This window comes from Qipengyuania sp. SM2512, assembly GCF_054954005.1.
The window spans coordinates 3,026,566-3,081,960 of record NZ_CM143134.1 but is presented as its reverse complement, the minus strand read 5'-3'; the positions used below and the strand labels follow the sequence as shown (position 1 = coordinate 3,081,960).

Genomic DNA, 55,395 nt, shown 5'->3' with positions numbered 1-55,395 from the left:
GCCGAACTTGGGCTACGCCTACCAATATGAGCATCTCGCCACGGCTGAGACACGCATGCAGCAAGGCGGCGTGAGGCTTGCAGCGTATTTGGATTGGCTGTTTCAGAAACCCCAAACATGACAAAGTGAGAGAACACCGCTCAGGCTTTTCCCCCGCTGCATCGAGGATTCAAAGGAAATGGGCCAGTTCCCGGGTCGCAGAAGGAACTGGCCCGCCATCGGGGTCTTGATGGCGACTCGAATATTACAATAAATTAGATGGTGGAGCAATGTTGTTAGCCTTGTGATAATCCACCGCCAACGAATTGCGAAAAAAACCGAACCGGCAAAGCCTAAACCCCTGATGACCAGGAAAGGGGGATAGTAACTATGCCTCTTTCGGCTCGCGCAACCGCTTGACTCCTAATGGGGTTGGTAGTCTCTACGAGACGGGAGGCCGTGCCAGGGGGCATCGGTCGACAGGGGGAATACAAAAATGAAATCGCTCTACCTAGCGGGTGCGCTTCTCGCGCTCGCCACGCCTGCGTTTGCGCAGGAAACCGCTGTCACATTTCAACCCGCACCCACTTCGACGGTCACATCACCGATCGCGGCACCAGTCACCGCGAATGCCGTCCTTCGCGCAGGCACACCGATCACTCTTCGGCTGCTGGAAGAGGTCACAACCAAGGAGAAGGCCGCTCGCGTCGGTCAAAGAATCAAGATGGAGGTCGCCGCTCCGGTTGAGGTCAACGGCGTGGTGGTCATTCCCGCCGGTAGCCCTGCGGAAGGCGAGGTCGTCTCGGTGCGCAACAAGGGCATGTGGGGCAAGTCTGGTCACCTCGGGGCCCGCGTCCTCTTCGCTCGCGTCAACGGCCGTCAGATCCGTCTGACGGGTAGTTTCGACGACAAGGGCGTTACAGGCACCGCTGGGGTCATTGGAGCCGTTGCGTTGGTTCCTGTGGTTGGTTTCTTCGTGACCGGCACGAGTGCAGTCCTGCCGATGGGCGGCGAAGTGCCAGCGTTTATCGATGAAGACATTCAGCTTGCCATGGTCGCGGCGGCTCCCAAACCGATGGTGATTGAAGCGCCGGCCCCCGCGCTGGTCACGACCGCAGCAGCCGCTCCAACGGGATCTTCTCCCGTGCCCATTGCAGCGCCGGTCGAGGAAGAGTGAAAGACAGCGTAGGCCGCATGTAGGTGATTGATCGTCGCTGCAATCAAGCTGGCCTAAGGAAACCTTGCCCTGAAATGGGATACCCGATCAGGGCAAGGTCTTTCGTCACATCTCTTTGGTCGACCAGCCGTGCTCGTCATCCCATTCGATCAGACCGATAGGGCCAGCATCCAGAAGCGCCGGCAGATTTCGCCTGCCTTCGCTGGTCAGTCCCTCGAAACCGTCGTGGATGCGAAACATGCGGTGCTCGCCTTCACCAAGGGGAGAGCAGTCGCAATAGACCGCTGCGGCGAGATCGCCGGTGGTGGCGATGACGAAATGAGACTCGCCTGTCGCCTCTTCGATTCTGAAGAACCGCAACTGCTGTGCCGGGACCACATGCCCGAGCCAGCCAAGAGGTTCACAGTAGCTTGCGAATCCGGCCGGTGCATATTCGAGAAGCGCGTCGAGCCCCTTGCGCCGTGAACGGGGTAGGCTCTCATCGACCCGCTTGAGGGAGAACCCCTCTGCCTCTTGGTTCAGAGCAATCTCGCGGTCGAGGATGATTTCGGAAGCCCGCTGTTCGCCAGGGGCAGCGATATAACCCGATACCAACCGGTTGGGTCGGACGATCTTAACCTCATAGAGTTCCATTCGCATTGCATCACACTCCTTATGCTGTGGTGATGCAAACAGCGTAGATGCGCACCGCGATGGAAGCGGGTGGGAAATGTGGTTGGGGGAGGTGACTTATTCGATCGCCAAGTTGCGGAGCACTAATGTCACATGCTGCTTCAACCCCGATCCATGTTCGGCGACGCTTTCTGGAAACTTTGGCCAATACGCTCCCCTGAAATCTCTAGCTGGCGAGGCCTCAAGATGGTCGATGATCTTTCGAGCTCTTGCAATCTTCGTCCGTAGCGAATCTCTCTTCACGCCGTAAGTTCTTCCCGTTTCCCAGAGAAACGAGCTAATAAGTCTGGTAGGGATCGGACGTATCGTATTTTGGCTTTCGAGTAGTGTGATCACCGCCCAAACGTCGCAAATGAATGGATAAGAAGTTTCCGGTGTTTGGTGGGGATAGAACCGTTTCGGCTTGAGGTCATACATCGACCACGGAAAATTTCGGACCCGCTTCTCCGCTTCATTCCACACGGCTGTCTCAAAATTCGGATCGAATGAGGGCCGGGCTGGCCTAGCTGCTTTCTCCCGAAGCCGCTCGGACCGCTTGTTTCGCTTCCAGCGCGCAACCTGCTTCGCCTTATCGATCGCCATAGAAACAGTGGCTTATAGCGCGGACACCTAAACGCAACAGCGATCCATCGTTACTCCGCCAAAAGTGTGTGTATTTGCCTGCGCCTCCATCGCTCCTGATGGGCAAACACGGAGGCAGGCAAATTGGAAATCACCAAATTCAATTGGACGGATTACACGTTCAACCCGTGGATCGGCTGCAGCATGGTCAGTCCCGGATGCCGAGAATGCTACGCGTATCGGCAGCAAGATATACGCCTTCGGAGGGTAAAGTGGGGAGACGGTGAATCGCGCTCACGGACTTCCCAAACCTATTGGAAAAAGCCGCTAGCGATTAACACGCGTGCTGCGTCCGAGGGCACGCGACCGTTTGTGCTGTGTGGCTCGCTCTTAGATGTGTTCGACGAGACGGTTGATCAAGATTGGCGCGCTGATCTGTTCAAGCTGATCGAGCGCACCCCGCAACTCGTGTGGCTTCTTCTGACCCGGCGTGTCCGCAACGTTGAAACCATGGTCGACCACCTGCCGAAGAACGTCGCGCTGGGCGTGTCCATCTCAACCCAAGACGAATATGAGCGTGATGCGGGCCAACTGCGGAACACGGCTATCAAGTTGCAGCCAGTGTTCACCTTCTGCAATTTTGAGCCGCTCCTAGGTCCGATCACGCTCGAACACTCCACCGCCCCTAGGTGGGTCATAGCAGGCGGTGAGACCGGGCAAATGGCGCGGTATATGGATCTCGGCTGGGCTCGAGGCCTACGCGATCAAAGCGCTACGCTCGGCTTGGACTTCTATTTCAAGCAGACGGGCACTTGCCATGGCGCAGGGTCCGATTTGCTTGACGGAAGACAGCATCGAGACCGGCCCGATCCTAACCACCGGGGGTGGCTTCGAGGTCATCGAGATTGGCTCGAAAAGTTGATGTCTGAAAGGCGTTCCCGCTGTTTGACCCCCCGCGGGGATTGTTAGCCCAAACCTTAGTCGACCGACAACATACGAAAAGTTCTGAAACAAACGACAACCAATAACATGGAAGGCATAATCATGAACAATCAGATCACCACCATCCCCGCAGACGTTAAGGCAGGTATCAATGTCGCCTTGGATAAATTGCGTCAGATTCGAACACAAGATGAGTTCGATGCGCTTTGCGAGCGGCTGGATATTGAGGGACCAATGGATAGCCAGAAAGCAGCGAAGCTCTCGAAGATTTGCTCGATTGTTGGCGAGGAAGCTGAGCTCGAATCTCACGAGAAGAAGCTGGTTGGCGGGGCTACTATCTATACCTGGGCAAGGGGGCAGTTGTTGACTCTCGACTAGACCGCCGGTGGATGGCGTCGGATGAAAAACCTGCGGGATTTCGGCGTCATCCGGGTCGGTTGATGAAGCCATTTCTAGGACTTCTACATATTTCAAAGCGCTCGGGGAGAACTCTCACTCGGCGCGGGTATGTGGTCCTAAAAAGTTCAAAAATTGAACCGACCCGTTTTCGATAACAAACGGTTTATACATAAAGAACAGCAGGTTAGAGATTCCCCGGTGTAGGGCAGAAGAATATAATCCGGTTTCTTCAATATAGATTGGTCAGAACCATGCAGCCCATAAACAGCCATGAATACAGCCAGACCATATAGTCCAGTGCGTTAGGTTTCTGTCTGGTGCTGCGATCCTGGGGTGCATGGGCTTCATGGTTCAAATCATTTATTGTATTCATGTATTTTTCTCCTTCATGGTTCTTTTGCTACCGGGCTTTGCCCGGCAGCGGATCGATGCTGCGTGGCAGCATCGCTCTTTCGATTGCTGTGTTTAGAATACTATCCCAAGGAAGACCTTTATCCCCCCGCCACCATGAAAAGAGGTCATCATGGTAGCGAAGGGGTTATTCCTGGTTATCCCATGGGAAGTGGTAGAGAACATCGATCGTGCGACGATCAGGCTGGTGGGACGCTTTACCAACCTATCTGCTCCGAAACCCCGGCCTCTCGGCCCGTCCGGTCATCCAGCGCATGCTGGACACACCCCGCTGAGCTTTCCTTCAACTCTCACAGGGCAGGGGGAATTACCCCCATCTTTTTGCAACCTTTCGCCCTCGTAGAGAGCGGGGCTTTCACCAGCCGGTCGTAACGGCTGATTTTCCCGTTGCGCGCACTCGCTCGGCTCCGGTCTTCTTCCCGGCTACCGATATGCCGCAGGGCAAGCGGCTAGATCCCTTGTGCGTATGGCAACGCGCGGTTGCTAACCGTCTGTCGCGGGCCAGAACTGGCTTGCCATCAGTATACCATGGAGCCACTCGGGCTCGGACCGAAAAATGGCTATCGGCCGTTGCGCGGCCTCGGAAAAATTCGATGAAAAAGCCACCGGTGATCGAGAAGTTGACGTAGCAATGTAGACGCGTCTATATCGCAGCTATGGCAGGCACGATCAAACGCGACAACACATACTGGCTAGGCCGTCTTGAAAAAGACGGTCATCGCGACTTGCTCGCGCGGATCGATGATGGCGAGATGACCGTCTATCAAGCCACACAAGAGGCCGGATACCGCAAGAGGGGCCCGACATCACCAGCCGCGAAGCTGTCGTATCATTGGCAGCGCGCAACCCATGCGGAGCGCAAAGCGTTTATTGCCGCTCATGCGAAAGAGGTGAATCGCGTTCTGCGTGAATGGGGCGAAGACAGAAAGACATTGAAGGCACAAAAACCCAGCGAATAGGCGGAAAAATAGCCCGACAGGTCACTCCGCTTGTCGTAAAATGATGCTCAACCACAAACACTTAGGATGAGCATGACTACCACCACCGGCACCCCGACAGTCACGATAAGCGATGCGGCTAAGATTTGGCTCGATCGCTGCGAGCTCGAAAAGCTCGAACGGGCAACGATGCATTCCTACCGAGGCCATGTGAAAAACCACATTGAGCCGAAGATAGGGCATCTGCTGCTCAAGGATCTATCGGCGGTCGACGTCCGCGGTTTCCTTGATCACATGCTGCGCGAGAGCACGCGCGCCATGGCGAAGAAATGTCTGACGACGCTGCGGTCGATCATCAGCGCCGCTCAGGAACGAGGGGCGGTGTTGCACAATGTCGCGCGAGACGTGAAGCTTCGTCGCGCTGAGCGTCACGACCCCGACCGGGTGTTTCCCACCAAGGACGAGATCAAGGCATTGATTGCCCATGCACCGGAACGTCACAAGCCGCTTATCATGACCGCGCTGCTGACTGGCATGCGCATGTCGGAGCTGCGCGGACTGACTTGGGATGCGATCGATTTCGACCGCAGCATCATTACTGTCAAGCAGCGGGCGGATCGCTATTGTGACATGGGCAACACCAAGAGCCGATCCAGCCGACGCGAGATCCCGATGGGACCACTGCTGTCGACCGTGTTGAAGGCATGGAAGCCTGCCTGCCCCACCGGTGAGCACAACCTAGTGTTTCCCAACGGCGTCGGTAACGTCGAGACGCATTCCAACATCTACAATCGCATCTTCAAGCCTCTCATGCTGTCGTGCCGTATCGTGGACGGGCAGGGCGCCCCGAGGTTCTCGTTGCACGCAATGCGCCATGCTGCTGCATCGCTTTTCATCGAGCAAGGATGGCCGCCCAAGAAGATCCAGACCATGCTGGGGCACTCTTCGATCACCATGACTTATGACGTTTACGGACACCTGTTTCACGACCCTGCTAAGGATGTGGATCTCATGGGTGAGATGGAGCGGGGGTTGCTGGCAGCATGATTCTGAGTTTTCATCGACTTAGTTGGCGCATCGATGCTTAGCGGAGAGGGCGGTCGGAACCCGAGGGCGCTGCCGCAACGACTGAAGCACTGACTGAGATGAAGTTCGAACGTGCTTCTAAGCGGGACGACCGACTTGACACTAATGAACCTCTTACCGACATGTTCTGCTCAATCCTGGGAATGGCAAAGTATGGGTTCGGGTAAGTGGTTCGTGGGTTCCTTATTCGCGGGGACCTTGGGGTGGTCGGCTTCGGCGCAAGACGTCGATCGCGTGGAGATCGCTCTAGAGCGGGTCCAGATTGCTGCTCAAGCTGAAGTCGATGCAGCCCAGGCGGATTATGATCTGGTGAATGAAGCAGGGGTTTTGATGCATAGGGCCCTCCGTGCGGGCGGCCCTGCGGTTACGCAGGCAGTAGACGAAAGCTTGAGTGCCCTCCGCCGGAAGCATTCGGATAGCAGGTTGGTCTACCGAGGCGTGGACGATCGATGCCAAGTTCTTCACGCGTTTGGTGACATTCGGAATGCCGCACTAGAGCGCCAGTCACGAGCCCTTGACGTGCTCAGCCGCTCCTTTCGGGATGCGGCGCTCTACCACAGTGTGCGCCTAGAAATTGCATCCGCCAACCTCCGAGATTTGCCGGTAACTGATGCGACAATCGAAGATGCTTTCATAAGGGTTGTCGATGTAGACAAAGAGTTGTCTCAGTTAGACAACGCGGATTTGATGGCTGATAGTCACCGCGCGACCTCCGCGGTCGCTCCTGATGAAACTGTTAACTGTGCAGCACCCTAGGACGAACTGGCTTACGTTTTATACCCGCTCTACGAGTCTATTGCTCAACGAGTTAGTTCTTTCGCATTTCTGCCTTCGAGCCCGATGCACCTCGCGAGCTTCCGCAGGCACGTTTCGACCTGTTCGGGTGAGAGCTGTGCACGCTCGCTTCGCAGCCCGCCTGAAGGGAGGCGCTTGCCGATAACAAGTCCCGAAGTCGCTCGTGCGGAGGGGATTTTGGCGAAGAGGGTGGCCGTCGGCAGGACGGTTGTTTTTATGGAGTGGAATTCGCCAGCCCTCACGCCGTAGCGCTCTCCGGCGGCGAGGCTTCGTGTTTCGATGATGTCAGCCCGCATTTTTTTACCGGTGGCCGTGAGGGAACTGCCTGCCTCAGCGTAGCTCACGGCAAACTCCTCCAGCGGACCTTGCGCGTCCGGCTCGACATTCCAGCGCGTCTGGTGAAGGCCGCCAATGAGCACGAGACTGCGTAGATCGTATATGTGGTCGTGAATCGAATGCTCCTCCTGCGCCTTCTCCACGCCGGTCCACATGTGTAGCCTCACCTCCACTCCTTCGTGAATTGTTAAGGTCATGGCGACGAAGCCATTTGGGTGGCCCACGGCAGGCAGGTCGACCATGAATGGCAACGCAGCTCGCAACCGATCGGTTACGGCGGGCAGTGCGAGATCGCTCGTAGCCGCATCACTAAGCGCGCGGACCTCATCCATAGGGTTGGTCAGGATTTTTTATGGCCTCAAGAATATCGCTGGCTTTTAGCGATGTGCCGAGCAGGCTATCGAGACCGACGTGGCGCAGAATCTGTTCGACAAATGGCTCGTCCAACTCCTTGCCTATGAACGCGGTTGGCGGCTTCCGAAGTAATTTGGAGTGTTCAAGGTTTTGTTCGATTTCTGCCCTTTGGGTCCGATACATGAAGGATGAACCTATCGCGCGCAGCGCCGGTCGCCCTGGATCCTCGACCGTCAGCATCGCTGATCCATCGGTAATGTCGAGCCGGTATGCCGAGAACCAGCTGACAAGCCCGATGCTGAGGTCAAGGAACTTCGATGTCGACGCGCTGACGTAGGCGGCGACCACCGTCGCCACCACCTGGAGCGTGACGTAATCGCTAGTCCATTCCGTAGCACCGCCCCTGAAGGTGATGGAGTTGCGGTAGGTGGCGTAGCTGGCCATGAGGCTCGGGATCGCTGGATCGGGGAGGACCATCTTAACCGTAATCACCGATTGCTGCTTGGCGGCGCGCTTTGTCAACCTCGGCAATACCCTGGCGCGGACCCATCGGCCCGAGCGCCCCCGGAACCAGTAGCGCTCTGTGGTCTCTAAAAATTCGTCAAGGTAATGCGAGTTATCGTCGCTGTGCGTTATTGCGAGCTGTCCCTCTCGTTGATCCTTTGGAATAAGCCAGAGGTAGGCAAGGGTAACGAAAAGAGTCGCGAGACAGACCTGCGCGAAGCTTACCAGGACAAGCGCAGCGAATGTCGCCCACGGATTGACAAATTTGCCTGTCCATCCGCTTTGATCCGCGATGTGCGGAAGTCCCCACTCCGAGGCCGCAAACGCCCCCAGCGCCATTCCGATAGGAATGAAAATGAAGGCGAACGTCGACCTCCTTCCAGAAAGCATTCGCTCCCTCAGATCCATGTTACCCCCCCTGAATGCTGGTTTCATTACCGGCCATTAGCGTTGATGCCGCGCCTACATTGATTTTCAACGCACGGCCATGGATGGTTGTTATGCTTCGCATGTCAGGCGCATAACTGAGTGATCTAACCGATTTGGAGACGAGGGTGATCAAGGACGAAAATACAGACAAGCTTGCGCTCTCGACGTCGTAAAACAGCATAGAAGTGGCTCTTGAGTAGATAACGATTGCCTGGCGCTGCTGGTTATCTGAGTGTCGAAAGCATGCAAGGTAACGGGAAGAAAGTCGGTTTAACGGAGCAATAGCGCGACGATCGACCAAAGTTTGAGCTAGGGGCCGAGGCATTCGACCAGCTGTAATGCTTTGTCACGCAAGATTTCTTTTATTTTCATAAGCCTAATCGCCGAAGAGTGCTCATTGCGATCCGCTAGTGCGAGGACTGCCTCGGTAACCGCATCCGAGTGACGCATAAGGACGACGAGTGCCGTGCCGCTCGGCCCGTTGCGAGCTAGCAGCCAATTATGAACCGTCCGCTCGTTGGTTCCTGTTAGGCGCGCCAGATGCTTCACATGGGACGGTATGGCTCCGAAGTCCGCCTTTAACGCCTCGGCCACCACCTCCGCCAACATCGCGCCCGTTTCCGCAGCGGGATCGATCGGAAACCGATTTCCATTTCCACCGCGAAATTTTCGGTCATCCGTCGAAAAAGACATTCCACCATACTCCCCTTATGCCGAACGGGTTAATCGGGAGAGATGCCCGACTCGCTAGACCCGGTGACCAGGCATGATGGAAGCGGAAGGAAAAAAGACAAAGACACGGGCCGCGCAATACGTGCGCATGTCTACCGATCATCAGCGCTATTCGACCGAGAACCAGGCCGAGATCATCGAGAGTTACGCCGCGCGGCGAAATTTCGAGATCGTCAGAACTTATGCCGATGAGGGACGCAGCGGCCTCAGCATCGCGGGACGAGATTCGCTCAAGCGCCTCATCGACGATGTTCAGCAAGGCCAGGCCGATTACGAGGCCATCCTCGTCTACGACATCAGCCGATGGGGCCGCTTTCAGGACGCCGACGAAAGCGCCTACTACGAATTCATCTGCCGCGAGCGCGGGATCAATATCCATTACTGCGCCGAGCAATTCGACAACGACGGCAGCCTGCCTTCTACCGTCATGAAAAACATAAAACGGGCGATGGCAGGCGAATACAGCCGCGAACTCTCCGCCAAGGTCTTCACGGGCCAGTGCCGTCTGATCCGGCTGGGCTATCGTCAGGGAGGCCCCGCTGGTTACGGTCTACGTCGTCACCTCGTGAACGAGCGGAACGAACCCAAGGCACCTCTTTCACGCGGTGAGCATAAGAGCCTTCAGACGGACAGGGTGATCCTCGTCCCAGGACCCGAAGGCGAAATCAGAATCGTCGAACGGATCTACCGCCTGTTCGTTCTCCAACGACGCTCCGAACGCGAGATTGCCGAGATACTCAATCGGGAAGGCATCACTACCGACCTCCAACGTCCATGGAATAGAGGAACCGTTCGGCAGATTCTGACCAACGAGAAATACATCGGCAATAACGTCTACAACCGCATCTCCAATAAGCTGAAGCGAAAGCGGGTGGTCAACGACCCTAAGATGTGGGTGCGAGGAGACGCTGCTTTCACCCCAATCATCGATCGCGAACTATTTAATGCCGCACAGGCGATCCTCGCTGCGCGAGCACGGCGCTTCAGTGACGACGAACTGCTTGGCATGCTATCGAACCTCTTGGCATCGAGAGGTGCGCTATCGGGGCTGCTGATCGACGAAGACGATGAGATGCCCTCGACTGCCGCATATCGGCATCGGTTCGGAAGCCTCGTGCGCGCATACCAGCTAATCGGATATACGCCCGATCGTGATTATCGCTATCTCGAAACCAATCGCTTACTCCGACTTCTTCAGCGTGAGGCGTTCGAAGATACGGTAAAGCGCATCCGCCAAATGGCCACAAACATTGAGGTCGATCTCCAGAGCGACATCATTGTAGCCAACGGTGAGGTATCAATTTCACTTGTAATGATCCGGTGCATCGAAACCGCTGCTGGTTCGCTTCGCTGGAAGCTACGCTTCGATAACAGGCACCGACCCGACGTTACTGTCGCTGTCAGGATGAACCCAGACAACCAAACTGTTCGCGACTATTACCTTTTGCCATGGCTCGACCTCGGGGCACTGGCAACAATGCGGATAGGCGAAGCGAACGGTATCGCGCTGGACGCCTATCGCACTGACGATCTCGATCCTCTGTATCACATGCTCAAGCGCCACCCGATCGGACGGGCGGCATGAGCGGCGAGATCGTCAGCATCCCGATCGAAGCGATCGAAGTCCTCAATCCGAGGGCGCGCAACAAGCGCACCTTCGAAGAGCTCGTCGAAAGCATAGCGAAGGTCGGACTGAAACGCCCGATCACGGTCCGCAGAGCGGAAGCTGGCGACGGCTACGAACTCGTCTGTGGACAGGGGCGGAAAGAAGCCTTCCAGAAGCTCGGTCAATCCATGATCCCCGCGATGATCGTTGATGCGACCCGCGAAGAATGCTTCGTCATGAGCTTGGTCGAGAACCTCGCCCGGCGTAATCTTTCACCGCTCGAACTCATACGGGAAGTCGGGCGTCTGCGCGAGCAGGGTTACACGCATTCTGCGATCGGTGAGAAGATCGGTTTCAGTTCCGAATATGTGCACTCGATCGCCGGCTTACTCGAAAGGGGCGAAGAGCGCCTGCTCGATGCGGTCGAGCGAGGTATCATCCCGCACACCATCGCCGCCGAGATATCCAAGGCCAACGACGAGGACGTCCAACGGGCGCTGACAGAAGCCTACGAGAACGGCAGCCTTCCGGGCGATCAGATTCTCGCGATCCGCCGTATTGTCGATGACCGCAACCTTATTGGCAAGGGCATCAGGAGCATCCGAACCGGTAATCCGCGGACCGCCGCTCCCACCTCCGCGGCGCTAGTGCGCGCCTATCAGAAGGAAGTCGATCGGCAGCGCCAGTTGCTCAAGAAAGCAGGGTTGGCCCAAGGCCGCCTTGCGTTCATCACTTCGGCGATGGGTCGTCTACTGGCCGAGGATCATTTCGTCGCGCTCCTAAAAGCCGAAGGAATAACCACGCTGCCTCAGCCCATTGCCGAGCGGCTTGGTTTCGCGGAGGCTTGAGATGAACGACATCATACGGATATCGTTCGAACAGAAGGTAATCGACCTTCCCGTGGAAAGGCTACTGCCGTTGCGGCCCATGACGGCGCGCATCACAGGCTCGAAAAAATATGCGAGGATCGCAACTTCTATCAAGGAAATGGGAGTAATCGAGCCCCTCGCAGTGACAAAGGCGGATACCTCGGATCGACACATGCTGCTGGACGGGCATCTGCGATTGCATGCGATCATGGGAGGGGGAAAAACGACCGCTCCTTGCATCATCGCGGACGACGACGAGGCCTTCACCTATAATAAGCGTGTGAACCGGCTTGCGACCGTCCAGGAACACTACATGATCCAGCGAGCACTTGATCGCGGCGTTCCTGCGAAGATGATCGCGGTGGCACTCGGGATCGATGCGAAAGCGGTGCAGCGGCGGAGCAAGCTGCTGGATGGAATCGCCCCCGAAGCGGTCGATATCTTTAGAGATCGCCCAGTCAATCCGCAGGTCTTCGATACATTGCGCAAGATGAAACCGGAGCGGCAGTTCGCCACCGCAGAGCTGATGGCATCGATGAATAATTTCACGGCGACATACGCGAAAGCAATTCTTGCAGCGACCAGACAGGAAGAACTCGCCAAACCAGAACGACCAAAGAGCCTTAAGGGCGTAACGCCCGAACAGATGGCTAGAATGGAACGAGAACTGGAATCGCTTAACAAGGACTTTCGTGCGGTAGAAGCAACTTTTGGTGACGATGTCCTACATCTTGTCCTCGCCTCGCGCTACGTCGAGCGCCTTATCGCAAACGGATCCATCGCCACCTATCTCGAACAAAAGCACCCGGAAATCGTCGCCGAGTTTCGGAACATCGTCGCTGTGAGCACGCTGGACGCGGTCGCTTGAGCTGGAAATCGGCTTCAAATTCTGCCCGGCGATGAAAAGTGATCCCGCGCCACAGATTGCGTCCACATAGACGCGTCTACGCGCAAATTCCGTTGGAATCATAATCCGCGTGTCGGGGGTTCGAGTCCCTCCTCCGCTACCAAGCATTTCCCTAAATAAATCAGATGTTTGGCACCGCGATCACCTGCCGAACCCGCCCCATTTCGTAAGATTTTCACGTCATGGCGATATTGGCTGCAGGTTAACGGGATCAGCCAAGCTGCTGCGGCCGCATCTTTTCTTGCGGTTCTCGTATCACTTTGGATAGCCCCTCCGCTCACGTGTTCGACGAAGGGCCGGTAAACGGCTGATAGTTGGCCGCCTTGAGGGCGGGCCAAGGCTCCTGATGTTCTAGCTCGGAATACGCAGGAACGTCGGGACCGCATAATAGGGCAGCTTTTCCAACTTCAGTCCCGACTGGGCCACGAGCTCGTCTGCGGCACGGGTCGCGCCGGCTACCAGCCCATAATCGTCGAACAGGACGAGGCCGTCAGGGACCATGCGCGACAAAAGCTGGTCGAGCGCAAAGGCCGTCGGCTCGTAGACATCCATATCCAGATGCAGCAGCGCTATACGCAGCTCGGGTCTGGCAGCGAGAAGGTCGGGGAGGGTCTCGAATATATTCCCCTGGAGCAGGTGGACGTTGCCGATCGCTTTGTCCGCGAACAATTGCAGGAGCAACTCGCGCGAAATACCCTCGCCGCGCTCATCCTCGAACTGATCGATGAACGCGCGGTCGCCGGCATCTCCCACACCTTGGCGGGGGAAGGATCCGAAAGCATCCAGCCCGTGTATCTCGCGGCTCGTTTCGTGTTCGAGCAGCGCGCGAAACATCGCGAACCGCATCAGCGATGCCCCTTTGTAGACGCCCAGTTCGACGAGCGCGCCCGGCATTCCCTGAATTTTCCGATAGAGCTCCAGATGGGCAAGCAATTTGCCCATGCGGCCGACTTGCCCGCGCAAATAGAAGGTATTCTCGGCTTCGGGCACTGCCTCGGCGGGCGCGGGAATATAGGACATGATGGGCCTTCGCAAACAGGGGCGCCGCACCCGGCGCCGATGGTCCCATTCTAGCCGGATCCCGCGCGGCTCATCCGAAAACAGGAAAAAATTTCCTAGTGCTCGGCAGTCTGCGTCGCTCGCGCTTCTATAAAAGAAGGGCTCGCAAACATGCGTGCCACGCTGGAGCTTCCATGGTTTTTCTGTTCGCCTTTACCCTTCCGTCCGACCCGCCCGTCGTCGTGCGGGCAGCGATCATGAAAGTCCTCTTCTATCTTCCGGTCGTCACGCCGTGGTGGTTCGAACACATCGTGGCGCCGATCATGCGCCGGCTTGCGAGCGTTGCCGAGGTACACGTGCTTGCGCCTGCCCCATGGCGGAACACGGGCATCGGACCGGCGGAACTGCAACAATGCCTCGATCTCTACAGCGTGACCTGGCAGATCATCGACAGCGAAGGGCACGAGAGCCTCCGCACCAGAGCGGCCGATGAGAAGAGCCTGGTGGCGCATGTGCAAGCTCTGGCACCCGAAGTGGTATTGTGCCGGGCTGCCGATTTCGAATCCGTGCGCCAGTTTCCGGGAGTGGTTCGCTTCCTGATGGAGGTCGCCGCGGCGCCGTTCGTCGTCGATCCCGCCATGATCACCTTCACCGATCGACCCTTCGTGGCCGGCGCAATGCCCCCCCTCGATCCCGGCGATCGATCGCGGCTGGAGGCACTGTTCGAGCCGCTCTGGAACGAAATGCGCGCCTATCGCCAGCACGCGCTCCCTAACCGTAAATCCATATCGAGCGAACTCGAGATCCCGGAAGACCGGCCGATGCTGCTGCTTCCGCTGGAATACGAGCATGAGGAGAATTTCTTTCTCCGGCACCGGCCCGGGCAGGAAAGCAACCGGGCCATGCTCACCCGGCTTGCCGAAACGGCGGCGCCAGATTGCACGCTGGTGGTAGCGGATCATCCGTTGAATACGCGCCATGTTGACCGAAGCGAGTTGCGCGAGACGGTGGCGGATATCGGCCCTGGCGTGATCCTTGCCGAGGAGAGCCTGCTCGGATTTCCCGCGACGCTTGCCCTGGCGAGTTGCGCCGACGGTATGCTGGTGGGGGATTCCAAAAGCTTCAGCCTGGCAGCCGCATTCGGAGTCCCGCTCATGCGACGGTCGCGCTTCACGACCGCGGATTGGCTCAAGGCCGAAACCGATCTCGAACGCTTCGTTGCCGCAGTGCGGACGGGCGAAGCGACGGCGCCGTGTGAAGCGGATGCGCGTCTCTGGTTCGCCGCGCATCTCGCGAACGAGGCTTTCCATCCCAACGACAGCGCCCTGACCGGGGCGGAGCTGATCGACCGTGCACTGCAGCCCACGAACCCGCAACGCTGGGAAGCCGGCCTCGCGCGGATCGATGGGGTGATTCAGGAGCATGTGTCTTGAACAGCCCCGCAGTCATGCAGCCACATCCGTTGGCCGCCCATGCCGCGTCCGAGTGGTTCGCCGAGGTGATCGCCGCGGAACGTTCCGCGCTCGAACGGCTCGAGCGCGCGCTTCCGGAGAGCATCGCCGCCACGGTTGCGCTGATTGCGGCGCAGGAACGGCCGCTCACCTGTCTCGGCGTGGGTAAATCGGGTCTCGTGGCCGCCAAGGTCGCCGCCACTTTTTCGAGCCTGGGCACACCGTCCTTCTTCCTCAACGCGGCCGAAGCCGCGCATGGCGATCTCGGCGCGGTGCAGGAAGGCAACGTCGTCCTGCTGTTTTCGAACAGCGGCACGACCGAAGAGATCTGCCGTATCCTGCCATTGCTGCGGGCGCGCCGATGCGTACTGATCGGTATCGTGGGCCAAGCAGATTCGACGCTGGCCCGGGCGGTGGATCATCTGATCCACGCCCCGATCGAGCGCGAGGCGGACCATATCGGCATGGCGCCCACCGCAAGCACCATTCTGCAGATGGCGATCGGCGATGCGCTGGCGGTCGCGGTGAGCCGCACGCGCGCCTTCACGCGCGAGGATTTCCTGCGCCACCATCCCGCCGGGCTGCTTGGCCGTCAGATGATCCCGGTGCGCAATCTGATGCACAGCGGCGCCGCATTGCCGACCGTTCTGCCCTCCGCATCGGTCGCCGAACTGCTGGCGGTGATGAGCCACCGGCGCCTGGGGGCGGCCTGCGTGGTGGACCATGCCGGCCTGTTGCTGGGGCTGGTGGTGGATGGCGACATCCGCCGTCACTTCCAGGCGCGACAAGACGTCTATGGAACCCCGGCACGCGCCTTGATGCAGGCCAGGCCATTGGTGATCGACGTCGATGCGACGCTGGGCGACACGCAACTGCTGATGCGCGAGCAGCCAGCCGGACTGCTCGTCCTGCCCGTCACCGATGCGGCCGGGCGATTGCATGGAATGCTTCACGCCAACGACATGCTGAACGGCTGAGCCATGAAGATCGTTGCCTTCGTCCCCGCCAAGGGCACCAGTGAGCGCGTTGCCGACAAGAATATGCGGATCCTGGACGGCGAACATCTGTTCAAGCGCAAGCTGCGCCAGCTGCTCGATTGCCCGCGCATCGATGAAGTTTGCCTCGATAGCGAAAGCGACGCGCTCGCCGAGCTGGCGAGCGACCTGCCGGTGTCGGTCCTGAAACGCCCCGCCGCCTTGGCGAGCAATGCGACCGACGGGCACGAGATGTTCGCGTGGGAAGCTGCGCAGCGCCCCGACGCAGACCTGTGGATCCAGGTGCTCTGCACCGCCCCCTTCGTCACCGCCGAAACACTGACCCGCGCCATCGATACGCTGCTTGCCGATCCGGAGGCCGACAGCCTGGTCGCGGTGACCCGGGCCAAGCAATATTGCTGGGATGGCGCCAGTCCGGCCTATGGCACCGGGCGCGTGCCCAATAGTATCGATTTGCCGGCCACCGTGGTCGAGGCGATGAGCCTCTATATCGTCCGCAACACCGGCACCGGACCGGCGACGCGCCGTTTCGGCGCTCGCCCGATCCTGTTCGATCTCGACCCGACCGAGGCGATCGACATCAATGGCGAGACCGATCTTACGCTTGCCGAAACGATGGCAGCGGGCATCCGCTCACGCGAGGTGACGCGGTTTCGCGCGATGCTGCCGCACCTCAATTCGCCGGTGCTTTCCGACATCGCGAAGGATCGCGGGATGCGCGTGGTGCTGCCGCGCGCGCTGCGCCCTACCAGCGGCGGCAAGTTCCTCGGCCGCGCCAAGACGCTCGAACTGACCGCGCTTTCCCGGCGGCCCGATCGCTCGGAAGGCGGCGCATGGAACGGGATCTATGATGCGCTGCAAAGCTATCGCTTCGTGCGTCCCGGCGACGTCATCATGGTCGCCACCGACGTGCCCGAACACGCCTATTTCGGCGATCTCAACGCCAATCTGGCGATCCGGTCGGGCGCGGTGGGCGCGGTGATCGATGGCGCGACGCGCGATACCGCCGATGTGCGGGCGCTCGGCCTTCCGGTCTATGCCCGCGCGCAGACCTGCGACGACATCAAGTACGAGGGCACGACCAAGGCGATGAACCGACCGATCGCGATCGGCGGGGTCCCCGTGCGAAACGACGATGTGGTGTTCGCCGACGAGGATGGCGTGGTGGTCGTCCCCCGGGAAGACTGGGACACGGTCGAGCAAGCGGCGTGGGGAGTGCTCGAAAACGAAGGCCGGATCCGCATGCAGGCTGCGCGCGGCCGCGACGTCGACGACATTCTGCGCGATTGCGGCGCATTTTGAGGAAAAACCAATGAAAACCGTCACTGTCGGTGCGCTCGAAATCGCCAATGACAAGCCGTTCGTCCTCATCGCCGGCCCCTGTGCGATGGAAAGCCGCGATCATGCCTTCGAAATGGCCGATGCGCTGTCATCGCTGTGCCGCGACATCGGCATCGGATTCATCTACAAATCCTCGTTCGACAAGGGCAACCGAACGTCGATCGACGCGCCGCGCGGGATCGGCATGGCGCCTGCGCTCGAAATTTTTGCCGAGCTGCGCGAGCTTCGGCTGCCCGGTGCTCACCGATGTCCACGAGGCGGACCAGTGCGTCTCGGTCGCCCAGGCGGTGGACGTGCTCCAGATCCCCGCCTTCCTGTGCCGCCAGACCGACCTGCTGGTCGCCGCCGCGCATACCGGCCGCGCCATCAACGTAAAAAAAGGTCAGTTCCTGGCGCCGTGGGACATGAAAAACGTCGCCGCCAAGCTGGTCGCTGCGGGCAACGACAACATCATCCTGTGCGAACGGGGGGCAAGCTTCGGCTACAACACCCTGGTGAGCGATATGCGCGCGCTGCCGATCCTCGCCGAAACCGGTTTCCCGGTGATGTTCGATGCGACGCATTCGGTCCAGCAGCCGGGCGGCGAAGGCACGAGCTCGGGCGGGCAGCGCGAATATGTACCGCATCTGGCGAGGGCGGCAGTGGCGGTGGGCGTCGCCGCGGTATTCATCGAGACCCACCGCGACCCCGACAGCGCACCGAGCGACGGACCGAACATGGTGCCATTTGCCGACATGGCCGCGCTGCTCCGCCGGCTAAAGGCGTTTGATGCACTGGCCAAGCATTCCGGCGGTAGCCAAACCTTGGGTTGATGCCGGGTTTCTGTCGGTGGTGCATTGCGGTTGCTTTTGGAAAGTCGTTGAAATCGGCTGAACGTCGAGCAGAGGGCGCGTTGCTGACGTCCCGAGCTGAGCCGCCTGCTGAACGTAGGTCGTGCCGATTGAGCTGCAGAAATCGGATACGGTCGCTTGGCGTAGCGATGCCCGCAATCGCGTTCCGGCAGACAAAAAACGCCAGGCGGATATCGACCTATTTGCCGCCATTAAACGGCACGGACAGGATAAAGGTGAGGCGAATTCGCGGCTACGATTCAGGATCTTCAGAGATGACAGGCGGAAACAAAAACTGCCGCAACTTCTCGCATTCCCCGCCCCTGTTCAGATTACCTGCCACCAAGCAGCCCCGTTTGCCTTGCTGTTCGCGAGCTATTGTCTCGCCAAGCGTCTCCACATGGGGTGGCCCATACGTCACGAGGCGATCATCCGCGACGCTACGAGATGTGATGGTGCAAGCGACCAATCCGCCGAAAATAATGGATATAGTCAGGAGCCTTGCGGATTGTACGACAACGTTCCTCATGGATTTTGTCCTGTATGGCGTCGTTTGAATTGCGATTGCAACTCGATGGGCGCGTTCGACCATCTGACACTTTTTATGCCGGGTTAGATATTGAATGGATCCGCTGACCGTCAAATCGAAGCTTGCCACCCGGGTCGAACCAATGTTTATCGTTAGACGGGTGAGACGTGGTTTATTCTCTGATAGCGCCTTTCTGGAAGCCGTTAGCGGCGGGGTGCTGACCAAGCGTTGGCTCGGTTGGGATCGCCTCGGCGCGTCAACGTTAAGGTCAGAACCGTGGAGCATTGCGTCGGGTGATGTTTTCATCTTTCGAGTGCCCAGAGGGTCATTGAGCGAGTGCCAGACGCTTTCCGCGGATGATGTTGAAGCTATCGATCTGAAGCCTCTCAAACGGCGCAATTCATCCTGACGCTGTGGCGGCTCCCCAGCCGATAGAAGACGCCCCTACAAACCGGCCCCCTCACCAACCCGTCGCCGCGCCCCGGTCTCCTCATGTCCGCAGCAGCCGCCGTCCCGGCCTTCTTCCAGCTTGTGAACACTGCGCATCTGCGCTCGTGACGCGGTGGTAGCGATTGGCTAGAAGCGGGCGCGATGCTCACCCGGCTATCCATCCGCAATATCGTGCTGATCGAGGCGCTTGAACTCGAGTTCGGGCGCGGGCTGGGTGTGCTCACCGGCGAGACCGGGGCGGGCAAGTCGATTCTGCTCGATGCGCTCGGGCTGGTGCTGGGCAACCGCGCCGAGAGCGCGCTGGTGCGTGGGGGCGAGGACAAGGCGGCGGTCACCGCGACCTTCGAATTCGCGGCGCTGCCCGCGGCGGTGGCCGAGGCTCTGGATGACGCCGGGCTCGAGCTCGAGCCGGGCGAGCCGCTGCTGATCCGCCGCCAGCTCAAGGCCGATGGCGGCAGCAAGGCCTGGATCAACGACCAGCCCGCCGGGGTAGCGCTGCTGCGCGAGCTGGCGCCGCATCTGGTCGAGCTGCACGGCCAGCACGACGATCGCGGGCTGGTCAATCCGCGCGGCCATAGGCTCCTGCTCGACCGCTATGCTGGGGCGGATGCCGCCGCGCTGGCGGCGAGCTGGAGCGGCTGGCGCGGGGCGCAGCAGCGGCTCGACGAGGCGCGCGAGCGGCTCGACCAGGCCAAGACCGATCAGGACCTGCTGCTCGCGCATCTCTCCGAACTCACCGCGCTCGAACCGCAGTCGGGCGAGGAAGCGCGGCTCGCCGGGACCCGCGCAGCGATGCAGAAGGGCGAGAAGCTCTCGGGCGATCTCGAGGAATTGCGGCACATCTGGGAAGGCTCGGATTCGCCGCTCGCCTCGCTGCGCGTCGCGGCGCGGCGGCTCGACCGGATCGCGGAGGAACACCCGCTGCTGGCCGAGGCGCTGGCCGCGCTCGACCGCGCGGTGATCGAGGCGGGCGAGGCCGAGGAGCGGCTGCAGCGCGCCGCCGAGGCGCTCGACCACGACCCCGCCGCGCTCGACTTCGCCGAGACCCGATTGTTCGAACTGCGCGCCATCGCCCGCAAGCACCGCTGCGAGGTCGACGAACTGCCCGAGAAAATGCGCGAATTGCGCGCCGCGCTCGATGCGATCGAGGGCGGCGAGGCCGAGCTCGACGCGCTCGAGGATGCCGCGCGCCGCACCCGCGAGCGCTACGAGACGCAGGCGCGGGCGCTCCATGTTCTGCGCGTCGAAGCGGCGGGGCGGCTCGATGCGGCGGTCGCGGGCGAGCTCGCTCCGCTCAAGCTCGATTCCGCCAGCCTGCGCACCGCGGTGACCGAACTGCCCGAGGAGCGCTGGGGCGCGCATGGCATGGACGGGGTGGAGTTCCTGATCTCGACCAATCCCGGCGCCGAGCACGCGCCGCTGGGCAAGATCGCCAGCGGCGGCGAATTGTCGCGCTTCATCCTGGCGCTCAAGGTGGCGCTGGCCGAGCAGGGCGGAGCGGCGACGGTGATCTTCGACGAGATCGACCGCGGGGTCGGCGGTGCGGTGGCATCCGCTATCGGCGAACGGCTGGCGCGGCTGGCCGGGGGCGGACAATTGCTCGCGGTCACCCACAGCCCGCAGGTCGCCGCGCGCGGCACCACGCATTACATGATTGCCAAGAGCTCCGACGGCACCGTCACCCGCACCAGCGTCGCCCGCCTCGACGAGGCCGGCCGCCAGGAAGAAATCGCGCGGATGCTCAGCGGGGCGGAAGTGACGCCCGAGGCGCGGGCGCAGGCGGATCGACTGCTGGAGGGGGTGTGATGCGCTCTGGCGAGATGGTTTCTATCGCATTGTTCTTTGCTGCAATCGCTGGACTGACTGCGATTTCGTCCGAGAAGATCGACGAGGCGGACAGGGAGGCGGCATTAGCAGCAGCAATCGAGACTGAGTACGAGTGGTACTTGGGCGATCAAATCTTCTCGAAGAACCATGATTCCACGATAACCGAAACCCTTTGTCTCGAGAGCCAGGTGACATTCGACTTGGAAGCGCTTTCACGGCATTTGTCGAACACGATCGTGCGACCAGTCCATTTCAGCACCTGTCGGCGCGAAATCGAGGAGGGCGATTTCGGAATGTTTTTCGCGAAGTTCCATCACTTCGGACCGAGAGGTGAAAGAGCTGAGCACCTTAAGGTCATGAACATCAAGTGCCCGACGACATCGTCATGCGAGATCGATATCGACCGATTTGGCGGGGGAGGTCGCCACTTTATCGACCGTCGAGGGCAAGACTGGCAGGTCGTGAAGACGCAAATGCTATGGGTGGTATGAGCGCGCATTTAGACCCCACCGAAGCCCAGGCCGCCAACGAGCTGATGCGGCTGGCGCGCGCGATAGCGCGGCACGACCGGCTGTATCATGCCGAGGATGCGCCCGAGGTCAGTGATCAGGAATACGACGCGCTGGTGCGGCGCAATGCCGAGCTCGAGGCGGCGTTTCCGCAGCTGGTGCGCGCGGATTCGCCCTCGCGCAAGGTCGGGCATGCGGTGGCCGCCTCGCCGCTGTCCAAGGTCACGCATGCGGTGCGGATGATGAGCCTCGACAACGCTTTCGCCGCCGAAGAGGTAGGCGAATGGCTGGCGCGGGTGCGGCGGTTTCTGGCGCTTGATGAGGATGCGAAGCTGGCGATCACCGCCGAGGACAAGATCGACGGCCTGTCCTGCTCGCTGCGCTACGAGAAGGGCGTGCTGGTCCGCGCCGCGACGCGGGGCGACGGGCAGGTGGGCGAGGATGTCACCGCCAATGTCGCGCATATCGGAGATATTCCGCAGCGGCTTGCAGGCGATGCCCCCGAGGTGTTCGAGGTCCGCGGCGAGGTCTATATGGCGCGCGCCGATTTCCTCGCCTTGAACGCGGCGAAGGAAGCGGCGGGCGGAAAACTGTTCGCCAATCCGCGCAACGCCGCCGCGGGCTCGCTGCGGCAGAAGGATGCGAGCGTCACCGCCGCGCGGCCCTTGCGGTTCTGGGCGCATGGCTGGGGCGCGGCGAGCGAGGTACCGGGCGAGACCCAGCTCGACGTCATGCGGCAGATCGAGCGCTGGGGGCTGCCGGTTTCGCCGCTGTTCGTGCGGGTCGAGAGCCTTGAGGGTTTGCTCGCGCATTATGCCAGGATCGGCGAGCAGCGCGCCGACATGGCCTATGAAATCGACGGGGTGGTCTACAAGGTCGATAGGCTCGATCGGCAGGCGCGGCTGGGCTTCGTCGCCAAGGCGCCGCGCTGGGCGCTGGCGCACAAGTTTCCCGCCGAGCGCGCCGAGACCACGCTGGAAAGCATCGACATTCAGGTCGGGCGCACCGGCAAGCTGACCCCGGTCGGGCGGCTCGCGCCGGTGCTGGTCGGCGGGGTGACGGTGACCAATGTCACGCTCCACAATCGCGACGAGATCGCGCGCCTTGGCGTTCGACCGGGCGACCGGGTGTTGGTCCAGCGCGCGGGCGATGTCATCCCGCAGCTGGTCGAGAACCTGACCCCCGAGGCCAAGCGCACCCCCTATCATTTCCCCGATCACTGTCCCGAGTGCGGCAGCGAGGCGGTGGCCGAGGAGGGCGAGGTCGATGTCCGCTGCACCGGCGGGCTGATCTGCCCCGCGCAGCGCACCGAGCGATTGAAGCATTTCGTCAGCCGGGCGGCGCTCGATATCGACGGGCTGGGCGAGAAGACGATCGAACAGTTTTTTGCGCTCGGCTGGCTGGAGAGCCCCGCCGATATCTTCCGGCTAAGGAAGCGCCGCGCGGAGATCCTCGCGCTCGAGGGCTGGCAGGACAAGTCTGTGGACAATCTATTGGCAAGCATCGAAGCCAAGCGACATCCCGATGCCGCACGGCTGCTGTTCGGACTCGGCATCCGGCATGTAGGGGCGGTCACTGCGCGCGACCTGTTGAAGGGGCTGGGCGATATTTGCCGACTGCCAGGCAAAGCCGCCGAATTCGCCGCCTATCGCGAAGAAAACCCGCGCGGGGACGAGGAAAAGGAAAGCCCGTTCAACAGCCGCATGGTCGAGGCAGTCAAATCCATTTTCGAGGTGCGGGCCGATGGGATCGGCACCGCGGTCGGGCACGCGCTGGCCGATTTCTTCCACGAAGACCACAACCGCGCGGTGTGGGACGATCTGCTCGGCGAGGTGTCGCCGCCGCGGTACGAGGTCGCCACGCTCGATTCCCCCGTCACCGGCAAGACCGTGGTCTTCACCGGCAAGCTGGAAACCATGAGCCGCGACGAAGCCAAGGCGCAGGCTGAGCGGCTGGGCGCCAAAGCTTCGGGTTCGGTCAGCGCCAAGACCGATCTGGTGGTCGCGGGGCCGGGCGCGGGATCGAAGCTCAAGAAGGCCGCGGAGCTCGGTATCGAGGTGATCGAGGAAAGCGAATGGGCGCGGATCGTTGCTGCCGCCGAGTGATCCCGCCCAAATTCGCGATGCGCCGCAAACTGCCGGAATTTCTAAGCAAACCGCCGCGAGCGGGAACGCTACGCCTGTGCCTCGTTGGACTAGTGTGACCCCATGGATACGTTTTCTCGCCCTGTTCCTGCCGATCCTGCTGCTGGCTTTGCTGGTCGCCTGGCTCCCGCGCCTCGTCGGTGACGAGCAGGAGGATGCGGGCGAGCCGGTCGTGGTGCCGCTCGTCCTGACCCCCGCCGAATGCGCGCTGCAGGAGGAGCTGGTGCAACTGGCCGATGGCTTCGACGGCGAAGTCGGGCTGGCGGTCCAGGATATCGCCACCGGGCGGATCCTCCATGCCAATGGCGATGAACTCTTCCCGCAGCAGAGCGTCAGTAAGTTCTGGGTAGCGCTCGCGGCGCTGGGCGAGGCCGACGACGGCGATTTCGATCTCGCCGAGCAGGTGACGCTGCGCCGCGAGGACATGACGGTGTTCCACCAGCCGCTGCGCGAGATCGTCCGTGCGCGCGGACGCTTCGATACCGATTACGGCGATCTGCTCGACCGCGCGCTGACCCGCAGCGACAACACCGCCAACGACCGCATCCTGCGCCGTATCGGCGGACCCGAGACGGTCCAGGATTTCATCGACGATGCCGATCTCACCGGAATCCGGTTCGGCACCGACGAGCGGACCAAGCAGAGCGCCATCGCCGGGCTCGAGTGGCACCCCGCCTATTCGGTTCGCAACACCTTCTTCGAAGCCCGCGCCGAGCTGCCCGATGCGGTCCGCCGCGCCAGCTTCGAAGCCTATCTCGCCGATCCGATGGATGGCGCCTCGCCGATCGGAATCGCCCATGCGCTGGGCCAGCTGGCGCGCGGCGTGCTGCTGTCCTCGGTCTCGACCGAATTGCTGCTGGCGACGCTCGAACAGACCCGCAGCGGGCCGCGGCGCCTGAAGGGCGGAGTGCCGCCCGGCTGGACGATCGCGCACAAGACCGGGACCGGACAGGAATTCGGCGGCGAGCAATCGGGCTATAACGACATCGGGATCGTGACCTCGCCCGCGGGACGCGAATACGCGGTGGTGGCGATGATCCGCCGCACGGGGGCGCCAGTCCCGGCACGGATGGAAATGATGCAGGACGTGGTCCGCGCCACGGTCCGCTACGATGCGGCGGCCTATCCGCCGCCCGAGGGGACAGGCCCGGTCAGTGGGGCGGTGACCACCGAACCCTGAGGGAGAGAAATGGCGCGCCTGGCGCGGTCAGTCGTTGGGCATCAGGTGAATCTCGCGCACCGCCGAGGTCTTGCGCTGCGACAGCGCGAACACCAGCGCATCGGCGATATCCTCGGGCTGGAGCTTTTCTGGTTTGGGTTCGTCGAAGAACGCCGTGTCCACCATGCCGGGCGAGATGACGGTGCAGCGGCCGCCCCATTCGCGCATTTCCTCGGCGAGATTGCCCGCGAGGCCATGGACGAACCATTTGGTCGCGCCATAGACCGAGCCCTTGAGATGGTCGCGGCCCGCCTTCGAGCCGGTGACCACGAAATGGCCCTCGGTTTTTCGTAGATGCGGAAGCGTGGCGTGCGCGGTGTTGAGCACGGCGAGCACGTTGAGATCGACTAGCTTGCGCCATTGCTCGGGATCGCCGCTTTCGACGCCCGCCTTGGCGACTCCCATGCCGGCATTGGCGAACACCGCGTCGAGCCCGCGGAAGCGCGCGACGGTCTGCTCCACCGCATCGTCCAGCGCGGAGCGGTCGGTGATGTCGCAGGTCAGCGCCAGTGCGGCATCGCCAATCTCCCCGGCCAGCTTGTCGAGCTTGTCGCCCGAGCGCGCCAGCAGCGCGACGTTCCAGCCGGCCTTGGCAGCGGCGCGGGCGCTGGCGGCGCCGATCCCGGTGGAGGCGCCGGTGATGAGGAGTGTTCTGGTCATGTCTGCCCTTTTCGGATGTGCTGTCGCAAGCGGAATGGGCGAGAGCGGGGCGTTGTTCCTGTCAGAGGGGGACGCCGGCTGCCGGATCGGGCTCGTCGATCCATTGCATCACCCCGCCCGCCAGCGGAGTCCACACCCCGATCGTCATGCCCGCATCCGCGAGCACATCGCCGATCCACTGGTTGCAGGTGTTGGTGAGCGTGTAGCGCCCCAGAGCGTCGTAATGCTGCGCGCCAATCTCGTAGCTGGGATAGCTGCGCCGCTCCGCGCCAGGCGGCAGCGCGGGTAGGGCGGCCTCGATCCGCTCGACCAGCCGCGCGTATTCCTCGGGGCGCAGGGTGACGGGGCGATGGTGGCCGGAGGGCAGCGGGTTGACGTAATGCCCCACCCGCATCAGCCCGTCGCCGCCATGGAGGACGATACGCAGCACGGTTGCGGCCTTCAGATCGCCCCAGGTCGGGGTGTTGAGGAAGACCTCCTTCTCGCCCCAGCCGATCGCGATATGCGTGGGCAAATGCCCGTCCTGCGGGCGCGGCTGCCCGGCGGAGGGGAAGGTGGTGCGCCAGTCCTTGACCGGGCTCACCACCGGCATGACGATCCCGGTGTGAACGCCGTTGGTCTCGACCATGATGGTGACGCCGCGCTCGGGCTCGGTCCAGCCGGAGTTGCGCGGAATGGCGGCGCCGATCCAGGCGGCGAGCAGAAACGTAGCGAGGATCAGCAGCGGGGCCAGCGCCAGCCCCGCCAGCCAGACGCGGCCTCGCTTCAGCGGATGGTTCTGTTGCGCAGCCACAGGATCGACCAATCGCCGCGCACCAGCCGAAGCGCCAGCCGCATTCCCTGGCGGCGATAGGCGGCGCGGACCTCGGCTTCCTGCGTTTCGAGCAGGCCCGCCAGCACCACATGTCCGCCCGGCGCGGTGGCACCGGCGAATTCGGGAGCGAGGTCGATCAGCGGACCGGCGAGGATGTTGGCGATCAGCAGGTCGTAAGGCCCGCGCGCGCGCAGCAGCGGATCGTCCATCCCGTCGGCGATGGTGGGGGTGAGCATGCCCTCGGCCTCGCCCAGCGGCACCCCATTGCTGCTTGCATTGTCGAGGATCACCTCGAGGCAGACCGGGTCGATGTCCGAGGCGGTGGCGAAGGCCCGCGGCCACAGATGCATCGCGGCGAAGGCGAGCAGCCCGGTGCCCGTGCCGATATCCGCGTGGTTGCGCACCACCAGCCCCTCGCGTTTCATCCGGTCGAGCATGGCGAGGCAGCCCGCGGTGGTGGCGTGCTGGCCGGTCCCGAAGGCCTGGCTCGCGGGGATGCAGAAATTGACCGCTTGCGGGTCGGGCGCGTGATCGGGGGTGTGGACATGGAACCGGCCCGCGCGGATCGGTTCGACTCCCTGCTGGCTGAGGCTGACCCAGTCGGTCGGCGGCAGTTTTTCGATTTCGAACGAGGGCGGGGTCTCCCCAGGAGCTCCGGCGAACAGCGCGTCGAGCGCGCGCCGGTCCGAAGCGGTGGGGCGCCGTGGGAGCCAGCCCTCGACCATCCATTCCTCGGGCCGGGCCTCGGCGATCTCGTGCGCGGTGACGACGAAATTGGAATCCCAGTCCTCGTCCTGCGCCTGCCGCTCGAGCGCCGCCTGCGCCGCCGCCTGCGAGACTTCGCCCGATAGTTTCCAGCTGTCTGTCATGGAGCGCGCACTAGACCAATCGGAGCGCACGGGAAACAATCCTTCGACACCCCCTTTCGTCATCCCCGCGAAGGCGGGGATCCAGCTCGCTTCCTCCGTTCGTCACAGCGAGACGATCTCGCGTTCTGCCCATCGCCGCAAAGCTGGATTCCCGCCTTCGCGGGAATGACGAGGTGGGTCAATCGGTTGCAAGCGCGCATTGCTTGGGCCCTTGGCGTCGGCCATCAGTCAGCGGGGCTCTCGTGAAAGCGAGCGGTTACACACCTCTCCTTTTCCTCCAGTCATCCCCGCTTTTCCTCCAGTCATCCCCGCGTAGGCGGGGATCCAGCTTTCACTTCTCCATTCATCAAAGCGAGACGATCTCATCGAACCGGTCGCGCCAGTCGGGGTTCTGTTCTTCGATCAGCCTGATCTTCCACGCCCGGTTCCAGCGCTTCAATTGTTTCTCGCGCGCGATGGCATCCTCGATCCGCTCGAACGGCTCGGCCAGAACCAGCCGGGTGCAACCATGACGCTTGGCGAATTGCGCACCCGTGCCCTCGCGGTGCTGGCTGATGCGGTGAGCGAGAGACGAGGTCACCCCGATATAGATGGTTCCGCGGTAGCGGTTCGCGATGATATAGACCCAGCCGGGCTTGCCCATCGGCCAGAGGGGCTGGATTCCCGCCTTCGCGGGAATGACGGGAGGTGTTCCGGAATCAGCGCACATAGCTCGCGCCATTGGCGTCGAGCGTGGTTCCGGTCATGCTGGGGGGCGCGTCGAGCGCGCAGAAGGTTATCATCGCGGCGATCTCCTCGGGCTCGGCGACGCGGCCGAGCGGGATGTCGGCGAGCAGGCCGGGGCCGCCGCGGCTGTCGAGATAGTCGCCCGCCATCGCGGTGTCGGTGAAGCCGGGCGCGATCGCGAAGCTGAGGATGTTCTCGCCCGCGTAGGCGCGCGCGATGGTCTTGTGCAGCGCCAGCATCCCGCCCTTGCTCGCGGCGTAGTGCCAGTGCGCGGGGCTGTCGCCGCGGTGGCCCGCGCGGCTGGCGACATGGACGATCCGTCCGCCGCGGGTGTCGCCCTTGGCGGCGCGCTCCTGCCAGTGGCGTACCGCGAAGCGCGACAATTGCGCTGCGGCGGTGAGGTTGATCCGCATCGTATCCTCGAACGCGGCGAGCCAGTGCAGGTCGGTCGCGTCGATCGGGTTGGGGGCGAACAGGCCGGCGTTGTTGACCAGCACGTCGATCTCGCCGCCCGCGCGGGCCAGCGCGGCCTGCCACAATTCATGCGGCGCGAAGGGCTGGGTGAAGTCCGCAGGGACGGTGTCGGTCGCGGTGCTGGTGGTCGCCTGGCCGACGACCGTCGCGCCGCGCGCCTCGAGCGCCGTCTTGGCGGCCGCGCCGATCCCGCGGCTCGATCCGGTGAGCAGGATGCAAGTCATGCAAGCGCCTATTCGCAAATTTGCGCCATTTGTCGAGGCCAGCCGCCTTGTCTCGCGCGCGATGTCCGCTAAGGAGAGCCTCCCAATTCCACCGACCGGACACAAATCATGGCCGACCGCCCGCTTTCGCCGCATCTCTCGATCTGGAAATGGGGCCCGCATATGCTGGTCTCGATCCTTCACCGCGTCACCGGCTCGGGCATGGCGACGGTCGGGCTGGCGGTGCTGCTGTGGTGGCTGGGCGCGCTCGCCGCCGGACCCGAAGCCTATGACAGCTTCGCCGCGGTGATGGGGAGCCCGATCGGGATCCTGGTGCTGATCGGGGTGAGCTGGGCCTTCTTCAACCACATGAGCTCGGGCCTGCGCCATTTCGTCATGGATATCGGCGCCGGTTTCGAGATCGAGCGGAACAAGACCGGCGCGCTGGCCGTGATCGCCTCGGGCGTGATCCTGACGGTGGTTTTCTGGGCCGTCGTATTCCTTAAGTGAAAGATTTCTCGACCATGGGCAAAGACACCACACTCGAACGCTACGGCAGCAAGACCACGGCCATCGGCCGGGTCCGCGGCCTCGGCTCGGCGCATGGCGGCGCGCATCACTGGCTGCTCCAGCGGCTGACCGCGATCGGCAATCTGCTGCTGGTGACCTTCCTGGTGGTCAGCATGGCGCTGCTTCCCGCCTATGACTATGCCGCGATGGCGGGCTGGGTCTCGCAGCCGCTGGTCGCCACCGCGCTGGCGCTGCTGGTGATCAACGTGTTCTGGCACGCCCGGCTCGGGCTTCAGGTCGTGATCGAGGATTACGTCCACACCTCGGGCAACAAGTTTGCGGCGTTGGCGCTGCTCAATATCGTCGCGATCGGTGGCGGCGCCTTCGCGCTGGCCTCCATCGCCCGTCTCGCTTTTGCAGGAGCTGCCTGATGGCGAGCACCGATACCTTCACCATCGGCGACCGCGCCTATCCGATCATCGAGCACACCTATGACGTCGTCGTCGTGGGCGCGGGCGGATCGGGGCTGCGCGCGACCATGGGCGCGGCCGAGGCCGGGCTCAAGACCGCCAATATCACCAAGGTCTTCCCCACCCGCTCGCACACCGTCGCGGCGCAGGGCGGGATCGCCGCATCGCTGGGCAACAACACTCCCGACCACTGGTCGTGGCACATGTACGACACCGTCAAGGGCTCCGACTGGCTGGGCGATCAGGACGCGATCGAATATCTCGTTCGCGAAGCGCCGCAGGCGGTCTACGAGCTCGAGCACGCGGGCGTGCCCTTCAGCCGCAACGAGGACGGCACGATCTATCAGCGCCCCTTCGGCGGGCACATGCAGAACATGGGTGCCGGCCCGCCGGTGCAGCGCACCTGCGCCGCGGCCGACCGCACCGGTCACGCGATGCTCCACGCGCTCTACCAGCAGAGCCTGAAATACGCCGCGGACTTCTTCATCGAGTATTTCGCGCTCGACCTGATCATGAAGGACACGCCCTCGGGCAAAGTCTGCGTCGGCGTTATCGCGATGTGCATGGACGACGGGACGATCCACCGCTTCCGTTCGCATTCGGTGGTGCTGGCGACCGGTGGCTATGGCCGCTGCTACTTCACCGCCACCAGCGCGCACACCTGCACCGGCGACGGCGGCGGCATGGTGCTGCGCGCCGGCCTACCGTTGCAGGACATGGAATTCGTCCAGTTCCACCCGACCGGGATCTACGGCGCGGGCGTGCTGATCACCGAGGGCGCGCGCGGCGAGGGCGGCTATCTGACCAATTCCGAGGGCGAGCGCTTCATGGAGCGCTATGCCCCCTCGGCCAAGGATCTCGCCAGCCGCGACGTCGTGTCGCGCTCGATGGCGCTGGAAATGCGTGAAGGCCGCGGCGTGGGCGCGGAGGGCGATCACATCTTCCTCCACCTCGACCACATCGATCCCGCGATTCTCGCCGAACGACTCCCGGGCATCACCGAGAGCGGCAAGATTTTCGCCGGCGTCGACCTCACCCGCCAGCCGCTGCCCGTCACCCCGACGGTGCATTACAACATGGGCGGCATCCCCTGCAATTATCACGGCGAAGTGATGGCGGGCGACCCGGCGGATCCCGAGAAGATCGTCCCCGGCCTGTTCGCGGTGGGCGAGGCGGCCTGCGTCTCGGTCCACGGCGCCAACCGCCTGGGTTCGAACTCGCTGATCGATCTGGTGGTCTTCGGCCGCGCGACCGGCCACCGCTTGAACGATCTGATCAAGCCCGGCTCGAGCCATGCCGAACTGCCCGCCGACAGCGCCGATCTGGCGCTGACGAGGCTCGACCATTTCCGCCACGCCAATGGCGGTTCGCCCACCGCCGCGGTGCGTGCGGAAATGCAGAAGGGCATGCAGAAGCACGCCGCGGTGTTCCGCAACAGCGAGCTGCTGTCGCAGGGCGTCGAGGCACTCGCGCAGGTCAACAAGCGGATGGAGGACATCCACGTCACCGACCGCTCGATGATCTGGAACAGCGATCTGATCGAGACGCTCGAGCTCGACAATCTGATGGCGCAGGCCAATGTGACCATGGCCTCGGCCGAGAACCGCAAGGAAAGCCGCGGTGCGCATGCGCATGAGGATTTCCCCGATCGCGACGACGCCAACTGGATGAAGCACACGATCGCGACCTTCGACGGCTGGGGCGGCAAGGGCGGAAAGATCGCCATCGACTACCGCCCGGTGCACGAGTTCACGCTGACCGACGATGTGGATTATATCGTTCCCAAGGCGCGGGTGTATTGATTGTTCGGTTGGCATAAAAAGCGGCTGATCAAGGAGCACACAAGGCTGCTGATACAGAACGAGGCAGCCTGCCATGCGTTGTCCGAAGGGTGGTACGCTCGTGATGTTGAAATCGCGGACCGTCTGAAACAGCGGCGAGCCGTTGTTCGGGAGATCAGCGGCTTATTCGATGGTTCGACCGGCCTACCCAGTGGCGTAGTCGATGACATGCTCCGCTTAAACAAGGAATTGCGCAGACTCCATGATGACGGGCCAGCCGTCACCGGAGAAGGTTTTGACGTCGCCTATCGACCGCTTGGTGGCTATGGCGAAGCGGTTGCCAGATTCGTGCGCGACTAAGGTAAGATTTTTAAATCTCCGAAGATTTCCCTCGATGAATCCCTAGCTATATTCATCGTCCGAGTTCTCGGAAGTTAACGCGTTGCCCACACTTCCCGGGACAGCGCTCTCTGAGGCGATAGAGTTTACTCATTTAAGCCAAGCCTTGAAATCAGTCGCCACGTGCAGGATTTGGACGATCTCGATCGCCTCGTCGCGAACGAGATAGAAGACGATATGCTGCCCTACGCGCATTTCGCGCAGGCCGGGACGATCCTCGACTTCGGGGTGGCGCAGCGGGAATTGGCGCAACGATTTCATCCGGCTGCGCAAAAAGGCGGCATAGCGACGAGCCTGTTCGTGGCCCACTCCGCCTTGGTAAAGATCGCAATCCTTCGCATCTCGCGAGAAGCGGTGACGCGAAATACCAGTTTCCGCACGCTTGGTCGAATTCTTCCTCCAGCCAACGATCGATATCGAAACTTTCGTCGATCGGGCTGGTCAGACCCTCGTCGATCTTCTCGAGCAATTTCGAGCGGAAGGCCGCGCGTTCCTCGTGCAGCCGCAGCGCGTCGCGGATCACTTCGCTGGTCGAGCCGAATTCGCCCGATTCGACCTTGCGGCGGGTATAGGCGGTGAGCTTCTCGCCCAGTGCGACGGAGGTGGTCTTGGCTGCCATCGTCCGAAATTACCAAATATTGCTAGAGCGGACAATCGCGATGGCATCCTTTACGGACGCATCGACCGCACACGATATCAGATCACCTCGGCGATCAACGCCAGTTTCTTCGCCTTGTCGGCGGGGATATACCAATTGTCGGGCGCCTTGCGTTGCAGCTCCTCGAATTCCACCTTCGAGCCCTCGACGAACAGGCGGAAGCCCTGCTCCTCGATGATGATCGATTGCTCGATCTCGTTGAGCGCTGCCTTGAGCTGCGCGGTGCAGGTCCGAAGCGGACCCGAAAGCTCGATGGTCTTGGTCAGCTGACGCTCGTGGACCAGCAGGGTGGAGTTGCGGGTGAGGAAGCGGTTGGCGACGGAAAAGCCCGCCATGAAGGTCGCGCCGGCGGAATAGACCGCCGCCTTGCCGAGGAAATGGATCGTCCGCCCCGCGTCGCGCAGCAGCCGCACGTCGTCGGCCATGGCGCGCGCAACCTCGGGATTGCCGCCCAGCGTGGTCAGCGCGATCACCAGCGGCCCGTCGGTGGGCGCGGCGCTAAGCTGGTTGCGAAACTCGGCGTACATCGCCTCGTCGACCGTGCCGACCAGCCGCAATTGCGGCGCGGTCAGAACCGCCTGGCGTTTGTCGTCGTCCATGTCGTGATTATCCTCGGGATGGGTTATCCCGCTGCAGCGCTCGAGCCTCGATCGCGTTCCGGTATTTCGTTCATCGGCGAGTAATGTTTACAAGCGTAGTCGTCAAGTCTACAGATGTAATCGCGAATCACAAGAAAGCTTCCACGACCATGTCCAGCGATCCTTCCGGCGAGCGCATATCCGATGCCGAACACGCGGTGATGGAGGTGCTGTGGGATCACAGTCCGCGTTCCGCCACCGATGTCTGCGAGATCATCTGCGATACGCGCGACTGGTCGATCGCCACGGTCAAGACGCTGCTGTCGCGGCTGGTGGCAAAAGGCGCGGTGGCGACCGAGCCCGAGGGACGCCGCTTCCTCTATCGGCCGCTGATCGCGCGCTCGGCCTATGTCGGCGGCGAATCGCAGCGGCTGGTCGATCGCCTGTTCGGCGGGCGCGCTTCCTCGCTGTTCGCGCATCTGGCGCAGAGCGAGGCGCTTACCGACGACGATCTCGCCGAGATGGAAATCCTGCTCAAGGAGCTGCGCCGATGACCCAGTACCTGCTCGAAACGCTGCTGTGGACCGGGGCGCTGATCGCGCTCGTGCTGCTGCTGCGCCGCCCGGTGGCGCGCCATTTCGGCGCACGCGCCGCCTATGCGCTGTGGGCGCTGCCGCTGCTGCGGCTCGCGGTCCCGCCGATCACCCTGCCGGCCTGGCTGCGGCCCGGCGAGACTGCGCCGCCGCTTTCCGAGATGGCGGCGGTTTCGGATCCCGCTTCGATGCTGGTGGCGGCGCCGCTGGTGCAGGCGGATTCGCTAGCCCCGGTGTTCCCGCTGCCCGCCGCCGCCGCTCCGCTGCCGGCGATGGACTGGCTGACCCCGCTGCTGGTGCTGTGGTTGGTCGGGGCCGCGATCTTCCTGGTGCGCCGCTTCGCGCTCTACTTCGCCATGCGCCGCGAATTGCTCGACGGCGCAAAGCCGGTGGGCGAGGTCGGGCGCGTGCGCCTCGTCGAAACCCCCGCGACCCGCGGCCCGGTGGCGTTCGGCGTGCTCGACAAGGTCGTCGCGCTGCCCGAAGGCTTCATGGTGCAGCGCGATCGCTTCCGGCGCGATCTCGCCATCGCGCACGAGCTCGCGCATCACCGCGGGCACGACCTGCTCGCCAATATCCTCGTCCAGCCGCTGTTCGCGGCGCATTGGTTCAGCCCGCTCGGCTGGGCCGGCTGGACCGCGCTGCGGCGCGACCAAGAGGCCGCCTGCGACGCGCGCGTGGTCGAGACCCGCAGCCGCGACGAGCGCGCCGCCTATGCTGCCATCATCGCCGGTTTCGCCCTGACCCCGGGCGCCGCCCCGCGGCTGGCGCTGGCCGCGCCGATGGCCTGCCCGGTGCTGGGCGACAAATCGATCATCCACCGTCTCAGGAGCCTGACCATGGCCGATATCTCCCCCCGCCGCCGGTTGGCCGCGCGCGCGCTGCTCGCCGGCGCCGCGCTGGCGCTCCCGCTGACGGCGACCGTTTCCTACTCTCAAGTTTCGGCCCCCGCCGCGCCGCCTGCTGCACCGGGCGTTCTCGCTGCTCCGGAATCACCCGCTGCTCCGGAAGCACCCCCTGGGCCGCCGCTCCCCGATGTCGGTCTCGAACACGAATTCACCGCGATCGAACAGGGTTTCGAAGCAGCGGAACAGGGTTTGGAAAGCGCCGAGACGGAAATGCTCGAGATCGAACGCCACATCGAAACCACAGATGGTCGAAGCACCGTCAACCAGAGGATCAGCTGGAACGGCAAGGACTGGAACGAGCTGACCCCGGCGGAACGCGAGGCGGCAAAGGAGCATCTCAGGGAAACCCGCGCGCAACTTGGGGAGAACGGCGATCTTCGCAGGGATATGGAGAACCTGCGCCGCGATCTTGCTGAGAATGGGCAGATGCGCCGAGAGATCAGCGTCGCCGTCGCCGAAGCGAATGCCGCTGCCGCGCAGGCGCGGGCCGAGGCGCCACGCGTCGTAATGGCATGCAAGGACTCGACGAACTACGTGACCACACAGCAAAACGCGGACGGGGGAATCACGATGTACGTGTGCGAAGCCAATGCCGAAAAGCTTGCCCTCAATGCCTTGCGAACGGCCCGGTCGACGATCGCCTCCGAACGCAATCTGACGCGGGCTCAACGCGCCGAGGCCTTGCGTTCCATCGACCAGGAAATCGCCGACCTCAGGGACTGAGGCGGGGCAAACGGCGGCGCAGCGTCGCGCCGGTGCCCTTGGAACCGCTTAGCCGACCCGCGTGATCGCGTCGCAGGCGCGGTCGTCGCCCTGCATCCCGAAGCGAAGCGCCTGACTGCGCTGCTGGCTGGTGCCGTGGGTAAAGTTTTCCTCGCTCACCCGGCCGCCGGTAAGCCGGTCATCCCCGATCGCCGAGGCTGCCTGCATGCCTTCCTCGATATCGCCGGGCTCGATCAGGTTCCGGTTCTTGCCTGCCCAGACGCCGGCATAGCAGTCGGCCTGCAGTTCCATCAGCACCTGCAACGCATTGGAGTCACCGGGGGACTGCTGCTGCGCGCTCCGGATCTGGCCCGACACGCCCGTCAGCGTCTGGATATGGTGGCCGTATTCATGCGCAAGAACGTAATAGCGGGCGAAGTCACCGCTGTTGTTCGCCATGCGCGCGAGCTCGTCGTAGAAGCTGGTGTCGATGTAGATCGTCTCATCGGCGGGGCAGTAGAAGGGCCCCATCGCCGAGCTGCCACTACCGCATTCGGTGCTCACGCCGGCGCTGAAAAGATGAAGAACGGGTTGCCGGAAGTTGGCGGCGAAACCCTGTTCCTCGAACGTCCGGCCCCAGGTGCTGTTGAGCGAGTCGAGAGCGTTGCAGGCTTCGGTCGCATATTCGCTGGCAGAGCAGACGATTTGCGCGTCGGTGGTAGCGGGCCCCGCTTGTTGCGAGCCCTGCTGCACGCTCTCGATTGTGCCTGCAGTCTGCATCGGGTCCAGACCGAAGACGAAATACCCGAGCGCCGCCAGCACGATCGTTCCACAACCTAGCCCGCCGGCCTTGCCGCCCGGGATTCTGCCCCCGCCGCTCGATCGCACGTTGATATTACTGGCGTTGAACGGATTGAGCCGCATATCGAATTCCCCCCCTGATGGTCGCCGCTGGACAGCGCGCTCCGCTTGCGCGATGCGGCGTGAAGCACCGATCAACGCTTGGAGGCCGATTTGTTTCTCGCAGGTAAACGCGCGCTCGTCACCGGATCGACCTCGGGCATCGGTCTCGCCATCGCCCGGGCGCTGCATGCCGAGGGGGCGCAGATCGTCCTCAACGGCTTCGGCGACGAGGGCGAGATCGCCGGACTGTGCGAAGAACTTGGCGCCAGCCACTCGGGCGCCGATCTCACCGATGTCGCGCAGATCGAGGCGATGATGGAGGAGGCGGGGGCGATCGACATCCTCGTCAACAACGCCGGGATGCAGCATGTCGCGCCGGTGGAGGAATTCCCGGTGGCGAAATGGGAGACGATCCTCGCGCTCAATCTGAGCGCGGCCTTCCACACCGTCAGGCTCGCGGTGCCGGCGATGAAGGCCAGGGGCTGGGGGCGGATCATCAACACCGCCAGCGCCCATTCCAAGACCGCCTCGCCGTTCAAGAGCGCCTATGTCGCCGCCAAGCACGGGCTCGACGGGCTGACCAAGACGGTCGCGCTGGAACTGGCCGAACACGGCGTCACTGCCAATTGCATCAGCCCCGGCTATGTCTGGACCCCGCTGGTAGAGAACCAGATCCCCGACACGATGGCGGCGCGCGGGCTGACCCGCGAAGAGGTCGTGAACGATGTCCTGCTGGTGAAACAGGCGACCAAGAAATTCGTCCAGCCGGATGAAGTGGGCGCGCTGGCGGTGTTCCTGTGCCGCGACGAGGCGCAGAACGTCACCGGTGCGAACTGGAGCATGGATGGCGGCTGGACCGCGGGGTAGTCTCCGATCTTCCCAGTTCCGCGTACCCCTCAACCTACTTCGTCACCCCGGACTTGATCCGGGGTCCCGCTCCCTTTCAGAGCAGCGCGTCGAACAGATCGTTCCAGTCCGGATTGGCGCGCTCGATCAGGTCGAATTTCCATTCGCGCCGCCGGCGCTTGAGGCGCTTTTCCTGCGCGATGCAGGTGTGGATGTCGTCGCAGTGCTCGGCCCAGACGAGGCGGATGAGGCCGTGTTTCGCGCAGAATCCGGAGCCGGTGCCATCGCGGTGCTGCTGGATGCGCTCGGGAAGACAGGCGGTGACCCCGACATACAGCGTTCCGCGATAGCGATCCGCCATGATGTAGACCCAGCCGCCGCGATTGCCCTGTCCCATCGACCGAGAAAGAAACAAGCGGGGCCCCGGGTCAAGCCCGGGGCGACGGTGTGGAGGGGAGGGTTCTTCAATCCGGAGTGACGGTGCAAGGGAAAGCGTTCTTCGCGCACAGGGGATGCTCGAGAGGAGGCGAACGGGCTCCCCCCTAGCGCCCCCGGCAAACCGTCGTTACATGGGCCGCCACCTCCCCTCCCGCAGGCGATTCTCACCGTGGCACATCTCGACATCCCCCTCGGCCTGACCTTCGACGACGTGCTGCTGCGCCCGGCCGAGAGCGATATCCTGCCCTCGATGGCGAACACCTCGACCCGGCTTACGCGCGCGATCGCGCTCAACATCCCGGTGATCTCGAGCGCGATGGACACCGTAACCGAGGCCGACATGGCGATCGCCATGGCGCAGATGGGCGGGATCGGCGTGCTCCACCGCAATCTGCTCGTCCCCGACCAGGTCGCTGCGGTGCGCGCGGTCAAGCGCTACGAGAGCGGCATGGTGGTCAACCCGATCACAATCCACCCCGATGCCACGCTGGGTGAGGCGCAGGAACTGATGGCAGCCAACCGCATCAGCGGCATCCCGGTGACCGACCGCGACGGCAAGCTCGTCGGCATCGTCACCAACCGAGACGTCCGTTTCGCCGAGAACCCGCGCCAGCCGGTGCGCGAGCTGATGACCACCGACAATCTCGCCACCGTGCCGCTGGGCACCGGGCAGGAGGAGGCGCGCCGCCTGCTCCACCAGCGCCGGATCGAGAAGCTGCTGGTGGTCGACGACTTTGGGCATTGCGTCGGGCTGATCACGGTCAAGGATATCGAGAAGGCGGTCGCCTATCCCAATGCCACCAAGGACGAGACCGGGCGGCTGCGCGTCGCCGCGGCGACCACGGTGGGCGATGCCGGTTTCGAGCGCACCGAAGCGCTGATCGATGCCGAAGTCGATGTCGTGGTGATCGACACCGCGCATGGCCACAACAAGGAAGTCGCGCGCGCGGTCGAGCGGGTCAAGAAACTGTCCAATTCGGTCCAGGTGATCGCGGGCAATGTCGCCACCGCCGAGGCCACGAGGGCGCTCGCGGGTGCCGGAGCGGATGCGGTCAAGGTCGGGATCGGCCCGGGCTCGATCTGCACCACCCGCGTGGTCGCCGGGGTCGGCGTGCCGCAGCTCACCGCGATCATGGAATGCGCCGAGGAAGGCGAGAAGCACGGCGTCCCGGTGATCGGCGACGGCGGCCTGCGCACCAGCGGCGATGCCGCCAAGGCGCTCGCCGCGGGCGCCTCCTGCGTGATGATCGGTTCGATGCTCGCAGGGACCGAGGAAGCGCCGGGCGAGACCTTCATCTACCAGGGCCGCAGCTACAAGAGCTACCGCGGCATGGGCAGCGTCGGCGCGATGGCGCGCGGCAGCGCCGACCGCTATTTCCAGCAGGATGTCTCGGCGCAGAAGCTGGTCCCCGAGGGCATCGAGGGTCAGGTGCCCTACAAGGGCCCAGCGAGCGCGGTGGTCCACCAGTTGGTCGGCGGGATCAAGGCGGCGATGGGCTACACCGGCGCCGCGACCATCGAGGAACTGCGCAGCAAGGCGCAATTCGTCCGCATCACCGGCGCGGGACTGACCGAGAGCCACGTCCACGACGTCGCGATCACCCGCGAGGCGCCGAACTATCCGACGCGGTAAGCCAAATTTCCCCCTCCTCCTGGGAGGAGGGGCAGCGAGCCTTGGCGAGCCGCAGGCGAGCCTAGTCGCAGCGGGGTGGTGCCTGCCGCTGGGCGCAAGTCTGCGTACTGCTGCGCACGCGACGCCACCGCCCCCAACCCCCTCCTCTGAAGAGGAGGGGGCTTTCCGATGACCCCCGCAGCCCGCATCCAGACTGCTATCGAACTGCTCGACGCGATCATCGCCGCCGCGCGGAGCAAGGGTGCGCCCGCCGACCGGATCCTCGCCGAATGGTTTCGCGCCAACCGGTTTGCAGGCTCGAAGGACCGGCGCGCGATCCGCGAGCTGGTCTATCGCACGATCCGCACCTGCGGGCCCGTGCCGGAAACGGGCCGCGCGGCGCTGCTGCGGCTGGCCGAGACCGACCCCGCCATCGCGCCGCTGTTCGATGGGTCGAACTACGGCCCGCCCGCCATTGGGGCGGGCGAAGAGCCGGCGGCAGGCGGAGTCGCACCCGATTGGCTGGTCGAGCGGCTCGCCCGGTCCGGCATCGAAGGCGAGGAGGCCGAGGCGCTGCTGGGTCGCGCACCGCTCGACATCCGGGTCAACACGCTCAAGGCCGAGCGCGCCACGCTCGAACTGCCCGAACCCGCCGAGCCGACCGCCGCGCCGCATGGGCTGCGGGTCGCAACCGGGACCGCAGTCGAGCAATGGCCGCAATGGGCCGAGGGGCTGATCGAGGTGCAGGACACCGGCTCGCAGATCGCCTGCCTCGCGCTGGGCGCGCAGCCCGGCGAGACCGTGGTGGATCTGTGCGCCGGGGGCGGGGGCAAGACGCTCGCGCTCGCCGCGGCGATGGACAATCAGGGCCGGCTGATCGCCGCAGACACCGACCGCAACCGGCTTTCGCGGCTCGCCCCGCGGGCCGAACGCGCTGGGGCCAGTCTGATCGAGACGCGGCTGCTCAACCCGGGCCGCGAGATGGAAGCTCTCGGCGATCTCGCGGGACAGGCCGATGCGGTGCTCGTCGATGCGCCGTGCTCGGGGACCGGGACCTGGCGGCGAAATCCCGAGGCGCGCTGGCGGCTCGACGAGACCGAGCTGGCGCGGCTCACGCAATTGCAGGCGCATATCCTCGATCTGGCGGTCGGGCTGCTCAGGCCCGGCGGGCGGCTGGTCTATGTCACCTGCTCGCTGCTCGACGCAGAGGGGGCGGAGCAGTTCGAAGCGCTGCTGACGCGCCATCCGCAGCTTGCGGCGCAGCCGCTCGCGCTCCCGCTCGGCCGCGAACGCGGGAAGGGCACAAGGCTCACCCCGCTGCACGACGGGACCGACGGATTTTTCATCGCCTGTGCAGCTTTGCCGTGATAATCCCGGCCACTATGGCTGACCGAGCCCGTTCCCGCCACCACGGCTCTCTGGAGACGATCATGCGTTTTGCCCCCGCCGCCGCTGCCCTTTCGCTGGCCCTCGTGATGACCGCGAGCGCGAGCCTGGGCGCCGACCGTGAACCAGCGCCGCGCGCCGCGATGCTGATCGCCGAGGGCCGGGCCGCGCTCGAAGCAGGCGATACGCAGGTCGCGATCGATTCCTTCGAGGCCGCGCTCACGGTCGATCCGGGCTACACGCCGATCTTTCTCGAACTGGCGCGCGCCGCGCGCAGCGACGATCTGCAGGGCAAGGCGATCCGCTATTACCGCGAGGCGCTGATCCGCGATCCGGGCAATCTCGCGGCGATTTCGGGCGAGGGTGCGGCTCTGGTGGAGAAGGGTGCGGTCGCCAAGGCGCGGCTCAACCTCGCCAAGCTGGAATCGCTCTGCGGCGAAGCCTGCCCCGAGACGCAGCGGCTGGCGCAGTCGATCGCCCAAGGTCCGCAAGAACGCGTGCTGACTGCAGAGGCAGTGCTGCCCGACGCCGAGGTAGTGCAGTCCAACTGATCCCGGCGGCGGGGTGATCCCCCGCGCAGGCGGGGGTCTCAGGCGTTACAGACCAACCGAGGCCGGACCAGCGCATGCGGCCTGAGGTCTCCGCCTTCGCGGAGACTCGTGCACGGCCTCTCAGGCCAGGTCGCGAAACGCTTCGAGCACGGTGCGGTAGACCCGCTTTTTGAAAGGCACGATCAGCTCGGGGAGCTGCTCGGGGTCGACCCATTTCCAGTCGCAGAATTCGGGCGGATCATGCGCTTCGAGATCGATATCCTCGTCGGCGCCGGTGAAGCGCGCGAGATACCAGACCTGCTCCTGCCCGCGGTATTTGCCGCCCCACAGCTTGCCGATCAGCTCCTCGGGGAGGTCGTAACGCATCGCCTCCTCCATCCGCTTGAGCAGGGTGACATGCTCGGCCCTTGCGCCGGTCTCCTCGCCCAGTTCGCGCAGCGCCGCGGCTTCGAGATCCTCGCCTTCGTCGACCCCGCCCTGCGGCATCTGCCACCAGTCGCCTTCCTTGTTGTCGATCCGCCGCCCGACGAAGGCGCGGCCCTGGGCGTTGACCAGCATCACCCCGACGCAGGGGCGATAGGGCAGCGGCTGCGCGGAGTCCGTCATCGTGTCAGCCGCGCCAGCTTGACCTTGATCGCGCCGAGAAAGGCCTCGAGATCGGCCTGGCCGCTGGGGATCGCCTTGCGCAGCGTGACGAAGCCGTGGATCACGCCGGGGAATTCGAAATAGCTCACCTCGGTGCCCTGCTGGATCAGATGCGCGGCGTATTCGCGCCCCGAATCGCGCAAGGGATCGAGCCCTGCGGTGCAGATGACCGTGGGCGGGGTGTTGGAACAGTCGCCGACCATCGGGGTGTGGCGCGGATCCCTGGCATCGCCGCCATATTGCTGCGTGAACCACGCCATCGCCGCGCCGGTCAGCAGGAAACCCTCGTTGAACAGCGCGAAGCTGCTGTGCTCGGTGATGTCGCTCGCGACCGGGTAGATCGGCGCCTGCACCAGCACCGGCACCGCCGCGGGCTCGTTGACCAGCTGGTTGGTGGTGACGATGGTGAGATTGCCGCCCGCGCTGTCGCCGCTGATGACGAGCCCGGTGACTTCGCGCCCCAGTTCGCTCGGCGAGGAGGCGATCCAGCGCGCCGCGCCCTCGCAATCGTCGGGCGCGGCGGGGAATGGGTGCTCGGGCGCGAGCCGGTATTCGACCGACACCACCGGCAGGTCGAGCTGGTGCGCGATCTCGCTGCAGAGCGAATCGTAAACCTCGATGTCACCGATCACGAAGCCGCCGCCGTGGAGGAACACCACGCAGGGGCCCGGCTCGCGGGTTTCCTTTGTGTCGTAGAGCCGCAGCGGGATATCCCCCGCGGGCCCCGGGCAGGCGAGATCGCGGTGGACCGCGAGCGCGCGGCTGTCGGCTTCGGCGACCGATTCCATCGCGCGCATCTGGAGCCGACCCTCGACCGCGCCGACTTCGTCGACTCCCTTGCCGCCGAGCTGCTCGAGCATGTCGAGAAACCCGCGCACATCCTCGCGTACGTAATGTTCGGTCTTGGCCATGTCTTCGCTCTCCCGGTTCTCTTTCCCGGGGGCTTAGCGGCTCGTTAAGGCTTTGCCAGCCGCGATTTTGTCGTCGGCGGAGAAAAACTTGATTGCGGGAGCAGGGGGCGGCTCCTACGTCCCGGCTCCCGACAGACACCTGCGCCAGAGACGGGAGGGCGCGCGATAAGGAATTTCCGGATGGCTACTGCCGCCACCGCGCCGCAGGACGGCATTTCAGACACTCCCGAAGCCGTCGTGGTCCGCTTCGCCGGCGACAGCGGCGACGGCATGCAGCTGACCGGGGGACAGTTCACCCTGTCCACCGCGCTCGCGGGCAACGATCTGGCGACCTTCCCCGACTTCCCCGCCGAGATCCGCGCGCCCACCGGCACGCTGTTCGGCGTCTCGGCCTTCCAGATCAATTTCGGCAGCCGCGAGATCAACACCGCGGGCGACGCCCCCGACGTGCTGGTGGCGATGAACCCGGCGGCGCTCAAGGTGAACATCGCCGCGCTCAAGCCGGGCGGGCTGGTGATCGCCGACACGGGCGCCTTCACCAAGCGCAATCTCGACAAGGCGCATTACGATTCCAACCCGCTGGAAGACGGCAGCCTCGCCAAGTTCGACCTGCTCGCCTTCGACATCAGCGAGAAGACGATCGAGGCGGTCAAGCCCTACGGGCTGGGCAACAAGGATGCGCTGCGGTCCAAGAACATGTGGACGCTGGGCCTCGCGCTGTGGCTGTTCGACCGCGACCGCGCTCCGATCCATGACTGGCTGAAGAACAAATTCCGCCGCGCACCCGATATCGCCGATGCCAACATCGCCGCGCTCGACGCCGGTCACGCCTATGGCGAGACCGCCGAGCTCTCGGGCCCGCTCAAGCAATTGCACATGCCGCCGGTGCCCAGCGAACCGGGCCTGTACAGGACGGTGACGGGGGCCGAGGCGGTCTCGCTCGGGCTGGTGGCGGGCGCGCAGCTGGCCGAGTTGCCGATGTTCTTCGGCGGCTATCCGATCACGCCGGCCTCCGCGATCCTCCACCACCTCGCGCGGCTCAAGGAGTTCGGCGTCACCACCTTCCAGGCGGAAGACGAGATCGCCGCGATCTGCGCCGCGATCGGCGCGAGCTATGCCGGCAGCCTGGGCGTCACCAGTTCCTCGGGTCCGGGCATCGCGCTCAAGACCGAGGCGATGGGTCTGGCGATCATGACCGAGCTGCCGCTGGTGATCGTCAATTCGCAGCGCGGCGGCCCCTCGACCGGCCTGCCGACCAAGACCGAGCAGAGCGATCTCTATCAGGCGGTCTACGGCCGCAACGGCGATGCGCCGATGCCGGTGATCGCCGCGCGCAGCCCGTCGGATTCCTTCGAATGCGCGATCGAGGCCTGCCGGATCGCGGTGCAATACATGACCCCGGTGATGCTGCTGACCGATGGCTATATCGCCAATGCCGCCGAGCCGTGGAAAGTGCCCGACCCGGCGACCTTCACGCCGTTCCCGGCCGAGTTCCTGACCGAGCCGCGCGGCGAGCAATTGCTCCCCTACAAGCGCAACGCAGTCGGCGCGCGCCCCTGGATCAAGCCCGGCACGCCCGGCATGATGCACCGCATCGGCGGAATCGAGAAGCACGAGGAAACGGGCAATATCGATTATTCCCCCGACAACCACCAGCGCATGACCGATCTGCGCAAGGCCAAGATCGAGACCATCCCGGTACCCGATCAGGAGCTCGCGCTGGGCGAGCCCGGCGGGACGCTCGCGGTGGTCGGCTGGGGTTCGACCTACGGGCCGATCCTCCAGGCGGTGCGTCGCAGCATCGCCAAGGGCCGCAAGGTGGCGCATATCCATGTCCGCCACATCTGGCCGCTGCCCGCCAATCTGGGCGAGCTGCTGCGCGGCTTCGACCATGTGCTGGTACCCGAGATGAACACCGGCCAGTTCAAGACCGTGCTGCGCGACCAGTATCTGGTCGATGCCCGCCCGCTGACCAAGACCAGCGGCCAGCCGTTCCAGATCGCCGAGCTCGAAGCGGCGATCGAGAAATATTTCGACGGCATCGAAAGCAATGAAGGCGGCGTAGTCCCCGTCAACGAGCAGCAATTGCCCAATCTGGAATCCGGCCACGACGATGGCAGCCAGCCCGATGCGCCCTTCCACGGCGACGGGGCCGCGTTGCCGGGCACCGGAAATCCGAACAAGGCCGTAAACCAATGAACGACATGACCCCCATCACCACCACGCTCAAGGACTGGGAAACCGACCAGGAGGTCCGCTGGTGCCCCGGTTGCGGCGACTACGCGATCCTCAAGGCGGTCCAGCGCACGCTGCCGCAGCTGGGCTGCGATCCCAAGAACACCGTGTTCGTCAGCGGGATCGGCTGTTCGAGCCGCTTCCCCTATTACATCGAGAGCTACGGCTTCCACACGATCCACGGCCGCGCGCCCGCGGTGGCAACGGGGATCAAGCTCGCCAATCCGGAACTCGACATCTGGCTGGTCACCGGCGACGGCGACGGGCTGTCGATCGGTGGCAACCACATGATGCATGTGCTCCGGCGCAATGTGAACATGCAGATCATGCTGTTCAACAACGAGATCTACGGCCTCACCAAGGGCCAGGCCTCGCCCACCAGCCGCGAGGGCACGCGCTCGCCCTCGACCCCGCTGGGCAGCTACGACCACCCCGCCAAGCCCGCCGCCTTCGCGCTGGGCAGCGGCGCGCGCTTCGTGGCGCGCGGCTTCGACGTGTCGAAGAAGCTGCCCGAAGTGCTGATCGCCGCGCATGCCCACAAGGGCGCGGCCTTCATCGAGATCTTCCAGAACTGCATCGTCTACAACAAGGACGTGTTCGACGATTTCGCCGCGCCCAAGGGCGCCGAGGATCGCCAGCTGTGGCTGGAAGACGGCGAGCCGATGCTGTTCGCGGGCGGCACCAAGGGTCTGGCGCTCGACACCGTGAACCTCGCGCTGGCCGTGGTCGATGTCACCGATCGCGACTGGCAGGCGGCGGGAGTGGTGGTCCACGACGTGCGCAACCGCTCGCTGGCGCATATGCTGGTCGAGATGCCCTTCGGTCCCTTCCCGATGGCGCTGGGCGTGCTCTACGACCATCCGCGCCCGACCTACGAGGATGCGGTGATCGCCGAGCGCGCGCAGGCGAGCGAAGGCAAGCAGCCCGACCTGGCGAAACTGCTCGGCACGGGCCAGACCTGGACCGTCGATGCGGCGGGGGAGCCGGTCTAGGTTTGGTTGCGCGCTTAGGCGAATAGGGGCTTCCGCTTTGCGTCTTCGCGTCTTAGCGCGAACCCCATATGGATAATCTCACCCATTCGCTCGTCGGCGCGCTGATCGGGCAGGCGGGGCTCAAGCGCAAAACCGGGCTCGCCATGCCCGCGTTGATCATCGGCGCGAACATCCCCGATATCGATGCCGCCTGCTTCTTCTGGCTCGACGGGGCCGAGCATCTCGGTTTCCGCCGCGGGATCACCCACGGGCCCATCGCGCTGGTGCTGCTGCCGCTGCTGCTCGCAGGAGGGTTGTGGGGATACGACCGCTGGCAGGCGGGGCGCGGCAAGCGGCCCGACAAACGGCTGCCGGTGCGTTTCGGCTGGCTCTATGCGCTCAGCCTGCTCGCCTGCCTCTCGCATCCTGCGCTCGACTGGCTCAACGTTTACGGCATCCGCCTGCTCGAGCCCTTCTCGAGCACCTGGTATTACGGCGACGTCCTGTTCATCATCGATACCTGGCTGTGGCTGCTGATGGGCTTTGCGACCTGGTTCTCGCTGCGGCGCGAGAAACGCGGCGGCGAGTGGCGGCGCCCGGCGCGGATCGCGATTGGCGTGGCGCTGGCTTATATCGGCATGAACGGATGGATATCGAAGACAGCCTCCTACGATGTAGGACGTGAGGCTAGTGTGGGGACAACGACCGAGCACGGTATCCACGTGATCGCCAGTCCGGTTCCACTCGCATTCTGGGAGCGGGAGACAATTCGGTCTGAACTGGCTTTCGGAGATCAGGGGGCACTTGGTCCCATTTATCACGTGGGACGCTGGTCTGTGCTGGGAAAAGCTAGCGACGAATCGCCGATGCCGCAGCAACCATGTGCTTGGCTTGACGATGCTGCCAGCGGAGAGGAGGCCGATGCCTTCCTCTTCTGGTCGCGCGCGCCTTTTGCCGAACGCGCGCCCGACGGTTCGGTCCTGCTCCGCGATGCGCGGTTCTATGATCCGCGCGCGCGTGACCGCTTCTCGGTCGCGCTGCCCGATGTAGCGTGCGAACCTCTAGCCAATCCGTCACCCTGAACTCGTTTCAGGGTCCATTCTTCCTCTCGCTCAACCTGAGTTGGCCGAAAAATGGATGCTGAAACAAGTTCAGCATGACGGGGTTGGTATGAGGTAGTTTGGAGAAGAGTTATCGCGAAGCCCCACATCGTCTGGCTGCGGCGCGACCTGCGCCTCGCCGACCAGCCGGCGCTGCATGCCGCGGCGCAGGCGGGGCCGGTGATCCCGGTGTTCGTGCTCGACGACGAGCGCGCGGGCGACGACGCCTATGGCGGCGCGGCGCGCGTCTGGCTGCACCATTCGCTTGGCAGCCTGTCGCGAAGCCTCGGCGCTCGCCATTCGCGGATCGTGCTGCGCTGGGGCGATGCGCCGCAGATCCTCGCCGCCATCGCCGCGCAGACCGGCGCGGCTTCCATCCATGCGATCCGCCATTACGAACCGTGGTGGAAGGAAGCCGAGGACGAACTGCGCGACGCGCTGGGCGAGGATGCCGCGCTCAGGCTCTACGACGGCAATTACCTGCTCCCGCCGGGCGCGGTTATCACCGGGTCGGGCGATCCCTACAAAATCTACACGCCGTTCTCGAAGTCCATGCTCGAGCGGATGCCGCCGCGCGACACGCTGGATGAGCCCGATACCATTTCTTCGCCGGAGAACTGGCCCGAGAGCGATTCTCTGGACGATTGGGACCTGCTGCCGACCGAGCCCGACTGGGCGGGCGGGATCCGCGATTTCTGGCGCATCGGCGAGAGCGCGGCGCATGAGCGGCTGGCGGAGTGGAGCGAGTCGGTCGCGGAATACGACGAGGCGCGCAATCTGCCCTCCACCGACGGTTCGAGCCGGCTGTCGCCGCATCTCCATTGGGGCGAGATCGGCCCGGCGCAGGTCTGGCACGCGCTCAAGGGGCGGCGCGGGCAGGGCTGGCATACCTTCGCCAAGGAGCTGATCTGGCGCGACTATGCGCAGAACGTGATCGACCAGTTCCCCGACTATGGCCGAGAAAGCTACCGCGAGGGCTATGGCGCGGTGTGGCGCGATCCCGACAGCGATTCCGCTGCGGCTGACGATCTGCGCGCCTGGCAGCGCGGCATGACCGGCTATCCCATCGTCGATGCCGGTATGCGCCAGCTCTGGCGCACCGGCTGGATGCACAACCGCGTCCGGATGATCGCGGCCAGCTTCCTGGTGAAGCACCTGCTGATCGAATGGCGCGCGGGCGAGCGCTGGTACTGGGATTGCCTGGTCGATGCCGATTACGGCAACAACGGCGTCAACTGGCAGTGGATCGCGGGCACCGGTGTCGACAGCAACATGTTTGTCCGGATCATGGCCCCGCTGACCCAGAGCGAGAAATTCGCCGCGGGCGATTACATCCGCGAATTCGTTCCCGAACTGGCGCACCTGTCGGACGCCGAGATCCACGATCCGCCCGATGGCAAGCGGGGCCGATATCCCGCACGGATGATCGAGCACAAGGCCGCGCGAGAGCGGGCGCTCAACGCATATCGGGACAGCCGGGGCGAGTAGCTTGCCTGTCGCGCCGCACCGCGCGATAGGGTCCGCCAATGGATATGCAGACGACCCGGGCGAATGGCGCGACGCAGCGAGTCGACCGGGGCGGGGACCGCGGGCAGGAACTGCTCGATGGCGCGCAGCGCTTCGCACGCAGGCCCGGCTGGTTCGCCCGGCTGACCGCGCCGGCGCTGGGCAAGCTGCTCGACCGGATCGACGCCGCACTGACCGAAGGCACCATCCACGGAACGCTGCCCGACGGGTCGCCGCGGACCCTTGGCGGCCGCGCGCCGGGGTTCGAATGCACGGTCGAACTGCGCAGCTGGAACGCGCTGGTGCGGCTCGCTTCCAACGGCTCGGTCGGCTGGTACCAGGCCTGGGAAGCGGGCGAATGGTGGAGCCCCGATCCGGTGCCGCTGTTCGCTTTGTTCATGCAGCATGCCGAGCGGCTGGGCGACACCGGCCGCGCCAAGGGGCCGTTCCGCCAGGCGCTCAAGCTGGCGCATCTGGTCAACCGCAACACCCACGCCGGCGCGCAGAAGAACATCGCGGCGCATTACGATCTCGGCAACGATTTCTACGCCCGGTGGCTCGACCCGACGATGAGCTATTCCTCCGCGCTCGCTCTGGACGATGGCGATCTGGAAGCGGGGCAGCGGCGCAAATGGGGCGCGCTCGAGCGGCGCCTGGGCACGCCAGGGCAGGTGCTCGAGATCGGCTGCGGCTGGGGCAGCCTCGCGGGGCACCTGGCGCAGCGCGGCGCGCAGGTGACCGCGATCAGCCTTTCCGCCGAACAGCTCGACTGGGCGCGCGCGGAGCATCCGAGCGGGGTCGATTTCCTTATGCAGGATTACCGCGACACCGACGGGCGCTACGACGCGGTGGTCAGCGTCGAGATGGTCGAGGCGCTGGGGCGCGAATACTGGCCGACCTTCATGGATTGCCTCGCGCGCAATCTGAAGCCCGGCGGGCGCGCGGCGATCCAGTATATTGCCATGCGCGACGATCTGTTCGAGGCCTATGCCGCGAGCGCCGATTTCATCCAGGCCTATGTCTTTCCCGGGGGGCTGCTGATCCGCACCAGCGAGTTCCGCGAGCTGGCGGTGCAGCGCGGGCTGCGCTGGACCGATCAGGTGGATTTCGGCCAGGACTACGCCGAGACGCTGAAGCTCTGGCGCGCGCGATTTGACCGCGCGGTCGCCGAAGATCGCCTCCCGGCGGGGTTCGACCGGGGCTTCGTCGAATTGTGGCGCTATTATCTGATGTATTGCGAGGGCGGGTTCCGCGGGGGCGGGATCGATGTCCACCAGGTCACTTTGATCAACGAGAACGAGAACGAGGGAGAGAACCGATGAGGATGCGGATGATTTCGAGCGGGCTGGCGGCGATGCTGCTGGCCTCCTGCGCCACGGTGGAGCCGGATGGCCCGGCCGCGGATGGCGCGATGCTGCCCTCGGGCGACGCCGCGGTGCTGCGCATGCCGGCGGCCGAGCCCGCGCCCGAGGAGCTGCAGGTGCTGTTCTGGGACGAGGCGACCCGCTCTGCGCGGTTCCGCGACATGGAGAGCTGGTTCGCCGGCCACGAGGTCGCCGCCGCTGCCGATCCGCGCGCGCTGCCCGCCGGTGCGCCGCTACCCGCAGCGCTCGCCGCGGAGATTCGCAGCACCATGGCAGCGACCGATGCGGTCGGGGTGATGGTGCTGCAGGCCGGCGCGGTCCGCTTCGAGGAATACGCTCCCGGCTTCGATGCCGAGCAGCGCTGGACCAGCTTCTCGGTCGCCAAGAGCTTCACCTCGACGCTGCTCGGCGCGGCGCTGCGCGACGGGCATATCGCCAGCCTCGACGATCCGGTGACGCAATATGTCCCCGGGCTGGTCGGCTCGGCCTATGACGAGGTCTCGGTCCGCCAGCTCGCGACCATGACCTCGGGAGTCGCCTGGAACGAGGATTACAGCGATCCCGCCAGCGATGTCGCGCAGCTCAACCGCTTCGTGCTCGAGCACGGGCCCGATGCCATCGTCGCCCAGATGAAGGCGCTTCCCCGCGAAGCGCCCCCGGGCGAGAAATGGGTCTACAAGACCGGCGAGACCAATCTGCTCGGCCTGCTGGTCGAGAACGCGGTCGGTATGTCGCTGGCGGGCTATGCCAAGGAGAACATCGTCGATCCCGCCGGATTCGCGGGCGATCTGTTCTGGATGACCGATCCGCGCGGCGGCAATGTCGGCGGCTGCTGCCTGTCGCTGCGGTTGGCAGACTACGCGCGCTTCGGCCAGTTCGTGCTCGAGGGCGGCGGCGAGCAGGTTCCCGTCGGCTGGTTCGGCGAGGCGGGCGCGCAGCAGGTCGATTTTGGCGGCCAGGGCTTCGGCTATGGCTACCAGTGGTGGACCTATCCCGGCGGCAATTTCGGTGCGCAGGGAATCTTCGGTCAGTCGATCACGCTGGTGCCCGAAAAGGATATGGTGGTGGCGATCGTCAGCAACTGGCCGACCGCCAGCAGCGGCGATCTGCGGCGCCGCTGGCTCGGGATCACCGCGAAGCTCGCGGCGCTGGAATAGGCCGGAACTGCGGCGGCGGGGTCAGGCCTCGTCGCCGCGATACCGCGCGACGATGTCGTCGTGGACGATCGGGCTGAGCAGTTCGGTAAAGGCGCAGCCGACCGTGCAGTCCTGCCACCACACCACCTGCGCCTGCATCGATTGCAGCCCCGGCAGCGTCAGCCAGCAGAGCTGGCCCTCGTGCATCCGGTTGATCGCCGCGGCGGAGAAGCCCGAGATCGACAGGTCCTGCACGAAGGTGCGGAAGCCGCGCCCTCCCGACGCGCGCAGCTGCGCCGGGATGGCCAGGCGGGTGCGCGGTCCGCAGCGGTCCTCCTGCGCGGCGCGCTGATAGCTGGCGGGAGAAATACTGCTCCGAAATGCGTCGGTGTTCATGGCTGCCCGTCCTCGATTCCCGTGGCGGGCAGGCGGATCGGTCCGCCCCCACAGCCGGCGCGATTGTCTCCCACGATGCTTGCGGAATCGCTAGCGCCGCTGGTTAACCGGGCTCGGCCACCCGCTCGCGGTGGGCGGTCTCGTAGCCGTTAACCACCAGTTCGACGATCCGCGCGGCGACGACACCCGGTTCCTTGACCGTCTTGGGATCCTCGCCGGGATAGGCCTTGGCGCGCATCGCGGTGCGCGTGGCGCCGGGATCGAGGATCGCGACGCGGATATTGCCGATCTTCTCGACTTCGCGCCCGTAGGACTCGAGCAGATTGTCGAACGCCGCCTTGGTCGCGCCATAGGCCGACCAATAGGCGCGCGGATCGGCGCCGACGCTGCTGGTCAGGCCGATGACGCGGGCTCCCTCGGCGCGTTTGAGCAGCGGATCGAAGGCGGCGAGCAACGCCTGGGTGGCGAGGATGTTGACCGTTACCGCCCTGCCGAATTCCTTGCGGTCGATCTGCGTGACTGGGCTGAGTGAAGGCAGGTAAGCGGCGGAGATGACGAGGATGTCGAGCACATCCCAGCGGGTCGAGATCGCCTGTGCGAGCCGGGCGATCCCGTCGCTTTCCTCGAAATCGACGGGGGCGATGGTGGCGCTGCCGCCGGCCTCGTGGATGCGGTCCTCGACTGCTTCGAGCGAGCGGACGTCGCGCCCGGTTAGCACCACATGCGCACCCGCTTCGGCCAGCGCCAGCGCGCTCGCCGCGCCGATACCCTTGCTCGCGCCGGTCACGAGCGCGGTTTTCCCCGCGAGCGGCTTCGCCTGCTGCGTCATCAAGCGACCTTTCCGACCGGCAGAGAGAGCTGGCCCTGGGCATCGTCGCGCTTGGCGAGATCGGTGAGCGAGGTGGGATAGTCGCCGGTGAAGCAGGCATCGCAGAACTGCGGGCAGGCGGCGTTGCGCGGCTTGTCGCCCACGGCGCGGTACAAACCGTCGATCGAGACGAAGGCGAGGCTATCGGCTTTGATGAACTGACGCATCGGCTCCAGATCCATCCGCGCGGCGAGCAGCTTGGAGCGTTCGGGCGTATCGACCCCGTAGAAGCAGCTGTGCGCGGTGGGCGGGCTGGCGACGCGGAAATGCACTTCGGTCGCGCCGGCATCGCGCATCATCTCGACGATCGAGAGGCTGGTGGTGCCGCGGACGATCGAATCGTCGATCAGCACGATGCGCTTGCCCGCCACCAGCGCGCGATTGGCGTTGTGCTTGCGCTTGACCCCGGCGTGGCGCGCGCCGTCCGAGGGCTGGATAAAGGTCCGCCCGACATAATGCGAGCGGATGATCCCGAGCTCGAAGGGCAGGCCCGATTGCTGCGCGTAGCCGATCGCCGCGGGCACGCCGCTGTCGGGGACGGGAACGACCAGATCGGCCTCGCAGGGGCTCTCGACCGCCAGCTGCGCGCCGATCGCCTTGCGCGCCTCGTAGACGCTGCGACCGGCGAAGATGCTGTCGGGGCGACTGAAATAGACGTGCTCGAAGATGCAGGGCCGGGGCGAATGCGTGCCGAAGGGGTGGAGCGAATCGACATTGCCGTCGAAATCGACCTTGATCAGCTCGCCCGGCTCGACCTCGCGCACCAGTTCGGCGCCCATCACATCGAAGGCGACGCTCTCGCTGGCGAAAACCGTGGCATCGCCGATCCGGCCCATCACCAGCGGGCGGATGCCCAGCGGGTCGCGGCAGGCGATCATCCCCACCGGGGTCATGACGATCAGCGCATAGGCGCCCTCGAGCAGGCGCAGCGCATCGACCAGCCGGTCGGTGATGGTGGGGTAGCGGCTGGTGGCGACGAGGTGGATGATGACCTCGGTGTCGCTGGTCGACTGGAAGATCGAGCCGCGCCGCACGAGGTCTTCGCGCAGGGTTCCGGCATTGGATATATTGCCATTGTGCGCGACGGCAAAGCCGCCGCCAGCCAGATCGGCATAGAGCGGCTGGACGTTGCGCAGTCCCGCGCCGCCGGTGGTCGAATAGCGGACATGGCCCGCGGCCATGGTCCCCGGCAGTTCGGCGATCGCGTCCTGGCCGGAGAAATTGTCCGCCACATGGCCGAGCCCGCGGCGGCTGTAGAATTCCGTGCCGTCGAAAGAGGTGATGCCGACCGCTTCCTGGCCGCGGTGCTGCAGCGCGTGCAGGCCCAGCGCCGTCGCCGCGGAGGCATCGGTGGCGTTGATGGCGCCGAACACGCCGCACTCTTCGCGCAGTGTGTCGCCGTCCGCATCGTGGAAGGGATGGGTGAGGTTCATCGCTCGCCTATATGGGGTGGCCGCCGGGCCGTCCGCTCGGGGGTGCCAATGGCGATGTTACGCGCCGATTACAAGGCCAGCGCGACGGGCCGTGCATGATCGGCTTCACCTCGGCCGCGGAGAAGCCGGAGCGGCTCACGCCGGGATTTCATTGCAGCGAAAGGAAAGCCTCCCTAGAGCGCTGCTCTCCTGCAACCGCCCGGCGAAACCCCGATCTTGCTGCTTTCCCCTTTCGAATGGACCATCGCCAAGCGCTATTTGCTGCCCGGCAAGAGCGAGGCCTTCATCGCGCTCGTCGCCGGGATCTCGGTGGGCGTGGTGATGCTGTCGGTCGCGATGCTGGTCATCGTGATGAGCGTGATGAACGGGTTTCGCGCCGAACTGCTGGACAAGATCGTCGGGCTCAACGGCCATGCCATCGTCCAGGCCTATGGCGGGCGGATGGACGATTGGGAGGATATCCTCGAACAGGTGCGCTCGACCCCCGGCGTGGTCGAGGCCTCGCCGCTGATCGAGCAGCCGCTGCTGACCAGTTTCAACGGCCGGGTCGAGGCGATTCTGGTACGCGGCAACACCGCGCAGGACATCGCCGATATGGCTGCCAAGGTGGTGAGCGGCGATATCGGTGCGCTGCGCCCGGGTTCGAACAACGTCGCGATCGGCGTGCGGCTGGCGCAGAACATCGGCGCGCGGGTCGGCGACACGATCACGATCATCAACCCGCAGGGCCGCTCGACGCCTTTCGGGACGGTGCCGCGTCAGGTCGGCTATACCGTCGCGGCGATCTTCGAGGTGGGGATCTACGAATACGACCAGGCCTTCGTCATGATGCCGATGGCGGATGCGCAGACGCTGCTGCTGATCGGCGATACGGTGGGCATGATCGAGGTGACGGTCGACGATCCCGACCGGGTGGGTGAAATCCTCGCCCCGGTCGCGCAGGCGGTCGCGGGCAGGGCGGTGGTCTCCGACTGGAAGACGATCAATTCCACCCTGTTCGAGGCGCTGCAGGTCGAACGCGTGGCGATGGCCTTTGCGCTCAGCTTCATGGTGCTGGTCGCCGCCTTCAACATTCTCTCCAGCCTGGTGATGCTGGTCCGCGCCAAGACCCGCGACATTGCGATCATGCGCACCATGGGAGCGACGCGGCGTAGCCTGCTCAAGATCTTCGTCACCACCGGCTTCACCGTCGGCGCGATCGGTACGGTGGCGGGGCTGATCCTGGGCACGATCGTGCTGTATTTCCGCCAGCCGATCGTCGAGTTCATCGGGCTGGTCACCGGGCAGGATCTGTGGGACCCCGAAGTGCGCTTCCTCTCGACGCTGCCCGCGCAGGCCGATCCGGTCGAGATCGCGCTGATCGTGCTGCTGGCGCTTGGGCTGAGTTTCCTCGCCACGCTCTACCCAGCGCTCAAGGCCTCGGGCACCGATCCCGTACAGGTGCTTCGCTATGAATGAGCCGGTTCTCGAATTGCGCGGGCTGACCCGCAGCTTCGAACAGGGCGGGGTGCGGATCGACGTGCTGCGCGGGGTCGACATGGCGATCCAGCCGGGCGAGATCGTTGCATTGCTCGGCCCCTCGGGCTCAGGCAAGTCGACGCTGCTCCAGGCGGTCGGGCTGCTCGAAGGCGGTTTCGGCGGCGAGATCCGCATCGCGGGCAAGCCGGTCGACCAGAAGGACGCGCATGCGCGCACGCTGCTGCGCCGCGACCATCTCGGCTTCGTCTACCAGTTCCACCACCTGCTACCCGATTTCGA

57 protein-coding genes and 2 pseudogenes (2 of these 59 cut by a window edge) are annotated in these 55,395 nt (G+C 64.1%); 38 read left to right on the top strand and 21 right to left on the bottom strand.

Annotated elements, in window-relative coordinates:
- Positions 1–121: the end of a S1/P1 nuclease gene (locus tag ACQ5J0_RS15155; RefSeq protein ID WP_462568412.1), read on the top strand. 683 nt of this gene lie to the left of the window's left edge; only the last 121 of its 804 coding nucleotides appear in the window; its start codon lies beyond the left edge, outside the window; its stop codon occupies positions 119–121.
- Positions 122–475: 354 nt separating this feature from the next.
- On the top strand, positions 476–1,156 hold the full coding sequence (locus tag ACQ5J0_RS15150) for a hypothetical protein (protein WP_462568411.1): 681 nt from the start codon (positions 476–478) through the stop codon (positions 1,154–1,156).
- A 105-nt stretch (positions 1,157–1,261) separates the two neighbouring features.
- Here ACQ5J0_RS15150 and ACQ5J0_RS15145 read toward each other — a convergent pair whose 3' ends face one another.
- Both ACQ5J0_RS15145 and ACQ5J0_RS15140 read right to left on the bottom strand, forming a co-directional pair.
- A complete protein-coding gene (locus ACQ5J0_RS15145) occupies positions 1,262–1,789 on the bottom strand; it encodes a hypothetical protein (protein WP_462568410.1) in 528 nt (175 codons plus the stop codon).
- Between the two features lie 96 nt (positions 1,790–1,885).
- A complete protein-coding gene (locus ACQ5J0_RS15140; protein WP_462568409.1) occupies positions 1,886–2,410 on the bottom strand; it encodes a hypothetical protein in 525 nt (174 codons plus the stop codon).
- Positions 2,411–2,533: 123 nt separating this feature from the next.
- Between ACQ5J0_RS15140 and ACQ5J0_RS15135 the strand changes: the two genes are divergently transcribed.
- The 5 genes from ACQ5J0_RS15135 to ACQ5J0_RS15115 all read left to right on the top strand — a co-directional run bounded on the left by ACQ5J0_RS15135 (position 2,534) and on the right by ACQ5J0_RS15115 (position 6,921).
- Positions 2,534–3,358, top strand: a complete 825-nt coding sequence (locus tag ACQ5J0_RS15135) for a DUF5131 family protein (RefSeq protein ID WP_462568408.1) — start codon at positions 2,534–2,536, stop codon at positions 3,356–3,358.
- Between the two features lie 75 nt (positions 3,359–3,433).
- A complete protein-coding gene (locus tag ACQ5J0_RS15130) occupies positions 3,434–3,709 on the top strand; it encodes a hypothetical protein (protein WP_462568407.1) in 276 nt (91 codons plus the stop codon).
- A 1,088-nt stretch (positions 3,710–4,797) separates the two neighbouring features.
- On the top strand, positions 4,798–5,100 hold the full coding sequence (locus tag ACQ5J0_RS15125) for a hypothetical protein (protein ID WP_462568406.1): 303 nt from the start codon (positions 4,798–4,800) through the stop codon (positions 5,098–5,100).
- Positions 5,101–5,172: 72 nt separating this feature from the next.
- Complete coding sequence (locus ACQ5J0_RS15120; protein WP_462568405.1) at positions 5,173–6,126, top strand: tyrosine-type recombinase/integrase; 954 nt, start codon at positions 5,173–5,175, stop codon at positions 6,124–6,126.
- Between the two features lie 273 nt (positions 6,127–6,399).
- Positions 6,400–6,921, top strand: coding sequence for a hypothetical protein (locus ACQ5J0_RS15115; RefSeq protein WP_462568404.1), 522 nt, complete (start codon positions 6,400–6,402; stop codon positions 6,919–6,921).
- Positions 6,922–6,965: 44 nt separating this feature from the next.
- On the opposite strand, the gene ACQ5J0_RS15110 is transcribed toward ACQ5J0_RS15115, so the two are convergent.
- The 3 genes from ACQ5J0_RS15110 to ACQ5J0_RS15100 form a co-directional block, all read right to left on the bottom strand.
- Positions 6,966–7,628, bottom strand: coding sequence for a hypothetical protein (locus tag ACQ5J0_RS15110; protein WP_462568403.1), 663 nt, complete (start codon positions 7,626–7,628; stop codon positions 6,966–6,968).
- Complete coding sequence (locus tag ACQ5J0_RS15105; RefSeq protein WP_462568402.1) at positions 7,621–8,562, bottom strand: hypothetical protein; 942 nt, start codon at positions 8,560–8,562, stop codon at positions 7,621–7,623. Before ACQ5J0_RS15105 ends, ACQ5J0_RS15110 begins: the two co-directional genes overlap by 8 nt.
- A 330-nt stretch (positions 8,563–8,892) precedes the next feature.
- The gene (locus ACQ5J0_RS15100) at positions 8,893–9,276 is read right to left on the bottom strand and encodes a hypothetical protein (RefSeq protein ID WP_462568401.1); all 384 of its coding nucleotides are present in this window, start codon (positions 9,274–9,276) and stop codon (positions 8,893–8,895) included.
- A gap of 73 nt (positions 9,277–9,349) precedes the next feature.
- Between ACQ5J0_RS15100 and ACQ5J0_RS15095 the strand changes: the two genes are divergently transcribed.
- Genes ACQ5J0_RS15095 through ACQ5J0_RS15085 form a run of 3 tightly spaced genes read left to right on the top strand, consistent with a single transcriptional unit; the run spans position 9,350 to position 12,658 of the window.
- A complete protein-coding gene (locus ACQ5J0_RS15095; protein WP_462568400.1) occupies positions 9,350–10,900 on the top strand; it encodes a recombinase family protein in 1,551 nt (516 codons plus the stop codon).
- Entirely contained in the window at positions 10,897–11,769 is an 873-nt protein-coding gene (locus ACQ5J0_RS15090; RefSeq protein ID WP_462568399.1) for a plasmid partitioning protein RepB C-terminal domain-containing protein, read from the top strand. Before ACQ5J0_RS15095 ends, ACQ5J0_RS15090 begins: the two co-directional genes overlap by 4 nt.
- 1 nt (position 11,770) lies before the next feature.
- Complete coding sequence (locus ACQ5J0_RS15085; protein ID WP_462568398.1) at positions 11,771–12,658, top strand: plasmid partitioning protein RepB C-terminal domain-containing protein; 888 nt, start codon at positions 11,771–11,773, stop codon at positions 12,656–12,658.
- Positions 12,659–13,048: 390 nt separating this feature from the next.
- On the opposite strand, the gene ACQ5J0_RS15080 is transcribed toward ACQ5J0_RS15085, so the two are convergent.
- Positions 13,049–13,687 carry a TylF/MycF/NovP-related O-methyltransferase gene (locus ACQ5J0_RS15080; RefSeq protein ID WP_462568397.1) on the bottom strand — a complete coding sequence of 213 codons (639 nt, stop codon included), beginning with the start codon at positions 13,685–13,687 and terminating at the stop codon, positions 13,049–13,051.
- A gap of 203 nt (positions 13,688–13,890) precedes the next feature.
- On the opposite strand from ACQ5J0_RS15080, the gene ACQ5J0_RS15075 reads away from it, so the two are divergent.
- The 10 genes and pseudogenes from ACQ5J0_RS15075 (at position 13,891) to ACQ5J0_RS15030 (ending at position 24,952) form a co-directional block, all read left to right on the top strand.
- On the top strand, positions 13,891–15,129 hold the full coding sequence (locus tag ACQ5J0_RS15075; RefSeq protein ID WP_462568396.1) for a hypothetical protein: 1,239 nt from the start codon (positions 13,891–13,893) through the stop codon (positions 15,127–15,129).
- Complete coding sequence (locus ACQ5J0_RS15070; protein ID WP_462568395.1) at positions 15,126–16,124, top strand: KpsF/GutQ family sugar-phosphate isomerase; 999 nt, start codon at positions 15,126–15,128, stop codon at positions 16,122–16,124. Before ACQ5J0_RS15075 ends, ACQ5J0_RS15070 begins: the two co-directional genes overlap by 4 nt.
- A 3-nt stretch (positions 16,125–16,127) precedes the next feature.
- On the top strand, positions 16,128–17,444 hold the full coding sequence (locus ACQ5J0_RS15065; RefSeq protein WP_462568394.1) for an RraA family protein: 1,317 nt from the start codon (positions 16,128–16,130) through the stop codon (positions 17,442–17,444).
- Positions 17,445–17,454: 10 nt separating this feature from the next.
- Positions 17,455–18,295: pseudogene (gene kdsA, locus ACQ5J0_RS15060) on the top strand (3-deoxy-8-phosphooctulonate synthase).
- 121 nt (positions 18,296–18,416) lie between these two features.
- Positions 18,417–18,929: a hypothetical protein gene (locus tag ACQ5J0_RS15055; RefSeq protein WP_462568393.1), complete on the top strand. Its 513-nt coding sequence runs from the start codon at positions 18,417–18,419 to the stop codon at positions 18,927–18,929.
- Positions 18,930–18,936: 7 nt separating this feature from the next.
- Complete coding sequence (locus tag ACQ5J0_RS15050) at positions 18,937–19,251, top strand: hypothetical protein (RefSeq protein ID WP_462568392.1); 315 nt, start codon at positions 18,937–18,939, stop codon at positions 19,249–19,251.
- 182 nt (positions 19,252–19,433) lie between these two features.
- Entirely contained in the window at positions 19,434–21,098 is a 1,665-nt protein-coding gene (recN, locus tag ACQ5J0_RS15045; RefSeq protein WP_462568391.1) for a DNA repair protein RecN, read from the top strand.
- Entirely contained in the window at positions 21,098–21,610 is a 513-nt protein-coding gene (locus ACQ5J0_RS15040) for a hypothetical protein (protein ID WP_462568390.1), read from the top strand. The genes recN and ACQ5J0_RS15040 overlap by 1 nt, the downstream gene beginning before the upstream one ends.
- A complete protein-coding gene (gene ligA, locus ACQ5J0_RS15035) occupies positions 21,607–23,733 on the top strand; it encodes an NAD-dependent DNA ligase LigA (protein ID WP_462568389.1) in 2,127 nt (708 codons plus the stop codon). Before ACQ5J0_RS15040 ends, ligA begins: the two co-directional genes overlap by 4 nt.
- Before the next feature lie 94 nt (positions 23,734–23,827).
- Positions 23,828–24,952 (top strand): serine hydrolase, encoded by a 1,125-nt coding sequence (locus tag ACQ5J0_RS15030; protein ID WP_462568388.1) that lies wholly within the window; start codon positions 23,828–23,830, stop codon positions 24,950–24,952.
- A 27-nt stretch (positions 24,953–24,979) separates the two neighbouring features.
- Here ACQ5J0_RS15030 and ACQ5J0_RS15025 read toward each other — a convergent pair whose 3' ends face one another.
- The 5 genes from ACQ5J0_RS15025 to ACQ5J0_RS15005 all read right to left on the bottom strand — a co-directional run bounded on the left by ACQ5J0_RS15025 (position 24,980) and on the right by ACQ5J0_RS15005 (position 28,758).
- Entirely contained in the window at positions 24,980–25,651 is a 672-nt protein-coding gene (locus ACQ5J0_RS15025) for an SDR family oxidoreductase (protein WP_462568387.1), read from the bottom strand.
- Between the two features lie 61 nt (positions 25,652–25,712).
- Positions 25,713–26,444 carry a DUF2459 domain-containing protein gene (locus ACQ5J0_RS15020; RefSeq protein WP_462568386.1) on the bottom strand — a complete coding sequence of 244 codons (732 nt, stop codon included), beginning with the start codon at positions 26,442–26,444 and terminating at the stop codon, positions 25,713–25,715.
- A complete protein-coding gene (locus ACQ5J0_RS15015; protein ID WP_462568385.1) occupies positions 26,417–27,334 on the bottom strand; it encodes a 50S ribosomal protein L11 methyltransferase in 918 nt (305 codons plus the stop codon). The genes ACQ5J0_RS15020 and ACQ5J0_RS15015 overlap by 28 nt, the downstream gene beginning before the upstream one ends.
- 346 nt (positions 27,335–27,680) lie before the next feature.
- Positions 27,681–27,977, bottom strand: coding sequence for a GIY-YIG nuclease family protein (locus ACQ5J0_RS15010; protein ID WP_462568384.1), 297 nt, complete (start codon positions 27,975–27,977; stop codon positions 27,681–27,683).
- Between the two features lie 55 nt (positions 27,978–28,032).
- The gene (locus tag ACQ5J0_RS15005; protein WP_462568382.1) at positions 28,033–28,758 is read right to left on the bottom strand and encodes an SDR family NAD(P)-dependent oxidoreductase; all 726 of its coding nucleotides are present in this window, start codon (positions 28,756–28,758) and stop codon (positions 28,033–28,035) included.
- Between the two features lie 108 nt (positions 28,759–28,866).
- Here ACQ5J0_RS15005 and sdhC point away from each other — a divergent pair, with 108 nt between their 5' ends.
- The 4 genes from sdhC to ACQ5J0_RS14985 are packed head-to-tail and all read left to right on the top strand — an operon-like array spanning position 28,867 to position 31,858.
- Positions 28,867–29,247 carry a succinate dehydrogenase, cytochrome b556 subunit gene (gene sdhC / locus ACQ5J0_RS15000; RefSeq protein WP_462568381.1) on the top strand — a complete coding sequence of 127 codons (381 nt, stop codon included), beginning with the start codon at positions 28,867–28,869 and terminating at the stop codon, positions 29,245–29,247.
- A gap of 14 nt (positions 29,248–29,261) precedes the next feature.
- On the top strand, positions 29,262–29,678 hold the full coding sequence (gene sdhD, locus ACQ5J0_RS14995; protein WP_462568380.1) for a succinate dehydrogenase, hydrophobic membrane anchor protein: 417 nt from the start codon (positions 29,262–29,264) through the stop codon (positions 29,676–29,678).
- Complete coding sequence (gene sdhA / locus ACQ5J0_RS14990; RefSeq protein ID WP_462568379.1) at positions 29,678–31,519, top strand: succinate dehydrogenase flavoprotein subunit; 1,842 nt, start codon at positions 29,678–29,680, stop codon at positions 31,517–31,519. The genes sdhD and sdhA overlap by 1 nt, the downstream gene beginning before the upstream one ends.
- Positions 31,520–31,858: a hypothetical protein gene (locus ACQ5J0_RS14985; RefSeq protein ID WP_462568378.1), complete on the top strand. Its 339-nt coding sequence runs from the start codon at positions 31,520–31,522 to the stop codon at positions 31,856–31,858.
- A 129-nt stretch (positions 31,859–31,987) separates the two neighbouring features.
- Here ACQ5J0_RS14985 and ACQ5J0_RS14980 read toward each other — a convergent pair whose 3' ends face one another.
- The 3 genes and pseudogenes from ACQ5J0_RS14980 to ACQ5J0_RS14970 all read right to left on the bottom strand — a co-directional run bounded on the left by ACQ5J0_RS14980 (position 31,988) and on the right by ACQ5J0_RS14970 (position 33,154).
- Entirely contained in the window at positions 31,988–32,206 is a 219-nt protein-coding gene (locus ACQ5J0_RS14980; RefSeq protein WP_462568377.1) for a type II toxin-antitoxin system RelE/ParE family toxin, read from the bottom strand.
- Positions 32,207–32,348: 142 nt separating this feature from the next.
- Positions 32,349–32,516: pseudogene (locus ACQ5J0_RS14975) on the bottom strand (type II toxin-antitoxin system ParD family antitoxin); the annotation flags it as partial.
- Positions 32,517–32,593: 77 nt separating this feature from the next.
- Positions 32,594–33,154, bottom strand: coding sequence for an ATP-dependent Clp protease proteolytic subunit (locus ACQ5J0_RS14970; RefSeq protein WP_462568376.1), 561 nt, complete (start codon positions 33,152–33,154; stop codon positions 32,594–32,596).
- Positions 33,155–33,303: 149 nt separating this feature from the next.
- Here ACQ5J0_RS14970 and ACQ5J0_RS14965 point away from each other — a divergent pair, with 149 nt between their 5' ends.
- Positions 33,304–33,687, top strand: a complete 384-nt coding sequence (locus ACQ5J0_RS14965) for a BlaI/MecI/CopY family transcriptional regulator (protein WP_462568375.1) — start codon at positions 33,304–33,306, stop codon at positions 33,685–33,687.
- Complete coding sequence (locus tag ACQ5J0_RS14960) at positions 33,684–35,357, top strand: M56 family metallopeptidase (RefSeq protein ID WP_462568374.1); 1,674 nt, start codon at positions 33,684–33,686, stop codon at positions 35,355–35,357. The genes ACQ5J0_RS14965 and ACQ5J0_RS14960 overlap by 4 nt, the downstream gene beginning before the upstream one ends.
- A gap of 48 nt (positions 35,358–35,405) precedes the next feature.
- Here the strand turns inward: ACQ5J0_RS14960 and ypfJ are convergent, their stop codons facing one another.
- A complete protein-coding gene (gene ypfJ, locus ACQ5J0_RS14955) occupies positions 35,406–36,260 on the bottom strand; it encodes a KPN_02809 family neutral zinc metallopeptidase (RefSeq protein WP_462568373.1) in 855 nt (284 codons plus the stop codon).
- Between the two features lie 90 nt (positions 36,261–36,350).
- Between ypfJ and ACQ5J0_RS14950 the strand changes: the two genes are divergently transcribed.
- The gene (locus ACQ5J0_RS14950; protein ID WP_462568372.1) at positions 36,351–37,106 is read left to right on the top strand and encodes a 3-hydroxybutyrate dehydrogenase; all 756 of its coding nucleotides are present in this window, start codon (positions 36,351–36,353) and stop codon (positions 37,104–37,106) included.
- 76 nt (positions 37,107–37,182) lie between these two features.
- Here ACQ5J0_RS14950 and ACQ5J0_RS14945 read toward each other — a convergent pair whose 3' ends face one another.
- Positions 37,183–37,482 carry a GIY-YIG nuclease family protein gene (locus ACQ5J0_RS14945; RefSeq protein ID WP_462568371.1) on the bottom strand — a complete coding sequence of 100 codons (300 nt, stop codon included), beginning with the start codon at positions 37,480–37,482 and terminating at the stop codon, positions 37,183–37,185.
- Between the two features lie 210 nt (positions 37,483–37,692).
- Here ACQ5J0_RS14945 and guaB point away from each other — a divergent pair, with 210 nt between their 5' ends.
- The 3 genes from guaB (at position 37,693) to ACQ5J0_RS14930 (ending at position 41,072) form a co-directional block, all read left to right on the top strand.
- Entirely contained in the window at positions 37,693–39,156 is a 1,464-nt protein-coding gene (guaB, locus tag ACQ5J0_RS14940) for an IMP dehydrogenase (protein ID WP_462568370.1), read from the top strand.
- Positions 39,157–39,324: 168 nt separating this feature from the next.
- Positions 39,325–40,503: an RsmB/NOP family class I SAM-dependent RNA methyltransferase gene (locus ACQ5J0_RS14935; RefSeq protein WP_462568369.1), complete on the top strand. Its 1,179-nt coding sequence runs from the start codon at positions 39,325–39,327 to the stop codon at positions 40,501–40,503.
- Positions 40,504–40,565: 62 nt separating this feature from the next.
- Complete coding sequence (locus ACQ5J0_RS14930) at positions 40,566–41,072, top strand: tetratricopeptide repeat protein (protein ID WP_462568368.1); 507 nt, start codon at positions 40,566–40,568, stop codon at positions 41,070–41,072.
- 120 nt (positions 41,073–41,192) lie between these two features.
- Here ACQ5J0_RS14930 and ACQ5J0_RS14925 read toward each other — a convergent pair whose 3' ends face one another.
- A complete protein-coding gene (locus tag ACQ5J0_RS14925; RefSeq protein ID WP_462568367.1) occupies positions 41,193–41,678 on the bottom strand; it encodes an RNA pyrophosphohydrolase in 486 nt (161 codons plus the stop codon).
- Positions 41,675–42,628, bottom strand: a complete 954-nt coding sequence (locus tag ACQ5J0_RS14920; protein WP_462568366.1) for an alpha/beta hydrolase — start codon at positions 42,626–42,628, stop codon at positions 41,675–41,677. The genes ACQ5J0_RS14925 and ACQ5J0_RS14920 overlap by 4 nt, the downstream gene beginning before the upstream one ends.
- Positions 42,629–42,808: 180 nt before the next feature.
- Between ACQ5J0_RS14920 and ACQ5J0_RS14915 the strand changes: the two genes are divergently transcribed.
- The 6 genes from ACQ5J0_RS14915 to ACQ5J0_RS14890 all read left to right on the top strand — a co-directional run bounded on the left by ACQ5J0_RS14915 (position 42,809) and on the right by ACQ5J0_RS14890 (position 50,961).
- Positions 42,809–44,827 (top strand): 2-oxoacid:acceptor oxidoreductase subunit alpha, encoded by a 2,019-nt coding sequence (locus ACQ5J0_RS14915; protein ID WP_462568365.1) that lies wholly within the window; start codon positions 42,809–42,811, stop codon positions 44,825–44,827.
- Complete coding sequence (locus ACQ5J0_RS14910; RefSeq protein ID WP_462568364.1) at positions 44,824–45,855, top strand: 2-oxoacid:ferredoxin oxidoreductase subunit beta; 1,032 nt, start codon at positions 44,824–44,826, stop codon at positions 45,853–45,855. Before ACQ5J0_RS14915 ends, ACQ5J0_RS14910 begins: the two co-directional genes overlap by 4 nt.
- Positions 45,856–45,923: 68 nt before the next feature.
- Positions 45,924–46,916: a metal-dependent hydrolase gene (locus ACQ5J0_RS14905; protein WP_462568363.1), complete on the top strand. Its 993-nt coding sequence runs from the start codon at positions 45,924–45,926 to the stop codon at positions 46,914–46,916.
- A gap of 111 nt (positions 46,917–47,027) precedes the next feature.
- Positions 47,028–48,422 (top strand): cryptochrome/photolyase family protein, encoded by a 1,395-nt coding sequence (locus tag ACQ5J0_RS14900; RefSeq protein ID WP_462570135.1) that lies wholly within the window; start codon positions 47,028–47,030, stop codon positions 48,420–48,422.
- Between the two features lie 38 nt (positions 48,423–48,460).
- Positions 48,461–49,762 (top strand): class I SAM-dependent methyltransferase, encoded by a 1,302-nt coding sequence (locus ACQ5J0_RS14895; RefSeq protein WP_462568362.1) that lies wholly within the window; start codon positions 48,461–48,463, stop codon positions 49,760–49,762.
- The gene (locus tag ACQ5J0_RS14890; protein ID WP_462568361.1) at positions 49,759–50,961 is read left to right on the top strand and encodes a serine hydrolase domain-containing protein; all 1,203 of its coding nucleotides are present in this window, start codon (positions 49,759–49,761) and stop codon (positions 50,959–50,961) included. The genes ACQ5J0_RS14895 and ACQ5J0_RS14890 overlap by 4 nt, the downstream gene beginning before the upstream one ends.
- Positions 50,962–50,982: 21 nt before the next feature.
- Here ACQ5J0_RS14890 and ACQ5J0_RS14885 read toward each other — a convergent pair whose 3' ends face one another.
- The 3 genes from ACQ5J0_RS14885 to purF all read right to left on the bottom strand — a co-directional run bounded on the left by ACQ5J0_RS14885 (position 50,983) and on the right by purF (position 53,637).
- Positions 50,983–51,336 carry a PilZ domain-containing protein gene (locus tag ACQ5J0_RS14885; RefSeq protein ID WP_462568360.1) on the bottom strand — a complete coding sequence of 118 codons (354 nt, stop codon included), beginning with the start codon at positions 51,334–51,336 and terminating at the stop codon, positions 50,983–50,985.
- Between the two features lie 103 nt (positions 51,337–51,439).
- Positions 51,440–52,165, bottom strand: coding sequence for an SDR family NAD(P)-dependent oxidoreductase (locus ACQ5J0_RS14880; RefSeq protein WP_462568359.1), 726 nt, complete (start codon positions 52,163–52,165; stop codon positions 51,440–51,442).
- Positions 52,165–53,637, bottom strand: coding sequence for an amidophosphoribosyltransferase (gene purF / locus ACQ5J0_RS14875; RefSeq protein ID WP_462568358.1), 1,473 nt, complete (start codon positions 53,635–53,637; stop codon positions 52,165–52,167). The genes ACQ5J0_RS14880 and purF overlap by 1 nt, the downstream gene beginning before the upstream one ends.
- Before the next feature lie 216 nt (positions 53,638–53,853).
- On the opposite strand from purF, the gene ACQ5J0_RS14870 reads away from it, so the two are divergent.
- Positions 53,854–55,095 carry a lipoprotein-releasing ABC transporter permease subunit gene (locus tag ACQ5J0_RS14870; RefSeq protein WP_462568357.1) on the top strand — a complete coding sequence of 414 codons (1,242 nt, stop codon included), beginning with the start codon at positions 53,854–53,856 and terminating at the stop codon, positions 55,093–55,095.
- Positions 55,088–55,395: the 5' end (the start) of an ABC transporter ATP-binding protein gene (locus tag ACQ5J0_RS14865; protein ID WP_462568356.1), read on the top strand. Its footprint extends 367 nt past the window's final position; only the first 308 of its 675 coding nucleotides appear in the window; the start codon lies at positions 55,088–55,090; its stop codon lies off the right edge, out of view. The genes ACQ5J0_RS14870 and ACQ5J0_RS14865 overlap by 8 nt, the downstream gene beginning before the upstream one ends.

Coding starts and splice junctions, on each gene's coding strand:
- sdhD (WP_462568380.1), top strand. CDS start 29,262: ATGGGCAAAGACACCACACTCGAACGCTACGGCAGCAAGACCACGGCC.
- ACQ5J0_RS14910 (WP_462568364.1), top strand. CDS start 44,824: ATGAACGACATGACCCCCATCACCACCACGCTCAAGGACTGGGAAACC.
- ACQ5J0_RS14925 (WP_462568367.1), bottom strand. CDS start 41,678: ATGACGGACTCCGCGCAGCCGCTGCCCTATCGCCCCTGCGTCGGGGTG.
- ACQ5J0_RS15065 (WP_462568394.1), top strand. CDS start 16,128: ATGAAGATCGTTGCCTTCGTCCCCGCCAAGGGCACCAGTGAGCGCGTT.
- ACQ5J0_RS15140 (WP_462568409.1), bottom strand. CDS start 2,410: ATGGCGATCGATAAGGCGAAGCAGGTTGCGCGCTGGAAGCGAAACAAG.
- ACQ5J0_RS15145 (WP_462568410.1), bottom strand. CDS start 1,789: ATGGAACTCTATGAGGTTAAGATCGTCCGACCCAACCGGTTGGTATCG.
- ACQ5J0_RS14905 (WP_462568363.1), top strand. CDS start 45,924: ATGGATAATCTCACCCATTCGCTCGTCGGCGCGCTGATCGGGCAGGCG.
- ACQ5J0_RS14935 (WP_462568369.1), top strand. CDS start 39,325: ATGACCCCCGCAGCCCGCATCCAGACTGCTATCGAACTGCTCGACGCG.
- ACQ5J0_RS15100 (WP_462568401.1), bottom strand. CDS start 9,276: ATGTCTTTTTCGACGGATGACCGAAAATTTCGCGGTGGAAATGGAAAT.
- ACQ5J0_RS14970 (WP_462568376.1), bottom strand. CDS start 33,154: ATGGACGACGACAAACGCCAGGCGGTTCTGACCGCGCCGCAATTGCGG.
- ACQ5J0_RS14920 (WP_462568366.1), bottom strand. CDS start 42,628: ATGGCCAAGACCGAACATTACGTACGCGAGGATGTGCGCGGGTTTCTC.
- ACQ5J0_RS15075 (WP_462568396.1), top strand. CDS start 13,891: ATGGTTTTTCTGTTCGCCTTTACCCTTCCGTCCGACCCGCCCGTCGTC.
- ACQ5J0_RS14880 (WP_462568359.1), bottom strand. CDS start 52,165: ATGACGCAGCAGGCGAAGCCGCTCGCGGGGAAAACCGCGCTCGTGACC.
- ACQ5J0_RS15050 (WP_462568392.1), top strand. CDS start 18,937: ATGGATCCGCTGACCGTCAAATCGAAGCTTGCCACCCGGGTCGAACCA.
- purF (WP_462568358.1), bottom strand. CDS start 53,637: ATGAACCTCACCCATCCCTTCCACGATGCGGACGGCGACACACTGCGC.
- sdhC (WP_462568381.1), top strand. CDS start 28,867: ATGGCCGACCGCCCGCTTTCGCCGCATCTCTCGATCTGGAAATGGGGC.
- recN (WP_462568391.1), top strand. CDS start 19,434: ATGCTCACCCGGCTATCCATCCGCAATATCGTGCTGATCGAGGCGCTT.
- ACQ5J0_RS14965 (WP_462568375.1), top strand. CDS start 33,304: ATGTCCAGCGATCCTTCCGGCGAGCGCATATCCGATGCCGAACACGCG.
- ACQ5J0_RS15005 (WP_462568382.1), bottom strand. CDS start 28,758: ATGACTTGCATCCTGCTCACCGGATCGAGCCGCGGGATCGGCGCGGCC.
- ACQ5J0_RS15130 (WP_462568407.1), top strand. CDS start 3,434: ATGAACAATCAGATCACCACCATCCCCGCAGACGTTAAGGCAGGTATC.
- ACQ5J0_RS15105 (WP_462568402.1), bottom strand. CDS start 8,562: ATGGATCTGAGGGAGCGAATGCTTTCTGGAAGGAGGTCGACGTTCGCC.
- ACQ5J0_RS15010 (WP_462568384.1), bottom strand. CDS start 27,977: ATGGGCAAGCCCGGCTGGGTCTATATCATCGCGAACCGCTACCGCGGA.
- ACQ5J0_RS14945 (WP_462568371.1), bottom strand. CDS start 37,482: ATGGGACAGGGCAATCGCGGCGGCTGGGTCTACATCATGGCGGATCGC.
- ypfJ (WP_462568373.1), bottom strand. CDS start 36,260: ATGCGGCTCAATCCGTTCAACGCCAGTAATATCAACGTGCGATCGAGC.
- ligA (WP_462568389.1), top strand. CDS start 21,607: ATGAGCGCGCATTTAGACCCCACCGAAGCCCAGGCCGCCAACGAGCTG.
- ACQ5J0_RS15150 (WP_462568411.1), top strand. CDS start 476: ATGAAATCGCTCTACCTAGCGGGTGCGCTTCTCGCGCTCGCCACGCCT.
- ACQ5J0_RS15025 (WP_462568387.1), bottom strand. CDS start 25,651: ATGACCAGAACACTCCTCATCACCGGCGCCTCCACCGGGATCGGCGCC.
- ACQ5J0_RS15110 (WP_462568403.1), bottom strand. CDS start 7,628: ATGGATGAGGTCCGCGCGCTTAGTGATGCGGCTACGAGCGATCTCGCA.
- ACQ5J0_RS14930 (WP_462568368.1), top strand. CDS start 40,566: ATGCGTTTTGCCCCCGCCGCCGCTGCCCTTTCGCTGGCCCTCGTGATG.
- ACQ5J0_RS14895 (WP_462568362.1), top strand. CDS start 48,461: ATGGATATGCAGACGACCCGGGCGAATGGCGCGACGCAGCGAGTCGAC.
- ACQ5J0_RS15015 (WP_462568385.1), bottom strand. CDS start 27,334: ATGACAGACAGCTGGAAACTATCGGGCGAAGTCTCGCAGGCGGCGGCG.
- ACQ5J0_RS14960 (WP_462568374.1), top strand. CDS start 33,684: ATGACCCAGTACCTGCTCGAAACGCTGCTGTGGACCGGGGCGCTGATC.
- ACQ5J0_RS15085 (WP_462568398.1), top strand. CDS start 11,771: ATGAACGACATCATACGGATATCGTTCGAACAGAAGGTAATCGACCTT.
- ACQ5J0_RS15040 (WP_462568390.1), top strand. CDS start 21,098: ATGCGCTCTGGCGAGATGGTTTCTATCGCATTGTTCTTTGCTGCAATC.
- ACQ5J0_RS14915 (WP_462568365.1), top strand. CDS start 42,809: ATGGCTACTGCCGCCACCGCGCCGCAGGACGGCATTTCAGACACTCCC.
- ACQ5J0_RS14890 (WP_462568361.1), top strand. CDS start 49,759: ATGAGGATGCGGATGATTTCGAGCGGGCTGGCGGCGATGCTGCTGGCC.
- ACQ5J0_RS15090 (WP_462568399.1), top strand. CDS start 10,897: ATGAGCGGCGAGATCGTCAGCATCCCGATCGAAGCGATCGAAGTCCTC.
- ACQ5J0_RS15120 (WP_462568405.1), top strand. CDS start 5,173: ATGACTACCACCACCGGCACCCCGACAGTCACGATAAGCGATGCGGCT.
- ACQ5J0_RS14885 (WP_462568360.1), bottom strand. CDS start 51,336: ATGAACACCGACGCATTTCGGAGCAGTATTTCTCCCGCCAGCTATCAG.
- ACQ5J0_RS15095 (WP_462568400.1), top strand. CDS start 9,350: ATGATGGAAGCGGAAGGAAAAAAGACAAAGACACGGGCCGCGCAATAC.
- ACQ5J0_RS15125 (WP_462568406.1), top strand. CDS start 4,798: ATGGCAGGCACGATCAAACGCGACAACACATACTGGCTAGGCCGTCTT.
- sdhA (WP_462568379.1), top strand. CDS start 29,678: ATGGCGAGCACCGATACCTTCACCATCGGCGACCGCGCCTATCCGATC.